This is a genomic window from Streptomyces sp. CA189, assembly GCF_056428985.1.
Genome location: NZ_JBWJVM010000069.1, coordinates 1 through 48,394, shown reverse-complemented (window position 1 = coordinate 48,394; position 48,394 = coordinate 1). Strand labels below are relative to the sequence as shown.

40 protein-coding genes are annotated in these 48,394 nt (G+C 73.4%); 19 read left to right on the top strand and 21 right to left on the bottom strand.

Going from position 1 to position 48,394, the window contains the following annotated elements; genetic code table 11:
- Nucleotides 1-60 precede the first annotated feature (60 nt).
- Complete coding sequence (locus tag AC061S_RS34660) at nt 61-1,377, bottom strand: diaminobutyrate--2-oxoglutarate transaminase family protein (protein ID WP_478689853.1); 1,317 nt, start codon at nt 1,375-1,377, stop codon at nt 61-63.
- Between the two features lie 331 nt (nt 1,378-1,708).
- On the opposite strand from AC061S_RS34660, the gene AC061S_RS34655 reads away from it, so the two are divergent.
- Complete coding sequence (locus AC061S_RS34655) at nt 1,709-2,878, top strand: trypsin-like serine peptidase (protein WP_478689848.1); 1,170 nt, start codon at nt 1,709-1,711, stop codon at nt 2,876-2,878.
- Nucleotides 2,879-2,955: 77 nt separating this feature from the next.
- On the opposite strand, the gene hflX is transcribed toward AC061S_RS34655, so the two are convergent.
- The 6 genes from hflX to miaA all read right to left on the bottom strand — a co-directional run bounded on the left by hflX (nt 2,956) and on the right by miaA (nt 10,956).
- Nucleotides 2,956-4,464 carry a GTPase HflX gene (hflX, locus tag AC061S_RS34650; protein WP_478689847.1) on the bottom strand — a complete coding sequence of 503 codons (1,509 nt, stop codon included), beginning with the start codon at nt 4,462-4,464 and terminating at the stop codon, nt 2,956-2,958.
- Nucleotides 4,465-4,652: 188 nt separating this feature from the next.
- The gene (locus AC061S_RS34645; protein ID WP_478689846.1) at nt 4,653-6,101 is read right to left on the bottom strand and encodes a M1 family metallopeptidase; all 1,449 of its coding nucleotides are present in this window, start codon (nt 6,099-6,101) and stop codon (nt 4,653-4,655) included.
- A gap of 76 nt (nt 6,102-6,177) precedes the next feature.
- Nucleotides 6,178-8,277 (bottom strand): RelA/SpoT family protein, encoded by a 2,100-nt coding sequence (locus tag AC061S_RS34640; protein ID WP_478689845.1) that lies wholly within the window; start codon nt 8,275-8,277, stop codon nt 6,178-6,180.
- A gap of 140 nt (nt 8,278-8,417) precedes the next feature.
- Nucleotides 8,418-9,293, bottom strand: coding sequence for a diaminopimelate epimerase (gene dapF, locus AC061S_RS34635; protein WP_478689844.1), 876 nt, complete (start codon nt 9,291-9,293; stop codon nt 8,418-8,420).
- A gap of 46 nt (nt 9,294-9,339) precedes the next feature.
- On the bottom strand, nt 9,340-9,891 hold the full coding sequence (locus AC061S_RS34630) for a hypothetical protein (protein ID WP_478689843.1): 552 nt from the start codon (nt 9,889-9,891) through the stop codon (nt 9,340-9,342).
- Nucleotides 9,892-10,017: 126 nt separating this feature from the next.
- Nucleotides 10,018-10,956, bottom strand: a complete 939-nt coding sequence (gene miaA / locus AC061S_RS34625) for a tRNA (adenosine(37)-N6)-dimethylallyltransferase MiaA (protein ID WP_478689842.1) — start codon at nt 10,954-10,956, stop codon at nt 10,018-10,020.
- A gap of 174 nt (nt 10,957-11,130) precedes the next feature.
- On the opposite strand from miaA, the gene AC061S_RS34620 reads away from it, so the two are divergent.
- Both AC061S_RS34620 and AC061S_RS34615 read left to right on the top strand, forming a co-directional pair.
- Nucleotides 11,131-11,346 (top strand): gliding motility protein, encoded by a 216-nt coding sequence (locus tag AC061S_RS34620; protein ID WP_478689841.1) that lies wholly within the window; start codon nt 11,131-11,133, stop codon nt 11,344-11,346.
- 22 nt (nt 11,347-11,368) lie between these two features.
- Nucleotides 11,369-11,614 (top strand): antitoxin, encoded by a 246-nt coding sequence (locus AC061S_RS34615; protein ID WP_266881466.1) that lies wholly within the window; start codon nt 11,369-11,371, stop codon nt 11,612-11,614.
- Nucleotides 11,615-11,699: 85 nt separating this feature from the next.
- Here AC061S_RS34615 and AC061S_RS34610 read toward each other — a convergent pair whose 3' ends face one another.
- Nucleotides 11,700-12,407: a class III extradiol ring-cleavage dioxygenase family protein gene (locus AC061S_RS34610; protein ID WP_478689840.1), complete on the bottom strand. Its 708-nt coding sequence runs from the start codon at nt 12,405-12,407 to the stop codon at nt 11,700-11,702.
- 240 nt (nt 12,408-12,647) lie between these two features.
- Nucleotides 12,648-14,156 (bottom strand): tRNA (N6-isopentenyl adenosine(37)-C2)-methylthiotransferase MiaB, encoded by a 1,509-nt coding sequence (gene miaB / locus AC061S_RS34605; protein ID WP_478689839.1) that lies wholly within the window; start codon nt 14,154-14,156, stop codon nt 12,648-12,650.
- Between the two features lie 112 nt (nt 14,157-14,268).
- On the opposite strand from miaB, the gene AC061S_RS34600 reads away from it, so the two are divergent.
- On the top strand, nt 14,269-15,264 hold the full coding sequence (locus AC061S_RS34600; RefSeq protein ID WP_478689838.1) for a TAXI family TRAP transporter solute-binding subunit: 996 nt from the start codon (nt 14,269-14,271) through the stop codon (nt 15,262-15,264).
- 27 nt (nt 15,265-15,291) lie between these two features.
- Here the strand turns inward: AC061S_RS34600 and AC061S_RS34595 are convergent, their stop codons facing one another.
- From AC061S_RS34595 to AC061S_RS34585, 3 genes are all read right to left on the bottom strand, one after another.
- Entirely contained in the window at nt 15,292-16,209 is a 918-nt protein-coding gene (locus AC061S_RS34595) for an ROK family protein (protein WP_478689852.1), read from the bottom strand.
- 113 nt (nt 16,210-16,322) lie between these two features.
- Nucleotides 16,323-17,408 (bottom strand): LacI family DNA-binding transcriptional regulator, encoded by a 1,086-nt coding sequence (locus AC061S_RS34590; RefSeq protein WP_478689837.1) that lies wholly within the window; start codon nt 17,406-17,408, stop codon nt 16,323-16,325.
- Nucleotides 17,409-17,416: 8 nt separating this feature from the next.
- The gene (locus AC061S_RS34585; RefSeq protein ID WP_478689836.1) at nt 17,417-21,769 is read right to left on the bottom strand and encodes a glycoside hydrolase family 38 N-terminal domain-containing protein; all 4,353 of its coding nucleotides are present in this window, start codon (nt 21,767-21,769) and stop codon (nt 17,417-17,419) included.
- Nucleotides 21,770-22,017: 248 nt separating this feature from the next.
- Between AC061S_RS34585 and AC061S_RS34580 the strand changes: the two genes are divergently transcribed.
- The 3 genes from AC061S_RS34580 (at nt 22,018) to AC061S_RS34570 (ending at nt 28,582) form a co-directional block, all read left to right on the top strand.
- A complete protein-coding gene (locus tag AC061S_RS34580) occupies nt 22,018-23,304 on the top strand; it encodes a glycoside hydrolase 5 family protein (protein ID WP_478689835.1) in 1,287 nt (428 codons plus the stop codon).
- 131 nt (nt 23,305-23,435) lie between these two features.
- The gene (locus AC061S_RS34575; protein ID WP_478689851.1) at nt 23,436-25,544 is read left to right on the top strand and encodes an endo-beta-N-acetylglucosaminidase; all 2,109 of its coding nucleotides are present in this window, start codon (nt 23,436-23,438) and stop codon (nt 25,542-25,544) included.
- On the top strand, nt 25,544-28,582 hold the full coding sequence (locus AC061S_RS34570; RefSeq protein ID WP_478689834.1) for an alpha-mannosidase: 3,039 nt from the start codon (nt 25,544-25,546) through the stop codon (nt 28,580-28,582). The genes AC061S_RS34575 and AC061S_RS34570 overlap by 1 nt, the downstream gene beginning before the upstream one ends.
- A 22-nt stretch (nt 28,583-28,604) precedes the next feature.
- Here AC061S_RS34570 and AC061S_RS34565 read toward each other — a convergent pair whose 3' ends face one another.
- Complete coding sequence (locus AC061S_RS34565; protein ID WP_478689833.1) at nt 28,605-30,023, bottom strand: sensor histidine kinase; 1,419 nt, start codon at nt 30,021-30,023, stop codon at nt 28,605-28,607.
- Between the two features lie 12 nt (nt 30,024-30,035).
- Nucleotides 30,036-30,779 (bottom strand): response regulator transcription factor, encoded by a 744-nt coding sequence (locus AC061S_RS34560; protein WP_478689832.1) that lies wholly within the window; start codon nt 30,777-30,779, stop codon nt 30,036-30,038.
- A 284-nt stretch (nt 30,780-31,063) separates the two neighbouring features.
- Here AC061S_RS34560 and AC061S_RS34555 point away from each other — a divergent pair, with 284 nt between their 5' ends.
- The 8 genes from AC061S_RS34555 to AC061S_RS34520 all read left to right on the top strand — a co-directional run bounded on the left by AC061S_RS34555 (nt 31,064) and on the right by AC061S_RS34520 (nt 37,405).
- Entirely contained in the window at nt 31,064-31,849 is a 786-nt protein-coding gene (locus AC061S_RS34555) for an amino acid ABC transporter ATP-binding protein (protein WP_478689831.1), read from the top strand.
- 92 nt (nt 31,850-31,941) lie between these two features.
- Entirely contained in the window at nt 31,942-32,796 is an 855-nt protein-coding gene (locus tag AC061S_RS34550) for a glutamate ABC transporter substrate-binding protein (protein ID WP_478689830.1), read from the top strand.
- 116 nt (nt 32,797-32,912) lie between these two features.
- Complete coding sequence (locus tag AC061S_RS34545; RefSeq protein ID WP_478689829.1) at nt 32,913-33,587, top strand: amino acid ABC transporter permease; 675 nt, start codon at nt 32,913-32,915, stop codon at nt 33,585-33,587.
- Nucleotides 33,584-34,459, top strand: coding sequence for an amino acid ABC transporter permease (locus AC061S_RS34540; protein WP_478689828.1), 876 nt, complete (start codon nt 33,584-33,586; stop codon nt 34,457-34,459). The genes AC061S_RS34545 and AC061S_RS34540 overlap by 4 nt, the downstream gene beginning before the upstream one ends.
- A gap of 224 nt (nt 34,460-34,683) precedes the next feature.
- Nucleotides 34,684-36,291: an FAD-dependent monooxygenase gene (locus tag AC061S_RS34535; protein WP_478689827.1), complete on the top strand. Its 1,608-nt coding sequence runs from the start codon at nt 34,684-34,686 to the stop codon at nt 36,289-36,291.
- A gap of 32 nt (nt 36,292-36,323) precedes the next feature.
- Nucleotides 36,324-36,410 (top strand): putative leader peptide, encoded by an 87-nt coding sequence (locus AC061S_RS34530; protein ID WP_311318651.1) that lies wholly within the window; start codon nt 36,324-36,326, stop codon nt 36,408-36,410.
- Nucleotides 36,411-36,485: 75 nt separating this feature from the next.
- Complete coding sequence (locus AC061S_RS34525) at nt 36,486-37,031, top strand: cupin domain-containing protein (protein WP_478689826.1); 546 nt, start codon at nt 36,486-36,488, stop codon at nt 37,029-37,031.
- Complete coding sequence (locus AC061S_RS34520) at nt 37,022-37,405, top strand: rhodanese-like domain-containing protein (RefSeq protein ID WP_478689850.1); 384 nt, start codon at nt 37,022-37,024, stop codon at nt 37,403-37,405. The genes AC061S_RS34525 and AC061S_RS34520 overlap by 10 nt, the downstream gene beginning before the upstream one ends.
- A gap of 409 nt (nt 37,406-37,814) precedes the next feature.
- Here the strand turns inward: AC061S_RS34520 and AC061S_RS34515 are convergent, their stop codons facing one another.
- From AC061S_RS34515 to recA, 3 genes are all read right to left on the bottom strand, one after another.
- Nucleotides 37,815-40,370 (bottom strand): FtsX-like permease family protein, encoded by a 2,556-nt coding sequence (locus tag AC061S_RS34515; RefSeq protein WP_478689825.1) that lies wholly within the window; start codon nt 40,368-40,370, stop codon nt 37,815-37,817.
- A gap of 149 nt (nt 40,371-40,519) precedes the next feature.
- The gene (gene recX, locus AC061S_RS34510) at nt 40,520-41,164 is read right to left on the bottom strand and encodes a recombination regulator RecX (protein WP_478689824.1); all 645 of its coding nucleotides are present in this window, start codon (nt 41,162-41,164) and stop codon (nt 40,520-40,522) included.
- 3 nt (nt 41,165-41,167) lie between these two features.
- Nucleotides 41,168-42,286 carry a recombinase RecA gene (gene recA / locus AC061S_RS34505; RefSeq protein ID WP_478689823.1) on the bottom strand — a complete coding sequence of 373 codons (1,119 nt, stop codon included), beginning with the start codon at nt 42,284-42,286 and terminating at the stop codon, nt 41,168-41,170.
- A 184-nt stretch (nt 42,287-42,470) separates the two neighbouring features.
- Here recA and AC061S_RS34500 point away from each other — a divergent pair, with 184 nt between their 5' ends.
- Both AC061S_RS34500 and AC061S_RS34495 read left to right on the top strand, forming a co-directional pair.
- Nucleotides 42,471-43,040 carry a 2'-5' RNA ligase family protein gene (locus AC061S_RS34500; protein ID WP_478689822.1) on the top strand — a complete coding sequence of 190 codons (570 nt, stop codon included), beginning with the start codon at nt 42,471-42,473 and terminating at the stop codon, nt 43,038-43,040.
- Nucleotides 43,041-43,102: 62 nt separating this feature from the next.
- On the top strand, nt 43,103-43,864 hold the full coding sequence (locus AC061S_RS34495; RefSeq protein ID WP_478689821.1) for a Clp protease N-terminal domain-containing protein: 762 nt from the start codon (nt 43,103-43,105) through the stop codon (nt 43,862-43,864).
- Here AC061S_RS34495 and AC061S_RS34490 read toward each other — a convergent pair.
- Nucleotides 43,812-44,906, bottom strand: a complete 1,095-nt coding sequence (locus AC061S_RS34490) for an AI-2E family transporter (protein ID WP_478689849.1) — start codon at nt 44,904-44,906, stop codon at nt 43,812-43,814. The two genes, AC061S_RS34495 and AC061S_RS34490, sit on opposite strands and share 53 nt — an antisense overlap.
- Nucleotides 44,907-45,149: 243 nt before the next feature.
- Entirely contained in the window at nt 45,150-45,344 is a 195-nt protein-coding gene (locus AC061S_RS34485) for a DUF3046 domain-containing protein (RefSeq protein ID WP_214955542.1), read from the bottom strand.
- An 81-nt stretch (nt 45,345-45,425) separates the two neighbouring features.
- Here AC061S_RS34485 and AC061S_RS34480 point away from each other — a divergent pair, with 81 nt between their 5' ends.
- Nucleotides 45,426-46,394: a hypothetical protein gene (locus tag AC061S_RS34480; RefSeq protein WP_478689820.1), complete on the top strand. Its 969-nt coding sequence runs from the start codon at nt 45,426-45,428 to the stop codon at nt 46,392-46,394.
- On the opposite strand, the gene AC061S_RS34475 is transcribed toward AC061S_RS34480, so the two are convergent.
- Together AC061S_RS34475 and AC061S_RS34470 are read right to left on the bottom strand one after the other, a co-directional pair.
- Entirely contained in the window at nt 46,363-46,671 is a 309-nt protein-coding gene (locus AC061S_RS34475) for an AzlD domain-containing protein (RefSeq protein ID WP_478689819.1), read from the bottom strand. The two genes, AC061S_RS34480 and AC061S_RS34475, sit on opposite strands and share 32 nt — an antisense overlap.
- Nucleotides 46,668-47,402, bottom strand: coding sequence for an AzlC family ABC transporter permease (locus tag AC061S_RS34470; protein WP_478689818.1), 735 nt, complete (start codon nt 47,400-47,402; stop codon nt 46,668-46,670). The genes AC061S_RS34475 and AC061S_RS34470 overlap by 4 nt, the downstream gene beginning before the upstream one ends.
- A 66-nt stretch (nt 47,403-47,468) precedes the next feature.
- Here AC061S_RS34470 and AC061S_RS34465 point away from each other — a divergent pair, with 66 nt between their 5' ends.
- Nucleotides 47,469-48,272, top strand: coding sequence for a nucleotidyltransferase domain-containing protein (locus AC061S_RS34465; RefSeq protein ID WP_478689817.1), 804 nt, complete (start codon nt 47,469-47,471; stop codon nt 48,270-48,272).
- Nucleotides 48,273-48,394 lie beyond the last annotated feature (122 nt).

Below are 48,394 nucleotides of genomic sequence, written 5' to 3'. Positions count from 1 at the left end.
GCGGAGGGGTGAGGGGCGGGAAGGGGGCTGAGGGGTGGATGGGGTCGGGCATCGGGGTCCTTAGCGGCGGGTGGCGGCGGAGATGGCGTCGGCGAGGCGGTCGAGGACGGCCGCGGCCTGTTCGTCGGTCAGGGTGAGCGGGGGGAGGAGGCGGACGACGCTGGAGTGGCGGCCGCCGAGTTCGACGATCAGGCCGCGGTCCAAGCAGGCCTGGCGGACGGCCGCCGCGAGGTCGGACGCGGCTTCCCCGGTGTCGGGGTCGGCCAGTTCGACGCCGAGCATCAGCCCGCGGCCCCGTACGTCCGCCACGCACGGGTGGGCCGGGATCAGGCCGCGCAGCGCGGTGAGCATGCGCGCGCCCAGGATCCGCGCACGCTCCGCGAGGCCGTTCTCCCGGACGTAGGCCAGCGTCGCGGTGCCCGCCGCCATGGCGAGCTGGTTGCCGCGGAAGGTGCCGGCGTGGGCTCCGGGAGCCCACTGGTCGAGCTCCGCCCGGTACACGATCACCGCGAGCGGCAGACTGCCGCCGATGGCCTTGGAGAGCACCATCACGTCGGGGACGACCCCCGCGTGGTCGACCCCCCAGAAGGCCCCGGTGCGTCCGACCCCCGTCTGGACCTCGTCGGCGATCAGCGGGATCCCGCGCTCCGCCGTGATCTCCCGCATCCTGCGGAGCCAGGCGTCGGGGGCCGGGTGGACCCCGCCCTCTCCCTGGACGGGTTCGACGATCATCCCGGCGGGGGCGGGCACCCCGCTCTTGGGGTCGTCCAGCAGGCTCCGCGTCCAACGGGCCGACAGTTCCGCCCCCTCGGCCCCGCCGACTCCGAACGGGCAGTGGCGGTCCTGCGGATACGGCAGCCGGGTCACCCGTACGTCCGCGGCCCCGCCGGAGACGGACAGCGCCCCGGCCGTCATGCCGTGGTAGGCGCCCGTGAAGGCGAGCATCCCCGACCGGCCGGTCGCGCTGCGGACGAGGGTGAGCGCGGCCTCCACCGCGTCCGTCCCGGCCGGGCCGCAGAACTGGATGCGGGCGTCCGCTGCCAGTTCCGCCGGCAGGTTGGCGAACAGCTCGGTGGTGAAGGCGTCCTTGACCGGGGTCGCGAGGTCCAGAACGTGCAGCGGAGCCCCCGAGTCGAGGACCCCGCGGATGGCTTCGAGCACCACCGGGTGGTTGTGGCCGAGGGCGAGGGTCCCTGCGCCGGAGAGGCAGTCGAGGTAGCGGCGCCCGTCCGCACCCTCGATGGTCAACCCCCGTGCGCGCACGGGAACGATGGGCAGGGAGCGCGCGTACGTCCGTGCGGCGGACTCCCGTTGGGCCTGCCTCCGCAGGATCCCCGCGGCCGCAGCCGGACCCGGCACCGGCACCGCGAACTGCACCGGATCCGGATCCCCGTTCGCCTGCGCCGAGACCTGCGCCCCGGCCGTGGCCCGCTCGCCCGTCCAAGCCGTCAAAGGCACGAGTGTCGCTCCTCCCGCACGGTTCCTCTTCCGGAGTGCGCTTCGAACATGCACGCTGCTCCCCCATCCCCCGTACGTACCAACGACGGTGGCGGCGACGGATCACGGGTGGGCCCAAGATCCTTGTCCGGACCGGCGGAACCGGTGCCCCGGGCTGTGCCGTCCCCCACGGCAGCGGCATAGTGGGGTGCTGCAACCCAGGCGCCCGCCAATCCAGGCACCATCCCGAACCACCAGGGGGATTCACGACATGCGACCGATCCGACCGGTCACCGCGATCCTGTGCTCGGCCGCGCTCGCGCTGACCGCCGCGGCGTGCGGGCCCGGCGACGGTGAGACCGACGCCAAGCCGACCGTGGCGGCGAGCCTGCCCACCAGCCTGGACGGGGTGAAGATCCCGGACGGGCTCAAGGACAAGCTCAAGGAGCACGGCATCGACCTGGAGAAGTGGAAGGGAGGTGAGTGGAAGAACTGGAAGAAGGAGGACTGGCTCCGCGAGGCGGGCGACTACATCAACCCGATCATCGAGGACCTCTGGGACCCGGACCGGATGCGTGACGCCTCCAAGACTCCGCAGCCTCCCGCCGTCGACCCGGACGCGGGCAAGGACCAGGGCGTCACCGACCCGACCCCGGCTCCGGTGGCGGCCAAGGCCGCGGCCCCGCCCTACCACCAGAGCGTCCCCGCCTCCGGCAAGGTCTTCTTCGACGGCCCCGAGGGATCGATGGTCTGCTCGGCGACCGTGGTCAAGGACCCCGCCCACCCCGGCAGGTCCAACATGGTCTGGACGGCCGGCCACTGCGTGCACGCGGGCAAGTCCGGCGGCTGGTACCGCAACATCGCCTTCGTCCCGTCGTACAACGACAACGGCAAGACCGCGGCCGCGCTCAAGGGTGCGCCCCGCGAGGAAGTGGCCCCGTACGGCGTGTGGTGGAGCGACTGGGCGCAGACCTCCGACCAGTGGATCGCGACCGGCGGTCCGACCGGCGGCGCGGGTGCCCCGTACGACTTCGCGGTGCTGCACGTGACCCCGGAGAAGGGTGGCGGCAAGTCGCTGGAGGAGACGGTCGGTACGGCGCTCCCGGTGGAGTTCAACGCTCCGGCCGCGCCCAAGATCGCGAAGATGACGGCCACCGGCTACCCGGCGGCGGCTCCGTTCGACGGTCAGAAGACCTTCCAGTGCGCCGACAAGCCGGGTCGGCTGTCGCTGAACGCGACCGACCCCACGATGTACCGCATCGGCTGCACGATGACCGGCGGTTCCTCGGGCGGCGGCTGGGTCGCGGCGGGCAGCGACGGCAAGCCCGCGCTGGTGTCGAACACCTCCATCGGCCCCGCCAAGGCGGGCTGGCTGGCCGGGCCCCGGCTGGGTCCGGAGGCGAAGGGCGTCTTCGACGCCGTGAGCGGCAAGTTCAAGTAACCGCATCGGCACACCACATGGCCGAGGGCCCCCGCTGCTGCGGGGGCCCTCGGTCGTTCATCCGGTACGCGTCGGTGTCAGTGCTTCGCGAGCACGTACGGAGCGAACTCCGCCGCCAGTTCCGCGTGCACCCGCGCCTTGAGCAGGGTGCCCTCCGCCGTGTGCTCCTCGGAGATCACCTCGCCCTCGGCATGTGCCCGGGCGACCAGCCCGCCGCGCGTGTAGGGCACGACGGCCTCGATCTCGATCGCCGGCCGCGGCAGTTCGGCGTCGATGAGCGCGAGGAGCTCCTCGATGCCCTGACCCGTGCGGGCCGAGACGGCGATCGAGCGCTTCTCGATCCGCAGCAGGCGCTGGAGCACCAGCGGGTCGGCGGCATCCGCCTTGTTGATCACCACGATCTCGGGCACCTTGACGGCGCCGACCTCGCGGATGACCTCGCGGACCGCCGCCAGCTGCTCCTCCGGGGCCGGGTGCGAGCCGTCCACGATGTGCAGGATGAGGTCGGAGTCGCCGACCTCCTCCATCGTGGAGCGGAACGCCTCGACGAGGTGGTGGGGCAGGTGCCGGACGAAGCCGACCGTGTCGGCCAGGGTGTAGATCCGGCCGGACGGGGTCTCGGCCCGGCGCACGGTCGGGTCGAGGGTGGCGAACAGGGAGTTCTCCACCAGCACGCCCGCGCCCGTGAGGCGGTTGAGCAGCGAGGACTTGCCGGCGTTGGTGTATCCGGCGATGGCGACCGAGGGCACCTTGTTGCGGCGCCGTTCCTGCCGCTTGATGTCGCGGCCGGTCTTCATCTCCGCGATCTCCCGGCGCATCTTCGCCATCTTCTCGCGGATCCGGCGCCGGTCAGTCTCGATCTTGGTCTCACCGGGGCCGCGGGTGGCCATGCCGCCACCGCCGCCGCCGCCCATCTGCCGGGACAGCGAGGCACCCCAGCCGCGCAGTCGCGGCAGCATGTACTGCATCTGCGCGAGTGCGACCTGCGCCTTGCCCTCCCGGGACTTGGCGTGCTGGGCGAAGATGTCGAGGATGAGCGCGGTCCGGTCGACCACCTTCACCTTGACGACGTCTTCGAGGGCGATGAGCTGGCCGGGGCTGAGCTCACCGTCGCAGACGACGGTGTCGGCGCCGCTCTCCATCACGATGTCGCGCAGCTCGCGCGCCTTGCCGGAACCGATGAAGGTGGCCGGGTCGGGCTTGTCGCGGCGCTGGATCACTCCGTCGAGTACGAGCGCGCCCGCCGTCTCGGCGAGGGCGGCCAGCTCCGCGAGGGAGTTGTCCGCGTCCTGCACCGTGCCGGAGGTCCATACGCCGACGAGGACGACCCGCTCCAGGCGGAGCTGGCGGTATTCGACCTCGGTGACGTCTTCGAGCTCGGTGGAGAGGCCGACCACGCGGCGCAGGGCCGCGCGTTCGGAGCGCTCGTACTGGGCGCCGTCCCGCTCTCCGTCGATCTCGTGGCTCCAGGCGACGTCCTCTTCCATCAGGGCGTCGGCCCGAAGGCTCTCGGTGAAGCTCTGCGGATCCGGCGCACCCTGTGCGTCGTCCCGCGCGTCCTGGGAAGGGGAAGAAGAGGAGGTCATTGGATCCTTACGTCGTTTTCGAATGCGTCCGCGTCAGGCGAAGCGGAGCCAAGGCCAAAGCTACTCCCGCGCGTGACATAACACTGTCACGTCCAACGTGTGACACTCCCCGGAGATTCCCCCGGGGAGTCCCCCGGAGCACCCCGCGGAACGGCCTCGTCGATGGTGGCATGCCCGTTCCGCACGCGTCACACGCTTTTCGGGGCGCTCCACTCCGGGTGCCCCGGCATCGCGGGCGTCTTGTTCCCGTACAGCCACGGCTTCAGGAACGCCGCCAGGTCCCGGCCCGCCTCCTGCGAGGCCAGCCGTACGAAGTCCTCCGTACCCGCCACCCCGTCCCGGTGCTCCCCCACCCAGCGCCGCTCCACCCGGTCGAAGGCCCTGACCCCGATCTCCTGCCGCAGCGCGTACAGGATCAGCGCGGCGCCGTCGTAGACCGCCGGCCGGAACAGCCCGATCTTCTCGCCCGGGGCGGCCGGCTTGGGCGCGGCCGGGGGGCCGCCGGCCGCCCGCCACTGGTCGGAGCGCTGGTACGCCTCGCGCATCCGCCGCTCCAGGGAGTACTTCCCGAGGCCGTCCGCGTACAGGGCTTCGTACCAGGTGGCGTGGCCCTCGTTGAGCCACAGGTCGGACCAGGTGCGCGGGCTCACGCTGTCGCCGAACCACTGGTGGGCCAGCTCGTGGACCATCACGGACTCGACGTACCACTCGGGGTAGCCCCCGCCGCCCGCGAACAGTGCGCTCTCGAACAGCGACAGGGTCTGCGTCTCCAGCTCGAAGCCCGTACGGGCCTTCGCGATCAGCACCCCGTAGTTCTCGAAGGGGTAGCGGCCGACCCGTGCCTCCATCCACTCGACGTGCCCGGCGGTCTTCTTCAGCCACGGCTCCAGGCGTTCCCGGTCCGCCGCGGGCACCACGTCGCGCAGCGGCAGCCCGTGCGGCCCGGTGCGGTGGACCACGGTCGAGTCGCCGATCGAGACCTGGGCGAGTTCGGTGGCCATCGGGTGCATCGTCCGGTACGTCCACGTGGTCGCGGCGCCCGCCCGGCGGGCCGGCAGCGCGCCCGGCACGCCGTTGGCCACGGCCGTCAGCCCGGCCGGCGCGCTGACCCGGAAGGTGAAGTACGCCTTGTCGGCGGGGTGGTCGTTGCACGGGAAGACCCGGTGCGCGGCGTCGGCCTGGTTCGCCATGGCCAGCCCGTCCTCGGTGACCACCCAGCCGCCGTCGCCGCGGCCGCGCGGGTCGCTCGTGTGCCGGACGGTGATGTGGAGGGGCAGGTCCGGCTCGACGGGCCGGGCGGGGGTCAGCACGAGGTCCTCGCCGACGCTCGCGAAGCCGGCGGGCTCTCCGTTGACCTCGGCGGAGGCCACTTTGCCGTGGGTGAAGTCGAGGTTGACGGTTTCGAGCCGCGCGAGGCTGCGCGCGTCGATGACGGTGACCGCGTCGAGCGGGCTGCTGTTGTCCTTGTACGCGAAGGAGAGGTCGTAGGAGAGCACGTCGTACCCGGGGTTCCCCAGCTCGGGGAAGAGCGGGTCGCCGATGCCGAGCGCTTGGGGCGGGGGCACGACGGCGGCGACGAGGGTGAGGGAGGCCGCGGCCAGCAGGGCGGCGCGCAGGCGCGGGGAGGTGAGCTGCATCCCCCACCGCTTATCAGCGCCCGCCACGCGCCCGCGAACGGCGCGCGACGGCTCCACCCGAAAGGGGTCGGCCCCCTTACGCCCGGCTGACGTCGTAGACCCCGGGCACGTCCCGCATGGCCCGCATCAGCGCCGGGAGGCCCGTCGCGTCGGGCAGCTGCAGGGTGTAGCTGTGCCGGACCCGCTGTTCGACCGGCGGCTCCACGGTCGCGGAGACCACCTCGACCCCCTCGCGGGCGATGGCCTCGGTCAGATCGGCCAGCAGGTGCGGGCGGCCGAACGATTCGGCGAGCAGGGTGACCCGGCAGTCCGCGGTCGCCCGCCAGTGCACGGCGACGGGGGTCCGCCCCACCGCCCGCATCTGGGCCACCGTCGCGCAGTGGACCCGGTGCACGGTGACGGCACCGCCGCGTACGACGAACCCCTCGACGGCGTCCGGTGGCACCGGGGTGCAGCATCCGGCGAGCCGCACGGTGGCGTCCGGCAGGTCGGCGACGGCGTTGCCCCCGCCCCCGCGCAGGCCGATCACCGACAGTGGCGGCCTGGGCGCCGCGGCGGCGGGCCGGGCCCCGTCGGGGTGGGCCTCCAGCCAGCTGCTGACGGCGATCCGGGCGGCCGGGGTCTTGGCGTGGTCCAGCCAGTCGGCGGCGGGCCCCGAGGAGGCGTCGTGCGCGAGCAGCAGCTGGACGGTGTCCCCGTCCGAGAGCCGGGAGGACAGGGAGGTCAGGCGCCCGTTGACCCGGGCGCCGATACAGCCGTGGGCCGCCTCGCCGTACTGCGCGTAGGCGGCGTCGATACAGCTGGCGCCGGCCGGCAGGCCCAGGGTCCCCCCGTCGGCGCGGAACACGGTGATCTCCCGGTCTTGGGCCAGCTCCGAGCGCAGGACGTCCCAAAAGGTGTCGGGGTCGGGCGCCGACTGCTGCCAGTCGAGCAGCCGCGACAGCCAGCCGGGCCGGGTCGGGTCGACCCGCTCCTCTTCGCAGTCGGCCGCCGCGATCTGGTCTGCGGACGGCAGGGCCGTGTACGGATTGCCCAGCGCCACCACGCCCGCCTCCGCGACCCGGTGCATCTGCCGGGTCCGCACGATGACCTCGGCGACCTGGGTCACGTCTCCCTCGCCCGTGGCGAAGGCGGTGTGCAGGGACTGGTAGAGGTTGAACTTCGGGGTGGCGATGAAGTCCTTGAACTCGGAGATGACCGGGGTGAAGCAGGTGTGCAGCTCCCCCAGCACGGCGTAGCAGTCCGCGTTCTCCCCCACGAGGACCAGCAGGCGGCCGAAGTCGGAGCCGCGCAGCTCCCCGCGCTTGAGGGAGATCCGGTGCACGGAGACGAAGTGCCGGGGCCGCACCACCACCTCGGCGGCGATGCCCGCGTCGCGCAGGACGACCCGTACCGAGTCGGCGATGGCGGGCAGCGGGTCGCGCTCGCCCGCGTGGGCCGCGATGAGCGCGCGGGTGTGCTCGTACTCCTCGGGGTGCAGGATCGCGAAGACGAGGTCCTCCAGCTCGGTCTTCAGGGCCTGTACGCCGAGCCGTTCGGCGAGCGGGATGAGGACGTCGCGGGTGACCTTGGCGATGCGTGCCTGTTTCTCGGGCCGCATCACGCCGAGGGTGCGCATGTTGTGCAGCCGGTCGGCGAGTTTGATGGACATCACGCGGACGTCGTTGCCGGTGGCGACGAGCATCTTGCGGAAGGTCTCGGGCTCGGCGGCGGCGCCGTAGTCGATCTTCTCGACCTTGGTGACCCCGTCGACGATGAAGCAGACCTCGTCGCCGAACTCCTCGCGGACCTGATCGAGGGTCACGTCGGTGTCCTCGACGGTGTCGTGGAGGAGCGAGGCCGTCAGGGTGGTGGTCTCGGCGCCCAGTTCGGCCAGGATGAGCGTGACGGCGAGCGGATGTGTGATGTACGGCTCACCGCTCTTGCGCATCTGGCCGCGGTGCGAGGTCTCGGCGAGCAGGTACGCGCGGCGCAGGAGCGACAGGTCCGCGTCGGGGTGATGGGCGCGGTGCGCTTCGGCGACATGGCCGATGGCGTCCGGCAGCCGGTCGCGCGGAGTGGGGCCGAGCAGCGCAGCGCGTCCGAGTCGTCGCAGGTCAAGCCTGGTCCGGCCGCGTCTGCGAAGTTCGGGGAGCGCTTCGGGACGTGCTTCGGGGTTCGTGGCCTCTGCACTCATGGGCACCTCCGACGGCTTCGACCGGCGGTGGTGGGCATGGGGTGCGCCCGCAGGGCCGGTGCCTGATGCTACCGACCCCACCACGTGGCGCAGTCCACCTCTCGCTCAGCGTGAAACGGATCACCCATTAGAGGGAAGGTTCAGGCGAAAGCCGTTTCGGTGAGCCAGGCGGGATCGAACTCGCCCTCGGCCACGATCACGGCGGGCCCCGTCATCTCGATCCGCCCGTCGGGGTGCTCGGTGATGACCAGCGTGCCGCCGGGCAGATCGACGGTGTACGTGACGGGCGCGCCGGTGACGGCCGGGTCCGCGCCGTCGCGGCGGATGGCGGCCACGGCGACCGCGCAGGCGCCGGTGCCGCAGGAGCGGGTCTCGCCGGAGCCGCGCTCGTGGACGCGCATGGCGACGTGCCGGGGGCCGCGGTCGACGACGAACTCGACGTTGACGCCCGTCGGGTAGGCGGACGCCGGGCTGTACGGGGGCGGGTCCAGCAGCTTCCCGGCATCGTCGAGGCTGTCGACGAAGGCCACCGCGTGCGGGTTGCCCATGTTGACGTTCCGCGCGGGCCAGGAACGGGCCCCGACGGAGACCGTGACCTCGCCCTCGGGCAGTTCGGCGCGGCCCATGGAGACGGTCACGTCACCGGTCTTGTCGAGGTGCACCCGCTTGACTCCGCCGCGGGTGGCGACGGCCAGGTCACCCGGCTCGACGTGCCCCGCGTGCTGGAGGTAGCGGGCGAAGACGCGGACGCCGTTGCCGCACATCTCGGCGATGGAGCCGTCGCTGTTGCGGTAGTCCATGAACCACTCGGCCTCGTCGGCCAGGTGCGCCGCCTCGGGGTGCGCCGCGGAGCGCACGACGTGCAGCACGCCGTCCGCGCCGATCCCGGCCCGCCGGTCGCACAGCCGCGCGACGGCGGAGGCCGACAGCTCGACGGCGTTGTCCGGGTCCGGGACGATCACGAAGTCGTTCTCGGTGCCGTGGCCCTTGAGGAAGGAGAGGCTGGTCTGCGTCACCCGCCCATGGTACCGAGCCGGTGCCCGGCGGAGCCGGGCCGCCCCGCTACCGGAGCCGGGCCACCCGGTACACCGCGAGCGCTACGACACCCAGCGCGACCAGCGCGTACAGCAGGGCCAGGCGCCAGTCGGGGCGCTGCCCCGAACCGCGGGCCGGGAGCCCCGGCAGGGCGTAGCCCACGCGGCGCGCGGCCATCATGCCCCAGCCCCCCGCGCAGCAGCTGATGAGGAACCCGAGCATGGCGACGACCGCTCCGCCGTCGCCGAACTCGAAGGCGAGCGGGAAGGCGAACATCAGGGAGCCGGCCGCGGCCAGCATGACGATGGGGGCGATCTGCCACAGCCTGAGCCGCCGCTGCGGGCGCAGTTCCACCTCGAACGCGGGGGCGGCAGCCGCCTCCGCCTCGGCGGAGTCCGGCGCGTCCGGGCCGTCGGGGGTCAGCCGCGCGGGATCCGCGGGCAGTCCGAGCCCGTCGGCGTCCGCCGGGACTCCGTCGAGCAGGCCGTCGCCGTCGGCGAGGGCACTGTGAAGCATCGGGTCCGTTTCCCGTCGGGTGTCGTCCCGACCGGTGTCACGAGGGCCGGCCTCCATCGCCACGCGCCCTCCCCACTTGGACTTCGTACGCCATCGTTCACCGCCGGTGACGGCACCGGCGGAAGTTTGATGATGGCACGCCGTCAGGCCCGGGACGGGCGTGCGGGGCGTCCCGATGCCATCACGTGATCAGGCTGTGACCGCTCGTTCGACCAACGACTGCGCGAGTCCGGCGAGTTCCCCCCGGTCCTCGGCGGCCCCGCTGAGCCAGTGCACCCTCGGGTCGCGGCGGAACCACGAGTCCTGCCGGCGGGCGAACCGCTTGGTGGCGCGTACCGTTTCGGCGCGCGCCTCCTCCTCCGTGCACTCCCCGGCGAGCGCGGCCAGCACCTGCTGGTAGCCGAGCGCCCTGGAGGCGGTGATTCCGCCCCGCAGGCCCGCGGCCTCCAGCGTGCGGACCTCGTCCACCAGCCCGGCCTCCCACATACGGTCCACGCGCAGCGCGATCCGCTCGTCGAGTTCGGGCCGGGCCACGTCCACGCCGATCTGGACCGTGTCGTAGACGGACTCGTGGCCGGGCAGGTTGGCGGTGAACGGCCGTCCGGTGATCTCGATGACCTCCAGAGCCCGCACGATGCGGCGGCCGTTGCTGGGCAGGATGGCCTGCGCCGCGGCCGGGTCGGCGGCGGCCAGGCGGGCGTGCAGGGCGCCGGGGCCGCGCAGGGTGACCTCGACCTCCAGCCGGGCCCGGACCTCGGGGTCGGTGCCGGGGAATTCCATGGCGTCGAGCGCGCCGCGCACGTAGAGGCCGGAACCGCCGACGAGGACCGGCGTACGGCCCTGGGCGAGCAGCTTGTCGATCTCGGCGCGGGCGAGGCGCTGGTACTCGGCGACGCTGGCCGTCTCGGTGACGTCCCAGATGTCGAGGAGGTGGTGCGGGACCCCTCCGCGTTCCTCCGTCGTCAGTTTGGCGGTACCGATGTCCATCCCCCGGTACAGCTGCATCGAGTCTGCGTTGACGACTTCGCCGTCGAAATGACGGGCCAGGGCTACGCCCAGATCGGACTTTCCGGCCGCGGTGGGTCCTACGACGGCGATGACCCGCGGGGCGGGGGCTGCTTTCCTCACCGCACCAGTCTCGCAGCCCCGCGTCAAGGCACTGCCATGTACCCGATCGAGCTACGTGACGGGACCGGACCGGGGTCGTTGCCTTGGCGGGGTTCCGGCCGGGCGTGCGCTTGCCGTACGGCGGCCCGCCCACGGCGGAACTTCACTCACACGAGTAACGTTATAGGAGTAGACATGGGCATTTTGGACCGGCTTCTCGGCCGTAAGACCCAGGCGACGACCGATGAGGCCGTTTCCTCGGATCTGACGGCGGAGTCCGCGACGGCCGACGAGGCCGGGACCGAGCAGGCTGTGGCGGAGGAGAACGCGGCGGAAGCCGTCGAGATCCCGAAGCAGCAGTCGGCGGAGGTCAGCGCGGACAGCGAGGCCGCAGAGGGTGCCCGTACGTAGCCTCGCTATTGGAAGGTGACCCATGGGCCTGCTGGACAATCTGAAGGCCAAGCTCGCGCCCGCCAAGGACAAGGTCGGCGACCTCGCTGCACAGCACGAGGGCAAGATCACCCAGAATCTGGAGAAGGTGGCCAAGGCCGTCGATTCCAAGACCAAGGGCAAATACAGCGGCCAGATCTCTAGCGGCGCGGACAAGGCGAAGGACGCCCTGGGCAAGATCGCGCACAAGGACGCTCCCGGCGGGCCGACGCCGCCGGCCGCTTCCTGACGCGTTCCCCGGAATCCCGGAAGGGGCGCGGCACCACTCGGTGCCGCGCCCCTTCTCCGTTTCTCGGTGCTACGGCTTCTCGGTGCTACGACCAGGCGGCGACGAAGTACCCGACCCCGTACGGGGCGTCCTCGTACAGCAGCCGGCCTTCGAGCCCGGCGCCCTCGGCGGCGCCCGCGAGCACCTGCCAGGGGGCCCGGCCGGCGGCCTGGAGCTCGGCGGCGAGCCCCGCGTCGAGGGCGGCGAGGGCGGGCAGGTCGGCGGCGCCCAGCGCGCGGGCGGCCTCGGCGTCGAAGGCGGCCGCGCGTTCGTCGAGGTAGCCGGGGGCCTTGAGGGACCGGCAGGCGCTGCCGTCGCCCATGACGAGCAGGGCGACCCGGGCTTCGCGCGCGGCGAGCTCCCGCCCGGCCTCCAGACACCGCTCGGTGTCCAGGGGCCCGGCGACCCCGAACCCCTCCAGGGGCGTGGCGCCCCAGCCCGCCCGGCCGAGCAGCCAGGCCCCGACGGCGAGCGGGGTGGGCAGCAGGCGCGGGCCCTCCTCGCCCTCCCCCAGCCGTACGTCGGCCCCGGCGCCGAACCCGCGGAAGGTGCCGCGGGCGCCCTGGGGGTAGGCGCCGTGGTGGTCCGGGTCGGAGGCTCCGACCACGACGAGCAGATCGGGCCGGGAGGCGGCGAGGACGGACAGCGCGTCGGAACACGCGGTCCGGGCGTCGCCGAGTTCGGCGGCGGCTCCCGTGGCGAGCTCCGGCAGGAGCATCGGCGGGGCGGGGCAGACGGCGGCGGCTACGAGCATGATCCGCAGCGTAGCCGTGACCGGGTCCGGCCGGGTGGAGTGAGGAGTCCCCTACCCGCCCTTCCACCGTTCCCCGGGCTCCGCCCGGACCCCTACGTGCGGCGCCGTTCCCGGGGTCCGGGGCGGAGCCCCGGGGAACGGGCGAAGGGCGGGTAGGGGACCCAGCCCCGCAGGGCTCAATCACCCGCACCCGCCCACCGGGCCCGCGCCACGCTGCGGTGGCGGCAGCACCCACCGGCGTCAGGAAGCCTGGCAGCCCGACGTCGTCACCGGGAGGGGGGCCGGGACGCCCAGGGTCGGGATGCCGAGGAGGACGCCCTTCGGCTGCGCCGGAGCCGCGTTGCGCTTCTCCCACGCATCGCCCGCACGGGTCCGCCGTACCGCCCCCGTCGGGCCCTCCGCAAGGAGGTGGTGCGGCGCCGCGTAGGTGATGTCCACGGTCACCACGTCACCGGGGCGGACCTCTTCCTCGGGCTTCGTGAAGTGCACCAGGCGGTTGTCGGGGGCCCGCCCGGACAGCCGGTGCGTGGCGCCGTCCTTGCGGCCCTCGCCCTCCGCGACCATGACCTCCAGGGTCCGGCCGACCTGCTTCTTGTTCTCCTCCCAGGAGATCTCCTCCTGGAGGGCGACCAGGCGCATGTACCGCTCCTGGACGACCTCCTTGGGGATCTGCCCGTCCATGTCGGCGGCCGGGGTCCCGGGGCGCTTGGAGTACTGGAAGGTGAAGGCGTTCGCGAAGCGGGCCTCGCGGACCGCGTGCATCGTCTGCTGGAAGTCGTCCTCCGTCTCACCGGGGAAGCCCACGATGATGTCGGTGGAGATCGCCGCGTGCGGGATGGCGGCGCGGACCTTGTCGATGATGCCGAGGAAGCGCTCCTGGCGGTACGAGCGGCGCATCGCCTTCAGGATCGTGTCCGATCCGGACTGCATCGGCATGTGCAACTGCGGCATGACGTTGGGGGTCTCCGCCATCGCCGCGATCACGTCGTCGGTGAAGTCGCGCGGGTGCGGGGAGGTGAAGCGGACCCGCTCCAGGCCCTCGATGGCGCCGCAGGCGCGCAGCAGCTTGGAGAAGGCCTCGCGGTCGCCCAGGTCGGAGCCGTAGGCGTTGACGTTCTGGCCGAGCAGGGTGATCTCGGAGACGCCCTCGGCGACGAGTGCCTCGACCTCGGCGAGGATGTCGCCGGGACGGCGGTCCTCCTCCTTGCCGCGCAGCGCCGGGACGATGCAGAAGGTGCAGGTGTTGTTGCAGCCGACGGAGATCGAGACCCAGGCGGCGTACGCGGACTCGCGCCGGGTCGGGAGCGTGGAGGGGAAGGCCTCCAGCGATTCGGCGATCTCGATCTGCGCCTCTTCCTGGATGCGCGCGCGCTCCAGCAGGACGGGCAGCTTGCCGATGTTGTGCGTGCCGAAGACCACGTCGACCCAGGGGGCGCGGTCCACGATCGTGTCGCGGTCCTTCTGCGCGAGGCAGCCGCCGACGGCGATCTGCATGCCGGGGCGCTTGGTCTTCATCGGGGCGAGCCGGCCGAGGTTGCCGTAGAGCTTGTTGTCGGCGTTCTCGCGGACGGCGCAGGTGTTGAACACGACGACGTCGGCGTCACCGTCGGAACCCTGGGGGGCGCGGACGTACCCGGCGTCCTCCAGCAGGCCGGACAGCCGCTCGGAGTCGTGCACGTTCATCTGACAGCCGTACGTCCGGACCTCGTACGTTTTCACAACAGTCGCCTCGCCGCTCTCGGTGCTCACCCAGCAAGGGTACGGGTCGGGCGTGGCGGCCAGGGCCGGGCGTGGGCCGGAGCGGGCCGGGCGGGCCGACCGGGCCGTGACAGGACGGCGGGTCGGTGGCAGGATCGCGGCCATGCCTCTCGTACCGCCCCGGATCAGCAGGCGCCGTGCCCTGCGGGCCCTGGTGGCCGTACTGGCCGTGCTCTGCGCCCTCGTCTGGTGGCTGCGGCCCTTCGGCCGGCCGGAGCTCACGGGTGAGATCACCCTCAGCACCGGTGTCCAGAAGGGGGTCTACCACCTCTACGGCCAGCTGCTGGAGCAGGCCCTCGCCGAGGACGTGCCCGGGGTGCGGGTCCGGCTGAAGACGAGCGAGGGTTCGCAGCAGAACCTGCAGCGGGTGGCCTCGGGCGAGGCCGACTTCACGGTGGCGACGGCCGACGCCGTGGCCAAGTACCAGGTCGACCGGAAGCCCGGAGCGGACCGGCTGCGCGGCCTGGCCCGGCTCTACGACGACTACGTCCAGCTCGTGGTGCCCGCCGGTTCGCCCGTCCAGTCCGCCCGGGACCTGCGGGGCAAGCGGGTCGCCGTGGGCCAGGACGGCTCGGGGGTGCGGCTGATCTCGGAGCGGATGCTCACGGCGGCGGGGCTGGACCCGGTGCGCGACGTCACCCCGGTGGCCATCGGCATCGACACCGTGCCGGCGGAGCTGGAGGCCGGCCGGATCGACGCCTTCTTCTGGTCGGGCGGGCTGCCCACCACGGCCGTGAAGGAGCTCTCGGAGCGGTTCGAGATCCGGCTCGTGCAGCTCGGCGACTTGGTGGAGGCGCTCCAGGCCAGCGGAAGCCCCGCCCGGTACTACCGGGCGGCGGTGATGCCCCAGGACGCCTACGACCGCGCCCGCAGCAACTCGGCGGTGTCCACCGTGGCGGTGCCGAACCTGCTGGTGACCCGGGAGGACGCGGGCGACGAGCTGACGGAGCAGTTCACGCGCATGGTGATCGACAGCCGGGACGAAATCGGCGGCCAGGTGCACGCGGCCCAGCTCGTGGACCTGCGGACGGCGATCTACACGGACCCCCTGCACCTGCACGACGGCGCGGCCCGCTACTACCGCTCGGTCAAGCCGTAGGGCCTGCCGGCCTGCCCCCGGCCGCCTTCACGACGGCAGCAGCATCGTCGCCGCGGCGGCGGCCCCGATCAGGCCCGCGTGGGTGCCCAGCGTCGCCGGGACGACCTGGAGGTCCTTGACGAAGGACAGGGTCGCGTACGAGGCCAGGTGCTCCCGGACCGGCCCGAAGAGGGTGTCGCCGGAGGCCGCGACCCCGCCCCCGATGACGGCGATGTCGGTCTCGACGAGGGTCGCGGTGGCCGCGATGGCGGCGGCCAGCGCCCGGCCCGCGCGGTCGAAGGCGGCCAGGGCGACGGGATCGCCGGCGGCAGCGGCGGCGGCCACCCCGGCGGCGGTGGCGTCCCCGGCCGGGACCCAGCCCTGGGCCAGGGCCCAGGCCGCGATGGCGGTGCCGGAGGCGATGGACTCCACGCAGCCGCGGCCGCCGCACGCGCAGGGCTCCCCGTCGAAGGCCACGCTGATGTGGCCGATGTGACCGGCGTTCCCGGTGGGTCCGGGGTGAAGCTGGTTGTTCAGGACGAGTCCGCCGCCGACGCCGGTGGAGACCACCATGCAGAGCGCGTTGGCGTGCCCGCGGGCGGCGCCCAGCCAGTGCTCGGCGGCGGTCATCGCCACCCCGTCGCCGGCCAGCACCGTCGGGATCCGAGCCCCGTGCCGCACGAGCTCGGCCTCCACCCGGGCCTGGACGGGGAAGCCCCGCCAGGCGCCGATGTTGACCGGGCTGACCGTGCCGCGCGCGGCGTCCACCGGGCCCGCGCTGCCGATCCCGCAGCGGACCGCCGAGTCCCACAGCGGGGACTTCGCGAGCTCCGCGACCACCTCGGCCACGGCCGCGAACACGGCGTCCCCGTCGGCTCCGCGCGGGGTGGGGCGGCGGGTGGTGGCCGTCATGGCGCCGTCGGAGTCCACCAGCGCTCCGGCGATCTTCGTACCGCCGATGTCGATCGCGACCGTGAGGCCGGAGGCACCCGGCGCTCCGGCGCGGGGCGCCGGGAAGGCGGGGGCGGGGGTGGGAGTGGGGGTACTGGTCACGGTGGCGCTCCAGGAAGGGGTCGATTTCAGTATGCGGCCGGCGGCGGAGCCGTACTCTCGCGGGGCTCCAGCCGCGGCAGCTCGCTCTCGCGGGACCTCGGCGGACCCCCCGCGAGGACCGCGAGGAGCTCCTCGGCCGCGAGCCGGCCGAAGCCGGCCGTATCGCGGACCAGGGCCGTCAGCCGGGGACGGGTGACCCGGCAGAGGGCGGAGTCGTCCCAGGCGACGACCGAGAGCCCGCCCGGTACCGGGATGCCCAGCTCGGAGGCGACGGCCACGCCGGCCACCGCCATCACGTCGTTGTCGTAGACGATCGCGGTCGGCTGCTCCGGCCCCGGCTCGGCGAGGATCCGCCGGGTGGCCTCCGCCCCCTCGGCGTCGGAGTAGTCGGTGGTGACCGAGCGCACCTGGCCGGGGTCGAGGCCCAGCCGCTGCGCCTCGGCGCGCAGCGAGGCGATCCGGCGCTCGGTGTGGGCGAGTCCGGGCAGGCCCGCGACGTGCGCGATCCGGCGGTGGCCGAGCCCGTACAGGTGGTCGAGCACCTGCGCCATGGCGCCGGCGTCGTCCGCCCGGACGGCGGACAGGGCTGCGGGGGCGGCGGCAGCTGAGTCGGGAGAGGCGGAGTCGGGAGAAGCGGAGGCCGGCCCCGTCTCCCCCACCGTGACGGCCGGCAGGGCGAGCTGTTCGAGCAGGGCCGGGCGCGGGTCGTCGGTCCTCGGGTCCACGACGACGACCCCGTCGACGCGCCGCTCGGCCCACCAGCGGCGGTAGACGGCGCATTCGGCGTCGAGGTCCTCGACCACCTGGAAGAGCAGGGCGATCCGGCCGGCGGCCAGGACCTCCTGGATGCCGGAGACCAGTTGGAGGAAGAAGGACTCGACGCCGAGGGTGTGCGCGGGCCGGGCGAGGACCAGGCCGACCGCGCCGGACTGCTCTCCGGACAGGGCGCGGGCGGCGCTGTTGGGCTGCCAGCCGAGCTCTTCGGCGACCCGCCGGATGCGGGCGCGGGTGTCCTGGGAGACCCCGGGCCGGTTGTTGAGCGCGAAGGAGACGGCGCTCTCCGACACCCCGGCCTGGCGGGCGATGTCCTTGATGGTCGGTCTGCGGGCCATGGCCTGTCTCATCCCTCGGTGACGTGGACGGCAATGGCCGGACCGTACGCGATCCTGCCCTGGCAGACCGCCTTGACCACGATCCAGTACTCCCCCGCGGGGGTCCCGGGCGGCGGCCGCAGCTCGAAGACGGCTTGCGCCTCGCCGTCCGCCGGGACCTCGACCGGCAGGACGGCGGGGGCCGTCAGCTCCCAGGTGCCGAACGGTGAGACGGCGTACGCCTGCCCCGTCAGGGCGGTACGGATGCCCGTGGAGCCGATCCGTGCCCGTACGAGGGCCCGCCCGCCGGGGGCGACGGTGACGGCGGGCTCCGGCGCGGCCACCCACAGCCCGGCCGGGGTCCCGGCCGGGCCGCCGGGGACGGTGACGGTGAGCACGTCCTCGAAGGTGCCCGCCGGGGTGGTGGCGAGGATCCGGACCAGGTGTTCGCCGGGCCGCGCTCCGGCGGCGGGCTCCACGGCGAGCGGGAAGGAGACGTGCCCGCCGGGCGGGAGCTCGGGGCGCCGCCGGGTCCAGGAGGCGGTCCAGCCCTCGGGGGCCCGGACCTCCAGCGCGACCGGGCCGCCGTCCGCCTGCCCGTGGGCGGCGAGGGTGACCGTGGCCCGGGCGGGGATCCCGTCACACGTCACCGTGTACGGGGCGTCGCCGAGCGGGGCCGTCCCGGTGTTGTGCAGCCAGTACCGGCTGAACACCGGCTGGTGCGGCTCCCGTTCGTCCTGGCGCGGCGGCATGCCGGATTCCGTGAGCAGCAGGAGCGTGGTCGTCGCCGCGCCCTGGACCTGCCCCTCGAAGCACCCGGTGGGGCGGTCCAGCAGATCGGCCTCGGCGGCCGGATCCGTCGGCCACAGGGTCTCCGCCATCACCGGGCGGCCGTGCGTTTCGCGCAGCCGGACGGCGAGGTCGCGCCGCGCGCCGGAGCCCTCGGCCCGTTTGACCGTCTCGATCAGCACCCGGTCGGCCGGCTCCACGCCGAGCAGCGAGCGCGCGGGCGGGCGGGGGCCCGCGCCGGGGGCGGCCGTGACGGCGGTGAGCGGCTTGTTGAACTCCCGTCCGCGGCGCACCAGGTCCACCGCCCGCCAGTCCCCGGCGCCCGCGACCAGCGCGTGCTCGAAGACGTGGGTCCAGTGCTGGAGCTGGAAGGAGCTGCCGTCGGGGGCGGTGCGCCGCGGAGGGTCCATCCACTCCCCGCTCGGGCGGCCGGTGCAGGACCGCATCAGGGTGCTGTGCAGCCGCCCGGCGGTGTCGACGGCGAAGCTGGGCGTGCCGCGCACCAGGAGCCCGACGGTGCGGTCCGCGTACGGCTCGTCGTGCGGGTGGGCCGTCTCGTGCGCGCCCGCTTCGGTCACCGGAGCTGAGGCTCCGCACGGCGGAGCCGAGGCGTCGATCCGGCCCGACGCGGCGATGGCCCGGGCGAGTTGCGCCGGGGGCCCCGCGTGGACCAGGACCGGCAGGTCCCGGATGCCGGTCAGGTCGCAGCCTGGGCTCCAGAGCGAGCGGAGCCCCGCTCGGGCCGCAACCCAGACCTGCCCGTGTTCCCGTAGGGCTTCTCGTAGTGCCTTCTCGTGGGCGGGACCGGCCGACTCGAGCAGCGCCGCCGTGAACGGGTTCTCCTCGGGGCCGCCGAGTGCGATGCGGAAGTCGGGCAGGCTGCTGTCCACCGCCAGGTCGCCCCACCGCGGCCCGGACGCCCGGGCCGGGGTCGCGGTGACGCCGTACCGGCCGAGCGCGGTGACCAGGTCCCGGAGCCCGGGAGGGGCGCCCGCGTCCGGCAGGACGATCTCCGCCGCTCCCAGGGCCCGGCCGCCGGGCCCGGTCATCGGCGCCGACAGCGCGAACCAGTTCAGGCAGGGGCTGTCCAGGGTCCAGGGAGCCCGGGTGTGGTCGGCCCCGGTGTCCGCCTCGGGGAAGGCGAACCCGCGCCCCACGGCGGACGCGGCGGTCTCGGCGACAGGCAGCGCCCCGGGCACGTCCGCCGGGATCCGCAGCCGCAGCAGCTGGTCGGAGCCCTCGAACGTGTGGACCGTCGTGGTGAGTTCGGCCCGGTCCAGGCCGTCCCACAGGGTGGTGGTCCGGGTCCAGCGGACCGGCCCGGTCCGCCCGGTGGCCACGATCCGCGAGCCGAGCGGCCCGCGTTCCGCCCGGCAGGACTCGGCGGGCGCCCCGCCCGAACCGGCGCCCGGGCCCTTGGGCAGCAGGTGCCAGGGGCCCTCTTCGAAGTAGGGGTGCTTGTCGTACTCCTCCTGCACGACGAGCTCGTCCACCTCGCCGGGGGTGAGGACCTCCTGCCCGGTGCGCCGGTCCAGCAGCCGGGCGAGACCACCGCCGCGCGCGGGATCGGCCTCGGCGCGCAGGAACTCGTTCTGGACGGCGTGCCCCGGCGCCGGCTCCCAGCCTCCCGAGAGCGGCAGCTCGGAGACGGCGAGCCACCAGGTGCGGTGGCCGAGCGAGGGCACGTCCCGGGCGAGGAAGGCCAGCTCGGCGGTCCCGCCGGCGACGGCCCCGACGTGCACGGGCGCGCCGCGGCCGGTGTCGTCCAGGACGGTGATCAGGCCGGCGTCGCGGTCGTCGGCGAGGCCGAGTGCCACCAGGTCGACCCGGGTACGGACCAGGTCGGTACGGGTCCACGAGACCGGGTTGTGCACGGTGACGGCGAGCGGTCCCGGGCCGCGGGTGTCGGCCGCGGCGGTGAGCGCGGCGAGCGCCTCCTCCCGTACGCCGGCGGCCAGTTCACCGGCCTCGCGCCAGGTGGGGAGCAGGTCGAGGTAGACCTGGTCGGAGAAGGTCCCGGTGACGGCGTCGTGGTGGGCGGCGTGCAGCAGGTGGCGCCAGGCCTTGGCGAGGGTCTGCGCGGGGTAGGCGGTCAGGCCTTCGGCGCAGGCGAGGGCGGCGAAGGTCTCGGCCTGTTCGAGGAGGTTCTCGGCGGCCCGGTGCGCCTGCTTCACGTCGGCGTAGGTGACGTCCTTGCCGGTGTAGACCGGGCCCATCTCCCGGGTGACCGGCAGCGGTTGCTCGCCGCGCGCCGCGAGTTCGGCGCGGACGGCGTCGAAGTGGGCGCGCGGGCCGGTGTGTTCCATGCGGGGCCAGCAGTAGCGGCGGTTCCAGGCGTGCTGCACGTCCAGGCCCCAGCGGTGCGGCCAGGAGAAGTCGGTGCCCATCGGAATCAGGACGTTCTTGGTCGCGGCCGCGGTGCGCAGCAGCTCGTACAGGTCCAGCAGCTGTTCGGCGGCGGCCTCCGCGTCGGGTGCCTGGTGGGAGAACCAGCCGGCGGAGTAGTGCGCGGGCAGGTAGTGCAGGAGCAGCCCCTCTCCGCCGGGGGCGATCCACTCGTACTCGGCGGGCAGCTGCATGGCGGCGGGCGCGCGCAGCTCGTCGCCCCAGGTGTCCATCATCGGGCCCCACTGGTGGTGGGGCCCGCGGGCGAGGACGGCGGAGTCGAGTCCGGCGCCGGCCATCAGCGCCGGGAAGGAGGGGTCGTGGCCGAAGACGTCGAGCTGCCAGGCGGTGCGCGGGTCGGCGCCGAGGGCGCCGCGGTGCAGCGCGAGGCCGTGGACGGCGGAGCGGATGGTGGTCTCGGCGGAGGTGAGGTTGGTGGAGGGCTCGTTGTAGGTGCCGCCGACGATCTCCACCCGGCCGTCGGCGATCAGCGCGCGCAGCTCGGCGCGTTCGGCGGGGTGCGTGTCCCAGTAGGGCTTGAGGTAGTCGACCTCGGAGAGCACGAAGCGGTACGCCGGGTCCTCGCGCGCCTGCTGGAGGTGGAGCGGGATCAGGGTGAAGGCCGGGACGCCGGTGTACTCCCAGCCGCGCTCGGCCTCGCCGGGCTTCGGCGGGGCGTCCCAGAGGGCGGTGTAGGCGGCCTGGGTGTTCCACCACATGGGGTCGTAGTGGAAGTGCGGGACCAGGCGGACGGTCCAGCCGGGCTCGGCGACGACCAGGTCGAAGGGGTGCTCCGCGAGCGGCCGCCCGTCGGGGGTGGTGACGCGGACGGTGGCGGGCAGGACGGCCCCGGGGGCGGCGCCGGGGGTGCGGACGGCGACCTCGACGGTGGACTCGACGCCCGGGCCGGCCGCAGACCCTGCTGTGGCCCCGGCTTCGGCCCCGGCCTCCGGGGCCAGGTCGGCGCGGGCGTCCGTACCCGCGTAGGCCTCGGCGGTGTCGGCGCGCACGATGCGGGGGTACGGGGTGGTGACGGCGGTGACGCCGCCGTCACCGACGCCGTCACCGACGCCGTGCACGGCCACGTGCAGCGGGCCGGCCGGGCGCGTCCTGCGGATGCGCACCCGGACGATCTGCGAGGGGGTGTCCGGCGGGCCGCCGAAGAGGGCCGGGGTGGTGACCGACGTGACGGTAATTCCGCTGTCCATTTCCGCACACTTCCTTGTGTGACAACACCGCTCAACAAGAACTAAACCGCATTAGTGCGCTTAGCTTCGAGCGGCTGGAACCCGTCTGTCAACCGGACTGAAGCGCATAAGTACCAGCGCCCGCGAGGACAGGACTTCCATCCCGCCAAGTCGGGACGTTCGGAGATATGGATCCTGTTGACTTATCCCCCGCGCAGACGGCAGGTTGTGGGCATCCCGCGAATTCCCCCTGAACTCCAGGATCCTTCATGCACGACGGCAACGCCGCCTCCGCACCCGCCCGCGCCCTGCGTTTCGGCGCCAACTACACGCCGACGCGCGGCTGGTTCCACCACTGGCTCGACTTCGACCTCGACGAGGTCAAGGCCGATCTCGACTCCATCGCCGGCCTCGGCCTGGACCACGTACGGGTCTTCCCGCTGTGGCCGGTGTTCCAGCCGAACCGGACGCTGATCCGGCCGCGCGCCGTCGAGCAGCTCGTCGCGCTCGCCGACGCGGCCGCCGACCGCGGGCTCGACGTCAACGTGGACGGACTCCAGGGGCACCTGTCGAGCTTCGACTTCCTGCCCGCGTGGACCGGCACCTGGCACCGGCGCAACATCTTCAGCGATCCGCAGGTCGTCGCCGGGCAGGAGGAGTACCTGCGCACGCTGGCCGCCGCCCTCGCGGACCGGCCCAACTTCCTCGGCATGACGGTCGGCAACGAGATCAACCAGTTCTCCGACGATCCGCACCCCTCCCCCGACCGGATCACCCAGGAGCAGGCCGGCCGCTGGCTGGAGCGGATGCTCGCCGCCTGCGAGGAGGGCGCGCCGGGCCGCATGCACCTGCACGCCGAGTACGACGCCGCCTGGTACCAGGACGGCCATCCCTTCACCGTGGCCCAGGCGGCCCGGCTCGGCGCCGCGACCGCCGTGCACTCCTGGGTGTTCAACGGCACCGCCCAGCGCCACGGCCGGACCGGGACGGCGACCGAGCACCACGCCGCGTACCTGATCGAGCTCTCCAAGGCCTGGGCCCGCGATCCGCGCCGCCCCGTCTGGCTCCAGGAGGTGGGCGCGCCCGCGCCGCTGATCCAGCCCGAGCACGCGGCCTCCTTCACCGAGGCGACCGTGGCGAACGCCCTGGACTGCCCCGGCCTGTGGGGGGTGACCTGGTGGTGCTCGCACGACGTGTCCCGGGAGCTCGCGGACTTCCCCGAGCTGGAGTACGGACTCGGGCTGCTCACCAACGACCGCCGGACCAAGCCCGCCGGAGAGGTCATCGCCGGGATCACCGAGGAGTGGCGGGGCCGCGAGCACCGCCCGGCGGTCCGCTCGACCGCGCTCGCCGTGGACGTCGGCGGCCCCGAGTCCGCGCCGAACCGCTCGGTGTGCGCTCCCGGCGGGGCGTTCTTCGAGGCCTGGGCGGAACTCACCGCCCAGGGGGTCCGGCCCGCGGTGGTCCTGGCCGAGCTCGCCGGGGACGCGGAGCACCTGGCCGCCCGCGGCATCACCGAGGTACTGCACGTGTCCGACGTCCCCGCCCGGAACTGACCGGCCGCTACGGAGGAGAACCCCTCATGTCCGAGATCGACAACGGCGTCGACCCTCGCACCGCCCACCCGTCCCGCCGCCCCCACCGCCCCGGCCCCCGCCCCGCCTCGATACGCCCGACCCGGCGCGGCATGCTCGCCGCCGGAGCGGGGGCCGGCGCGGCCGCCCTGCTCTGCACGGCGGCAGGCCCGGCGGCGGCAGCCTCCACGGCCCCGGCCCCGGCCACGGCCCCGGACCCGGACCCGGGCGCCGGACCCGCACCGGGCGGCTCCCCGGCGGGACTCGCCCCGTACGCCTCGTACTGGTTCCCGGACTCGCTGCCCGCCGGGACCCCGGGTCCCGGGATCACCTGGCGCTCCCTCCTGCGGTGGAGCCCGGAGTCGGACCCCGATCTGGCCTACAACACCGCGACCGTGCCCCTGGCGCCCCGCTTCACCCCGGTGCCGCCGAACACCACGGCCCGCGCCGGCCAGGCCCGTATCGCCTCACTCGTCTCCTTCGGGAACACGGCCGGCAATCCCGCCCAGGGGTCCCCGACCGCCGACTACTACGCCCTCACCCACTGGGCGTACATCGACGAGCTCGTCTTCTGGGGCGGCTCCTCCGCCGAGGGCATCGTGCTCGCCCCGAACGCGCCCGTCACCGACGCCGCGCACCGCAACGGCGTCCGGGTGATGGGCAACGTGTTCCTGCCGCCCGTGCCGTACGGCGGCGACCTCCAGTGGACCCGCGACCTGGTCCAGCGGGACTCCCTCGGCCGGTTCCCGGTCGCCGAGAAGCTGGTGGAGGTGGCGCGGGCGTACGGGTTCGACGGCTGGTTCGTCAACGCCGAGACCGAGGGCGGCGACAGCGAACTCGCCGCCCGGATGCGGCAGTTCCTGCGCGCCCTGCGCGCCGCCGGTGAACCGCACGGCCTGAGCATCACCTGGTACGACGCGATGAACTCCACCGGCAAGGTCGGCTGGCAGGGCGCCCTGAACGAGCTCAACCAGGAGTTTTACGAGGACCGCCGCGGCAAGGTCGCGGACACGGTGTTCGTGGACTTCCGCTGGACCCCGGCGAAGCTGGCGGCCTCCGGCGACCTCGCCGACCGGCTCGGCCGCAGCCGCCACGAGCTGTGGGCGGCCGTGGACATGGAGTCCAACGGCTGGAACTCGACGGTGGACTGGGACGCGATCGTCCCGCTCGGGCGCGACCACGTCGTCTCCTACGGCTTCTACCGGCCCGAGTGGACCCGCAACCACCTCACCGACCGCTCCCCCGGCGCCTTCCACCGCGCCGACGACCGGTTCTGGACGGGCGCCTCGCTGGACCCCGCCCACCCCTCCGCCGAGGACACCTGGCGGGCCCCCGCCACCGTCGTCGCCGACCGGTCCACGGTGACCGCGCTGCCCTTCGCCTGCTCCTTCAACACCGGGCACGGGGAGCGCTGGTACGAGGACGGCGAGCCCGTCTCCGACACCGGATGGAATCACCTCGGCCTCCAGGACCGGCTCCCGGGCCGCCGCTGGGCCGTGCACACCACGGGGACCCGCCCCGAGGTCACCCTCGACTTCGCACGGGCCTGGCGCGGCGGTTCCAGCCTGCTCGTCTCCGGCGACCTCACCGCCCCGGCCGCCGTGGGACTGCACGCCACCCGGATGCCGCTGACCCGCACCTGCGTCGCCGAGCTGGTGCACCGCACCGAGTCGGGCCCGGTGACGGTCGAGCTCGGCGTGGCCACGCGCGAGCCGTCCGGCCCGGGGCAGGAGGTCCCGTACACCTGGCTGAAGGCGGAGACCCTCGGGGCCGGTCAGGGGTGGCGCACCACCAGGGTCCGGCTGTCGGAGCTGGCGGGCGAGACCGCCCACGGCCTGGCCGTACGGATCACCCGGCGCGGGAAGGAGCCGGTGCGCTGGCGACTCGGCGCGCTGGCGGTGCGCGAGGCCGCCGCGCGGCCCCGCCCGGCGACTCCGGGCACACCGGCCGTATCCGCCTCGGCCCAGCAGTCCGGCAAGGCGGCCGTACGGCTGACCTGGCAGCGGGCCGCCGGGCCCGTCCGGCAGTACGAGGTGTCCCGCGTCCTGCCGGACGGCACCCGCCGCTTCCTCGGCGGCACCTGCGGCACCGCCCTCTACCTGCCCGGCGTCGAGCGCGCCGGCCGGGAGAAGACGGCCGTCTTCGAGATACGGGCCGTGGACGAGCTGTACGCCGTCTCCGCCCCCGCCCGAACCACCCTCACCTGGACCGGAGCCCTCTGATGCATGACGACCGCGCAGTGCTGGAGGGCCGCCTGAAGCGCGTCCTCGACGAGCGGATCCGCCCGGCCGTGTACCCCCGGTCCGCGCCGCTGGCCATCGAGGCCTGGACCGCCCCGGGCCGCGAGCCGGTCCCGGTCGCGGAGGGCCTGGCGGCCCCGCACACCCCCGCCGCCGTCGGTGACGCCTGGGGCGCGCCCTGGGACACCACCTGGTTCAAGGTGACCGGTACGGTGCCCGCGGACTGGGCCGGCCGGGAGGTGGAGGCCGTCATCGACCTCGGCTTCGACGAGCGGATGCCGGGCTTCCAGTGCGAGGCGCTGGTGTACACCCCGGAGGGCTCCCCGCTGAAGGCGATCAACCCGCGCAACCAGTGGGTCCGGGTCGCCGAGGGGCCGGTGGCGGGCGGCGAGCGGGTCGAATGGCACCTGGAGGCCGCCTCCAACCCGGTGATCCTGGACGTCGAGCCGTTCAGGCCGACGGGCCTGGGCGACCGGCACACGGCCGGCGACGAGCCCCAGTACCGCCTGACCCGGGTCGAGTTGGCCGTCTTCGACCGGACGGTGTGGGAGCTGGTCATCGACCTGGAGGTGCTCGGCGAGCTGATGGCCGAACTGCCCGTGGACGGGGCCCGGCGCTGGGAGCTGCTGCGCGCGGTCGAGCGCTGCCTGGACGCCCTGGACCTGCACGCGGTGAACGAGACGGCGGGCGCCGCCCGCGCCGAGCTCGCCGGGGTGCTGTCCGCGCCCGCCGACGCCTCCGCGCACCGGATCAGCGCGGTCGGGCACGCGCACATCGACTCGGCGTGGCTGTGGCCGCTGCGCGAGACGGTGCGCAAGGTGGCCCGTACGACCTCGAACATGACCTCGCTGCTGGAGGGCGAGCCCGAGTTCGTCTTCGCCATGTCCCAGGCCCAGCAGTACGCGTGGATCAAGGAGCACCGGCCGGAGGTGTACGCGAAGGTCAAGAAGGCGGTCGCGGAGGGCCGGTTCGTGCCGGCGGGCGGCATGTGGGTGGAGTCGGACACCAACATGCCGGGGTCGGAGGCGATGGCCCGGCAGTTCACCCACGGGAAGCGCTTCTTCCTGGAGGAGTTCGGGATCGAGAACGACGAGGCCTGGCTGCCCGACACCTTCGGCTTCGCCGCCGGGCTGCCGCAGATCATCAAGGCGGCCGGATCGAAGCGGCTGCTGACGCAGAAGATCTCCTGGTCGCAGGTGAACACGTTCCCGCACCACACCTTCCAGTGGGAGGGCATCGACGGGACCCGGATCTTCACGCACTTCCCGCCGGTCGACACCTACAACTGCTCGGTGGACGGCCGGGAGATCGCGCACGCGGCCCGCAACTTCAAGGACAAGGGCGCGGCCCGGCATTCGCTCGCGCCGACGGGCTGGGGCGACGGCGGCGGCGGCACGACCCGCGAGATGATCGCGAAGGCCCGCCGGCTGCGGGACCTGGAGGGCTCCGCGCAGGTGGTGTGGGAGTCCCCGGCCGCCTTCTTCGACAAGGCGCAGGCCGAGTACCCGGACCCGCCGGTGTGGGTCGGCGAGCTCTACCTGGAGCTGCACCGGGCCACGCTGACCAGCCAGGCCAAGACCAAGCAGGGCAACCGGCGCAGCGAGTCCCTGCTGCGCGAGGCGGAGCTGTGGGCGGCGACGGCGGCTGTCCGCGCCGGGTTCCCGTACCCGTACCGGGAGCTGGACCGGATCTGGAAGACGGTGCTCCTCCACCAGTTCCACGACATCCTGCCCGGGTCCTCCATCGCCTGGGTGCACCGGGAGGCGGAGGCCACGTACGCGGCGGTCGCCGAGGAGCTGACCGGGATCGTCGCCGCCGCCCAGCGGGCCCTGGCGGGCGACCCGGCGGGCGGCCGCGAGCTGGTCTTCAACGGCTCCCCGCACGCCCGCGCCGGGGTCCCGGCCGGGGGCAGCGCCCCGCTCGGAGTCCCGGTGGGGCAGGTGTCGGCCGGCCCGCGCGCCGGGGGCGGCTTCACCCTCGAAAACTCCCGGCTGCGGGTGGAGGTCGACGCGCGGGGCCTGGTGGTCTCCGCCCACGACCTGGTCGCCGGGCGGGAGTCGGTGGCCCCGGGCCACGCGGCGAACCTGCTCCAGATCCACCCGGACTTCCCGAACATGTGGGACGCCTGGGACGTGGACTCCTTCTACCGGAACACGGTCACCGATCTGACGGAGGCCGACGCGGTCACGCTCGAGGAGGAGGCGGGCGCGGCGACGGTGACGGTGGCGCGCTCCTTCGGCTCCTCGCGGGTGGTGCAGCGCCTCACCCTGCGGGCGGGGCTGGGCCGGCTCGACATCGACACCGAGGTGGACTGGCACGAGACGGAGAAGTTCCTGAAGGCCGCCTTCCCGCTGGACGTGCACGCCGACCGGTACGCCTCCGAGACCCAGTTCGGGCACCTCTTCCGCCCCACGCACACCAACACCAGCTGGGAGGCGGCCAAGTTCGAGGCCTGCCACCACCGGTTCCTGCACGTCGCGGAGCCCGGCTGGGGCGCCGCCCTGGTCAACGACTCGATGTACGGGCACGACGTCACCCGTGACGTCCGGGCCGACGGCGGTACGACGACCACCGTACGGCTGTCGCTGCTGCGGGCCCCGCGCTTCCCGGACCCGGAGACCGACCAGGGCCTCCACCGGTTCGGCTACGCGCTGGTGCCGGGCGCCTCGATCGGGGACGCGGTCCGCGAGGGCTTCGCGATCAACCTGCCGGAGCGCCGGCTGACCGGCACCCGGGAGACGGCCCCGCTGGTCCGCGTCGACAACGAGAAGGTGGCCGTCTCGGCGGTGAAGCTCGCCGACGACGGCAGCGGCGACCTGGTGGTCCGGCTGTACGAGACCACGGGCGGCCGGGCCGCGGCCCGGCTGGCCCTGGACTTCGAGCACGCCGGCGTGTGCGCCACGGACCTGCTGGAGCGGCCGCTGGCCGAAGCCCCCGCGCTGGTGGCGGCCTCGGACGCGCTGGCCGACGTACGGCTCGGTCCGTTCGAGCTGGTGACCCTGCGGTTCAGTCGGCCCTAGCGGTTCACTCGGCCCTAGCGGTTCACTCGGGCAGGGCGGCGGGATCGGTGCGCGGGACGGCCAGCGTCACGCGCAGCCCGTGCGGCGGGTTCTTCTCGTAGGAGAGGGACCCGCCGCCCGCGGCGAGCAGGATGCGGGAGATCGACAGGCCGAGCCCGGAGCCCTTGATGTTCTGGTGGCGTCCGCTGCGCCAGAACCGGTCCCCGATCCGCAGCAGCTCCTCCTCGGTGAGCCCGGGACCCCGGTCGGCGACCACGATCAGCACCCGGTCGCCCTCCACGGAGAGCGCCACCTCAACGGCCTCACCCGCCGGAGTGAACTTGAGCGCGTTGTCGATGACGGCGTCGAGCGCGCTGGAGAGCGCGATCGGGTCGGCCCAGCCGGTGGCGGCGGTCCGCCCCGCCCCGGTGAGCCGGACGCCCTTCTCCTCGGCGTACGGGCGCCAGGCGGTCACCCGCTCGGCGGCCAGCCCCGCGATGTCTATCAGGCTGATCTCGGCGGTGGCGTGCTCGGCCAGGGCCAGGTCGAGCAGGTCGTCCAGGACCTGGGTCAGGCGCTTTCCCTCGGTCCGTACGGAGGCGATCTCCTCGTTGCCCTCGGGCAGTTCGAGGGCGAGCAGCTCGATCCGCAGGAGCAGTGCGGCGAGCGGGTTGCGGAGCTGGTGGGAGGCGTCGGCGACGAAGGCGCGCTGCTGTTCCAGCACCTCTTCGACGTTGTCGGCCATCTCGTTGAACGAGCGGGCCAGGCGCCGGAGTTCCGGTGGCCCGCCGCCCGCCGCGACGCGGGAGTTCATCCGCCCGGTGGCGATGCCGTGGGCGGCGGCGTCCAGGGTCTGCACGGGCTTGAGCACCCAGCTGGTCAGCCGCAGGGCGGCGCCGAAGGCCACGAGCATGGCCGCGCCGAGACCGGCGGCGATGAGCAGCCAGCCCCGCAGGATCCGGGCGCGCATCTGGTCGGTGGGCGACTCGGTGGCGACCACGGCGACCACGTCCCCGTCGAGCACGACCGGGGAGGCGACGAGGATCCTGCCGTGGGTCTGCCAGGGCCACACCTGGCCGGGATCGTGGCTGCGCCGGCCGGCGAGCGCCTCTTTGAACGCCTCGCGGCCCTCCCCTTCCGCCGGCAGCTCCCACTCGCTGGGGGACCGGGCGATGGCGTTGTCGTCCCGGCGGAAGATGCCGACGCGGATCCCGTACAGCTCCTGGTAGCGGGCCAGTTCGTGCTGGAGGGTCGCGCGGCGCTCGTCGGCTCCGCTGGACTTCGAGCCCTCGGCGTCGATGACGAACTGGGCGAGCGCGGCGAAGCGGGCGCTGTCGTCGATCCGGTCGACGACCACCCGCTGCTGCTGCCCGGCCGCCAGGGCCACCGCGAGCGGGAAGCCGAGGGCGAGCAGGACGCCCGCCATCAGGACGACGAGCAGCGGGAGCAGACGGGCGCGCACGACGGGTGGCCGCTAGACGGCGGGCGGGGCGGAGGCCGCCGGGGCGGGCGGTACGACGAGCCGGTACCCCACGCCGCGGACGGTCTCGATGAGCGCCGGCATGCGCAGCTTGGACCGCAGCGAGGCCACGTGCACCTCCAGGGTCCGGCCGGTGCCTTCCCAACTGGTGCGCCAGACCTCGCTGATGATCTGCTCGCGGCGGAAGACGACGCCGGGCCGCTGCGCGAGCAGGGCCAGCAGGTCGAACTCCTTGCGGGTGAGCGGTACGTCGACGCCGTCCACACTGACCCGGCGGGTGGACAGCTCGATGCCCACGGTCCCGAGGTCGACCACGCCGGGCGTGCCCGCGGGGCCGGCGGCGGCGCTCTCCTCGGAGGCGCCGGTACGGCGGGCCACCGCGTGGATGCGGGCGAGGAGTTCGCCGGTGTCGTAGGGCTTGGTGACGTAGTCGTCGGCGCCCATGTTGAGCCCGTGGATGCGGGAGCGCACGTCGGCCCGCGCGGTGACCATGATGACGGGCGTGCTGGTGCGCTTGCGGATCTTGCCGCAGACCTCGTAGCCGTCCTGGTCGGGCAGGCCGAGGTCGAGCAGGATCACCCCGTAGGGGGAGGCCACCGGCGGGGCGCCCGCCGACAGCAGGGCCTGCAGGGCCTCCTCGCCGCTGCGGGCATGGGTGACCTTGAAGCCGTGCCGGGCGAGGATCGCGGACAGGGCGGCGGCGACGTGGTCGTCGTCCTCGACGAGCAGCAGTCTCATGTCGTCCCCCTCTCCATCTCTTGATCTCTTCGCGTTCGCTTGGCGGACATCATGGGCCATCAAGCATCCATGCCGATGCAGACTGCCACGTCAAGGCGGTTCCGGTCCGAGGGCGCTTCCGTTACGCACCCGGTACGGCCACGGCCCGTGCCGGGAACCCGCGGGTACGGAGCGTATCGGCGCGAGGCCGGATCGTTATGCTCAATTCTCCCTCAGATGTAATGACGCTGTGCGCACCACGTCACTACTGTCCTCCCAACCGAGGAGGACGGAGCCACAAGCCGATGAGCGGAGTATCAGTGACCAAGGACGTGCGGGACGCGGCCGGTGCCGCCGACGACCTGGTCGTGCTGAGCAACGTCAACAAGCACTTCGGCGCGCTGCACGTGCTTCAGGACATCGATCTGAGCATTGCCCGCGGTGAGGTCGTCGTGGTGATCGGCCCTTCGGGGTCGGGCAAGTCCACGCTGTGCCGGACCATCAACCGCCTGGAGACGATCGATTCGGGCAGCATCACGCTCGACGGCAAGCAACTGCCGTCGGAGGGCAAGGCGCTGGCCAAGCTGCGCGCGGATGTGGGCATGGTCTTCCAGTCGTTCAACCTCTTCGCGCACAAGACGGTGCTGCAGAACGTGATGCTGGGCCAGCTCAAGGTCCGCAAGACGGACCAGGCGGCGGCACTGGAGAAGGCGAAGGCCCTCCTCGACCGGGTGGGTGTCGGCTCGCAGGCCGACAAGTACCCGGCGCAGCTCTCCGGCGGCCAGCAGCAGCGCGTGGCGATCGCCCGCGCCCTGGCGATGGACCCGAAGGTGATGCTGTTCGACGAGCCGACCTCGGCCCTCGACCCGGAGATGATCAACGAGGTGCTGGAGGTCATGCAGCAGCTCGCCCGGGAGGGGATGACCATGGTCGTCGTCACGCACGAGATGGGCTTCGCCCGCTCCGCCGCCAACCGGGTCGTCTTCATGGCCGACGGGAAGATCGTCGAAGAGGCGACGCCCGAGCAGTTCTTCAGCAACCCGCGGAGCGACCGGGCCAAGGACTTCCTGTCGAAGATCCTGCACCACTGACCTTCGTATCTGGTAGTGATCCGGTGACGGATCGTCGTCCAGCACGTCTCACTTCACGTCTGTCTCACGTCTCACTCCGAGGGAAGTCCACCATGAAGCTCTCCAAGGTCGGCGCGGCCGCCGCCATCGCCGTTGCTCTCGCCCTGACCGCGACCGCCTGTGGCGGCTCCAGCGACAAGACCGGCAGTGACGCCGGCGCGTCGGGCGGGGCCAAGAAGGACAAGATCGTCATCGGCATCAAGTTCGACCAGCCGGGCGTGGGCCTCAAGACCCCCGACGGCAAGTTCACGGGCTTCGACGTGGACGTGGCGACGTTCGTGGCCAAGGAGCTCGGCTACGCGCCGGACCAGATCGAGTTCAAGCAGGCCGTCAGCGCCGAGCGCGAGAACCTGATCTCCAACGGTGACGTGAAGCTGGTCGTGGCGAGCTACTCGATCAACGACAAGCGCAAGGAGAAGGTCGACTTCGCCGGCCCGTACTTCCTCGCGCACCAGGACCTGCTGGTCCGCGCCGACGACACCTCGATCACCAAGGCCGAGGACCTCAACAAGAAGAAGCTCTGCTCGGTCACCGGCTCCACGTCGGCGCAGAACGTCAAGACGAAGCTGGCGCCCGAGGCCGACCTGCAGCAGCTGGGTGGCTACTCCGAGTGCCTGACCGGCCTGGAGAACAAGGCCGTTGACGCCCTGACCACGGACAACGTGATCCTGGCCGGCTACGCGGCGCAGGAGAAGAACAAGGGCAAGTTCAAGCTGGTCGGGCTGAGCCTGAGCAACGAGAACTACGGCATCGGTCTGAAGAAGGGCGACAAGGAGCTTCAGACCAAGGTCAACGCCGCCATCAAGAAGATGCAGGCGGACGGCGCCTGGGAAGCGGCCGTCACGAAGAACTTCGGCCCGTCCGGCTACAAGAGCGAGCCGGCCCCCGCGGTCACCGAAGGCAGCTGACCCGGCGGCCGGTCCGCCGGCCGATCCATCGGTGAGGACCGTCGCCGCCCGCCTGCCGCGGGCGGCGCCGTGCCCCACCGGCCAACCTGGCCATCCTGGGGAGAGCGCAGGCCATCGTGTTCGATTTTCTTGATTCCGGGCAGTACGACGTGCTCGGAGCCTTCTGGGTGACGGTTCAGCTCACCCTCTACTCGGCCGTCGGGTCCCTGATCTGGGGCACCGTACTGGCCGGGATGCGGGTCAGCCCGGTCCCGCTGATGCGGGGCTTCGGCACCGCGTACGTGAACCTCGTACGCAACACCCCACTGACCGTGCTGATCATCGGCTGTTCGCTGGGTCTCAACCAGACCCTCGGCGTCACCCTCGGCGGCGGCACGTTCAAGGACATCGGTTTCCGGCTCGCGATCCTCGGGTTCATCGCCTACACCGGTACTTTCGTCTGCGAGGCGATCCGCTCCGGCATCAACACGGTCCCGGTCGGCCAGGCCGAGGCCTCCCGCGCCCTGGGCATGAGCTTCCTCCAGACGCTCACCCTGATCGTGCTCCCCCAGGCCTTCCGCGCGGTCGTCGCGCCGCTCGCCAACGTGCTGATCGCCCTCACCAAGAACACCACGGTGGCGGCGGCGATCGGCGTGGCCGAGGCCGCGCTGCTGATGAAGGAGATGGTCGAGAACGAGCCGCAGGACCTCTTCGCCGTCTTCGGCGTCTTCGCCCTCGGCTTCGTCCTTCTGACCCTGCCCACCGGCCTGCTCCTGGGCTGGGTGGCCAAGCGAGTGGCGGTGAAGCGATGACCTCGGTGCTGTACGACGCCCCGGGCCCCCGGGCCAAGGCCCGCAACTGGATCTACACCGGCGCCTTCCTCGTGGCGGCCGCCGCCCTCGCGTGGTGGGTGCTGTCCGCCCTGGCGGACAACAACCAGCTCGACGCCGACAAGTGGAGTCCCTTCGTCACCGACGGCCAGGTATGGACGACGTTCCTGCTCCCCGGACTCTGGGAGACCCTGAAGGCCGGCGCCATCGCCATGGTGATCGCCCTGCCGCTGGGAGCCCTGCTCGGCCTCGGCCGGCTCTCCGACCATGCGTGGGTACGCAGCGCCGTTGGCACCTGGGTCGAGTTCTTCCGGGCCATCCCGGTGCTGATGCTGATGCTCTTCGGCTCCGCCTTCTTCGTTCAGTACACGGCCGTCGCCTCCGAGATCAGGCCCCTGTACGCGGTGATCACCGGGCTGGTCCTGTACAACTCCGCGGTCATCGGCGAGATCGTCCGGGCCGGCGTCGAGTCGCTGCCGAGGGGTCAGACCGACGCCGCCAAGGCGATCGGCATGCGCAAGGGCCAGGTCATGACCTACGTCCTGCTCCCGCAGGCGGTGACCGCGATGCTCCCGGCGCTGGTCAGCCAACTCGTGGTGATCCTCAAGGACACCGCGATCGGAGGTGCGGTACTGGGATTCGCCGAGCTGCTGTCCACGTACCGGCAGATCTCGGCGAACTACAGCAACACCATCCCGACCCTGGTCGTGATCGCGGCGATCTACATCGCGGTGAACTTCGTCCTCACCACCTTCGCCTCCTGGCTGGAGGGCCGGCTGCGGAAGTCGAAGCGGACCACCGACGCGATCGTTCCGGTCGACCTGGTCAACGCGGGCGAGAACACCGGCGCCTGACCGTCCTCCCCTCGCGGCGCCTGACATGTCCTCGGACATGCGCTCGAACCCGCGTCCGGCATCCGGCCTGACAGCCGGTCAGTACACTGGCGGGACACGTGTGGTGCGGCCGAACGGATCAGCCGCACCACTCGGCATTGTCCGGACCGGCGTCACTTGACGCAGGCACCTCCAGTGGGTTGCATACGTTCTGTGATCACATACCGGACACCGGGAGCCACATCATGGACCCGGTGATCGTCGTCGGCGCGGGGCCCGTCGGGCTGTCCCTGTCCCTCGCCCTGGCCGGCCAGGGCGTGCCCTGCGTCGTGCTCGACGAGGGATCCGGCAAGGACGAGCTCCGCCCCGCCCGCACCGTCGCCCTGCACGCCGACACCGCTGCCATGGTGCACCGGCTGGGCTGTACGACGCTGCGCGACGAGGGCGCGTACTTCACCGCCTGGCGCACCATGCGGCGCGGCCGCGACTCCCAGCGGATCACCTTCGAGGACGGCCCGGCCCCGATCCACCTGCCCCAGCACGCCCTGACGCGCGGACTGCGCGACGCCGCCGCCGCGCACCCGCTGGTCCAGCTGATCACCGAGAGCAAACTCGACTCCCTGGAGCAGGACGGCCGCGGGGTCACCGCCCACACCCGGGGCGCCGAGGCCACGTGGTGGCGCGGGAGCCACCTGGTCGGCTGCGACGGGGCCCGCTCCACCGTGCGCAAGCTGCTCGGCATCCGCTTCCCCGGCCGCACCGCCGTCGAACGGCACGCCGTGGCCGCGCTGCGCACCGAACTGCCCTGGCCGGGCGAAGCGTTGCTGCACCGCGGCCAGGCGAAAGGGGTCGACGAGGTCACCGCCCGGCCGCTGGCCGACGGGGTGTACCGGCTGGACTGGCTGCTCCCGGCCCGCGGGGACCTCGTCACCCCCGACGCGCTGGTGACCCTCATCCGCGACAGCCTCGCACTGTGGTGCGGGGGCACGACGCCCCTGTACGAGCTCCTCGACACCGGGGTCCACACCCTGCACCACCGGCTCGCCCGGCGCTGGCGCGACGGCCGCTGCTTCCTCGCCGGGGACGCCGCGCACCTGCTCGGCGCGCTCGGCACCCAGGGCGTCGAGGAGGGGCTCCGTGACTCCGAGAACCTCGCCTGGAAGCTCTCCCTCGCCTGGCACCAGGGGGCTTCCGAGGAACTCCTCGACAGTTACGAGGACGAGCGCCGCCGGGCGGTGGCCGCCCGGCTGCGCGCCGCCGACCAGGCCATGCCCGCGCTGCGCTCCGGCGGCGGACTGCGCACCTACCTCCCCGGAGCCTCGCGTTCCGCCGAATCCCTGCTGACCGACGGCCACTTGGGGCGCGGCCCGCTGGGCGCGGAGCCGGTGTACGCCCCGCCCGTGGCCGTCCACGAGGTGCCCACCGCCACCGAGCCGGGCGGGGCCGTGGAGAACGTCCCGGTGACCGCGCCCGACGGCTCGACGGTGCCGCTGCGCGACCAGCTGGGCCGGGGCCGGCTCCTCGTCGTCCTCGTCGCCCCGGGCACCGGGGTCTGGGACCGGCGGCACTGGCTGGGCGCCGGCCTGATGCCCCGCCTCGCGGCGGCGGTGTCCGCGCTGCCGGTCCGGGCTGAGCTCCTCGTGGCGGACGGCTACCCCGGGGCGGCGGCGCACACCGTGCTCCTCGTACGACCGGACGGGCATCTCGCGGCCACCTTCGCCGGGGTCCACCCGGCCGAGCTGTACGAGGCCGCGGACGCGGTCCGGCACGGTCCGGCGACCGCCGCCCCGACCCCGGCCCCCAGGGCCCTGCCCGCTCCCGGCCTGCCCGCCGCCGCACCCGTGATCGATTGACCCTCCGGCCGAGTCGTGCTTCACTCGCGGACATGACCGGCAACGACGTACGCCTGTGGCGGAGGGTCCATATGGACCTGCTCCGCTACGCGGGCTGCGTATGTCGCCCTTCCTGCTGATTCGCAGATTCGCCTTCCTCAGCGCGCCCTTCGTGTGCCGCGCACTCTCGCGAACCCCCAGGACGGTCATCCTCCATGTCTGCACCCACGCACGCCCCGGCCCCCGCTGCCGCAGCCGCCGCCCCTGCGGCCGTCTCCGCAGCGGATCTCCTCGCCTTCACCCTGCGCATCGCCTCCGACCCCGAGCTGATCGCCTCGCTCCCCCTCGATCCCGAGGGGCGGACGTGGATCCGGCTCGACGGCCCGGGCGGCAGCGAGGCCTGGCTGATCGGCTGGCCTCCCGGCACCGGCACCGGCTGGCACGACCACGCCGAGTCGCGGGGTGCGTTCACCACCGCGCGCGGTCGCCTCACGGAGAACTCCCTGGCGGTCCGCCTCCCCTCGGAGGGCTGGCAGTCGCTCTCCCTGGCCCCGGACGTGGACCGCACGCGCGGACTGGGCGCGGGCACCGGGCGGGCCTTCGGCGAGCACCACGTGCACGAGGTGCTCAACGAGTCCGCGACCGAGCACGCGATCTCCGTCCACGCGTACTACCCGCCGCTGCCCCTGATCCGCCGCTACAGCCGCACCGGCCCGGTGCTCACGCTGGAGCAGGTCGAGCGTCCGGCGGACTGGCAGTGAGCGGCATCGACGCCCTCGTCGACCGGCTGCGGACCACGTACACCCGCGTGGACCCGGCCCGGGCGCACGCGGAATTCCTGGCCGGGGCCCTGCTGGTCGACATCAGGTACCAGGCCCTGCGCGAGCGGGACGGGCTGATCCCCGGCGCGCTGGTAATCGAACGCAACGAACTGGAATGGCGCCTCGACCCCGAAGGCTCCCACCGCCTCCCGGAGGCGGTGGACCACGACGTCCGCATCATCGTCGTCTGCAACGAGGGCTACGCCTCCACCCTCGCGGCGGCCTCCCTCCACGCGCTGTCCCTCCCCAACGCGACGGACCTCACGGGCGGCTTCCAGTCCTGGAAGTCCGCCGGCCTGCCCGTCACCTCTTGACGCGTCGCTCGCGCGGTGCGGCCCTGGAGGGCCTTCCCGGCTTCGCACCGCTGCGCCGGACTCCGTCCGGCGGCGCCTGGTCGGGTGCGGCAGGGCGAGGACGCCGAAGCCGCAAATCCAGCCTCGCGGGCGTTTGAGGCGCGGGGTCCGGGGCGGAGCCCCAGGTCTTTAGGGTCCGGGCCGGCCCGGGGAACGGTGGAAGGGCGGGTAGGGGACCTCGCCCCGCGCAGCGGCACGCCCACGGAGCCTGGGCCGACGCGGCCACCCCCAGCCCCGCCGGCGCGCGAGGCGCGAGGGGCCGGGGGGTCCCCGCGGTCCGTGCGGGCCCCGGGGGAGGTCCCTGCGGTCCGTACAGGCCCCCCGGGGGGTCCCCGCGGGGGCGTACGGGCCGCGGGCGGAGCCCCGCGGGCTAGCTCTTGGCCGCCGCGAGGTCCACCGGGCGGGGCCGCATCGCCACCCGCCCGGCGAAGCCCGTGGCGCACAGCGCCACCAGCCCCGCCCCGCCCACGACGACCCCGTACACCAGCGGAAGCACCACCGCGGCCGCCGCTCCCGTCATGCCCACGCTGAACGCGGTGAGGACCGCCAGCGAGATCCCCGACCCCAGCACCACCCCCATTTGGAGCACCGCCAGCGCCTCCACCCGCAGCATCCCCCGCAGCTGCCGCCGCGTCGCCCCCGCGAGCCTCAGCATCGCGAACTCCCGCAGCCGCTCCCCCGTGGACATCGCCAGCGTGTTGGCCACCGCGATCGCGGTGAAGGCCAGGACGAGCCCCATCGCCAGCAGGTTGATCTCCGCACCGGCCGCCTGCCGCTCCGCCCGCGCGCCGTCCGCCTCGGCCGCCGACAGCACGGCCACGCCCGGGTACTCCCGTACGGCCGAAGCGAGCGCCTCCCGCGGCGCCGGCCCCGCCACCAGCACGCTCGAAGCCAGCGGATCGTCGACGTGCGCGGCCACCAGGCCGTGCGGCAGCGTCACGTCCCCGAAGCCCAGCCCCCGCGCGTACACCGCGGACACGGTCAGGGTGACCGGCGTTCCGTCCCCCAGCGTCAGCGAGAGCGGGCTGCCCGGCTTCAGGCCCAGCTGGTCCGCGGCCAGTTCGCTCACCGCGACGCTCTCCTCCCCGAACCCCGCCAGGTTCCCGGCCGTCACCCCCGGGTCCCAGGTCCGGTCGAGCCCGGCCGGGGTCACGCCCTGCGCCGCGTACTTCGTCAGCCCGACCCGGATCGACGTGTGCACGATCTCGGTGGCCGCGAGGACCCCGGGGGTCCGGCGGATCCGCTCGGCGGCGGCGCCGGGAACGCCCGGCCCCCGCCCCTGGAGCACCCACTCGGCCCGTACTCCCTCACGAGCCTGCGCCCGGGCGGCGTCGCCGAGCGTCGGGGTGACGAAGAGCACGGTGCAGGCCATCCCGATCAGCAGGGTGAGCGGGGTGACCGCGGAGGCCATCCGGGTCGCGTTGCCGCGCAGGTTCGCGGTGGCCAGCCGGCCGCCGGGGCCGGCGAGCCGCAGCGGCCCGGCGAGCAGCGCGGCCGCGGCCTTGACGATCAGCGGGCCCAGCAGGGAGACGGCTCCGGCGAGCACCACGACGGCGAGGAAGGTGACCGGAGTCGAAGCCGGCTCGGTGCGCAGCGTACTGAGTACGGCGACCAGCACCACGCCGGCCGCCAGCAGCAGCCCCCCGGCGACGATCCGCGCCCACGTGGGCCGGCCCCGCTCGACGGCGGCCTCGGCCAGTGCTTCGGCGGGGCGGACGCGGGCCACCCGCCGGGCGGTGATCCGGGCCGCGGCCCATGCTCCGAGCAGGCTCGCGCCGACGGCGGCGATCATCGGGAAGATCCCGGCGGTGCGCTCCAGGGTCACGGGGACGACCCCCGCGTCGACGAACCGGCCGTGCAGCCAGGCGGCGAGCGGCAGCCCTGCGAGGGCTCCGGCGACTCCGGCGGCGAGCCCCACCAGCAGCGCCTCGCGGCCGATCATGCGCCGCAGTTGCCCGGGGGTGGCGGCGATGGCACGGAGCAGGGCGAGCTCGCGGTGGCGCTGCTGGATCGACAGGGAGAAGGTGCCGACGACCACGAGGACCGCCACGAGGAGCGAGGTGCCGCCCATCGCGCCGCCCATGGAGACCAGTTTGATCCGGGCGCCGGCCGCGTCGAGGAATTCCACGGGGCCGCGTCCGTCGCCGGTGGCCACCTGCGCGGTGGTGCCCTGGAGCGCCTGGCGGATCCGCCCGGCCAGCTCGCCGGCGTCCACCCCTGCCCGGGGCAGGACTCCGATGGCACTGACCCGGCCGTCGCGGGCGGCGAGCCGCTGCGCCTCGGCGTCGCCGAAGAAGAGCGCGCTCTGGTGCGCGAGGCTCCCGCCGGCCGCGGCCGCGATCCCGCTGACCGTGTAGGTCTTGGGTGCGCCGGTGGACTGCACGGTGAGCTCGGAGCCGGGCTTCAGGGCTGCACGGGCCGCGAGTCCACGCTCGACGACGACCTCGTCACCGCCCTGGGGGGCGCGGCCCTCGGCGAGCGTGAAGGGGGTGAGCGCGGCCGAGCTCCAGGCGTGCCCGTACGAGGGCTTCGCGCCTTCGCCGCCCGGGCCGCCCCGGGTGAGGGGCACGGCCTGGAAGGTGAGCTCGGGGACGGCCCGCTCGACTCCGGGCACCGCGCGGACGGTGTCCACGGTGGCGGCCGGCAGCCAGGCCCGCTCGGCGACGGGCTTGGCCTTGTGCTTCGTCTTGACCTTCGGCTTGTCGCCCTTCTTCACCTTGACCGTTGTCGCGTGGACGTTCTGGTCGGCGGAGACGACCACCGGGGCGCCCGCGTAGCGCTCGGTGGCGATCGTCCCGCGGAGTCCCGTCTCCAGGAGGGTTCCGCAGGCGGTCACGAGGGCCGCCGCGCACAACAGGGCGAGGAAGGCGCCGAGGAAACCGGCTTTGCGGTCTCTGACGGTCTGGAGTGCGTAGCGCAGCATCATGGGGAAAACTCTGCCGCCGGGGCCGCCTTGGGACATTGGAGCGCCCCGGCGTCCTCGGCCGGGGGCTAGCCCCACCTCGTGCCACATCCGCCCCACACCCGCGCCCCACACCCGCGCGACGCACCCCCACGGCCGCGGGAGGCCCCGGGTCACCCCATCAGATCGTCGGCCTCTTCGCCTTCCGCCTCCAGCGCGCGGCGGACCACCCTCAGGGCCATGCCCTCGGGGTACCCCTTGCGGGCGAGCATTCCGGCGAGGCGCCGGATCCGCTTGTCCCGCTCCAGGCCCCGGGTCGCGCGGAGCTTGCGCTCCACGAGCTCCCGGGCGGTCTCCTCCTCCTGGTCGGAGTCCAGCTGTTCCAGGGCCTCCTGTACGAGGGTGGGGGCCACTCCCTTGGTGCGGAGCTCCTGTGCGAGCGCCCGGCGGGCCAGCCCCCGGCCCCGGTGCCGGGACTCGACCCAGGCCCCGGCGAAGGCGGCGTCGTCGATCAGGCCCACCTCCTCGAACCGGGAGAGGACCTGCTCCGACACCTCTTCGGGGATGTCCCGCTTGGCCAGGGCGTCCGCGAGCTGGCGCCGGGTGCGGGGCATCCCGGTGAGCAGGCGCAGACAGATCGCCCGCGCCTGCTCCTCGGGACTCTGGGGCGGCAGCTCCTGGCGGTCCGCCCGGCCCTCACGGTCCTCACGGCCCTCCGCGCGGCGGCCTCCCCGGCCGCCGCTTTCGCGGCGGCCCCGGCGACTGCCCTCGCGGCGGTCCTCACCGCCGTCCGTGCCGCCCCTTTCCTGCTCCCACACGGGTCAGCTCTTGGCGACGGCGGCCTTGACCGCGGTCTTGGCCTTCGACGCGGGAGCGGGCACGGCCGCGGTCTCGGCGGACGCGTCCGCGCCGGCCTCGGCAGGGGCGGCGGCAGCGGCGTCCTTGCGGACACCGACGCCCAGCTTCTCCTTGATCTTCCGCTCGATCTCGTCGGACAGGGCGGGGTTGTCGCAGAGGAACTTCCGCGCGTTCTCCTTGCCCTGGCCGAGCTGGTCGCCCTCGTACGTGTACCAGGCGCCGGCCTTGCGGACGAAGCCGTGCTCCACGCCCATGTCGATCAGGCCGCCCTCGCGGCTGATGCCGTGGCCGTAGAGGATGTCGAACTCGGCCTGCTTGAAGGGCGGCGCGACCTTGTTCTTGACGACCTTGACGCGGGTGCGGTTGCCGACCGCGTCCGTGCCGTCCTTGAGGGTCTCGATGCGACGGATGTCCAGGCGCACGGAGGCGTAGAACTTCAGCGCGCGGCCACCGGTGGTGGTCTCCGGCGAGCCGAACATCACACCGATCTTCTCGCGGAGCTGGTTGATGAAGATCGCGGTGGTCTTGGACTGGCTGAGCGCGCCGGTGATCTTCCGGAGGGCCTGGCTCATCAGACGGGCCTGGAGACCCACGTGCGAGTCGCCCATCTCGCCCTCGATCTCCGCGCGCGGCACGAGGGCCGCGACGGAGTCGATGACGATGAGGTCGAGCGCGCCGGAGCGGACCAGCATGTCCACGATCTCCAGCGCCTGCTCGCCGGTGTCCGGCTGGGACAGGATGAGGTTGTCCGTGTCGACGCCGAGGGCCTTGGCGTACTCCGGGTCGAGCGCGTGCTCGGCGTCCACGAAGGCCACGGTTCCGCCGGCCTTCTGCGCGTTGGCCACGGCATGCAGCGTCAGGGTCGTCTTACCGGAGGACTCCGGCCCGTACACCTCGATCACACGGCCGCGCGGCAGTCCACCGACGCCGAGCGCGATGTCCAGCGCGGTCGATCCGGTGGGGATGACCTCGATGGGGTCGTTCGGCTTGTCGCCGAGACGCATCACGGCACCCTTGCCGAACTGCCGTTCAATCTGTGCGAGCGCGGCTTCGAGAGCCTTCTCGCGGTCGTTGCCTGCCATGGGTTCCACCCGATTTGCTTGAGTCGATCGCTTCACGCCATTGACGCTAACGCCTGCCACTGACAACGCGGTCCCACGTCCGTTTTGGCTGTGGATAACCAATAAGAATGCGTGTTCGATTTCCCTGTCAAGCGCGCCACGCCGGACCCGTCCGCCACACCGGCGAGTGGCATGATCCGCTCTCATGACGGACACCGCGGACACCACCCCCAGCATGTTCCCCGCCGGCCGCACCGCGCTCATCGTGCGGATACCCGAAGCGGAACCTGTCGTCCGGGAGTGGCGGGACCGGATCGACCCCGCGACCCGGGCCGGGGCCGGGGTGCCGGCGCACGTGAGCGTGCTCTACCCGTTCCTCCAGGAGAGCCTGATCGACGCCTCCGTCCACGCCGGGATCGCCGCGGCCCTGCGGCCGCACCGCGCCTTCGACCTGCGCTTCGAGCGGACCGGCCGGTTCCCGGGGATGCTCTACCTCGCCCCGGAGCCGGACGCCCCGCTGCGCCGGCTGATCCTGTCGGTCACCGAGCGCTGGCCGGAGGTCCGGCCCTACGGCGGCCGCTACCGGGACCCGGTCCCGCACCTCACCGTGGCCCAGCGCGCCCCGGAGGCGGACCTGGACGCCGCCGAGGTGGACCTGAGCGGCCGGCTCCCCCTCGTCTCCCGCGTCCGCGCCGTCGACCTGGTGGCCTACGACGGGACGGCCTGGCACGAACGCTCGAGGTTCGCGCTGCGGGCCCCGAGTGAGGAAGAGTGACGACCCAGGGAGTGACAACCCAGGGTTGACGCCCGCTCGACTGTCAACCTAGGGTTGCACCCATGACGAACCCTTCGGTGGAACCCGTTCGCATGACCAACCCGGTACGCCTCGACGACCTCATCGAGGCCATCAAGAAGGTCCACACCGACACCCTGGAGCAGCTCAGCGGCGCCGTGGTCGCCGCCGAGGCCCTCGGGGACGTCGCGGACCACCTCATCGGCCACTTCGTCGACCAGGCCCGCCGCTCCGGCGCCTCCTGGACCGACATCGGCCGCAGCATGGGTGTCACCCGCCAGGCGGCCCAGAAGCGCTTCGTGCCCAAGGCCGACAAGGAGGGCGACGCGGGACTCGACCCCAGCCAGGGCTTCGGCCGCTTCACCCCCCGCGCCCGCAACGTGGTCGTCACCGCGCAGAACGAGGCCCGCGCCGCCGGCAACACCGAGATCCGCACCGAGCACCTCGTCCTCGGACTGCTCGCAGAGCCCGACGGCCTCGCCGCCCGCGCCATCGCCGCCCAGGGAGTCGCGGCCGACGACGTACGCGCCGCCGTGACGGCCGGCCTGCCCCCGGCCGTGGAGGACGTCCCCGAGCTGGTCCCCTTCGACGCCTCGTCGAAAAAGGCCCTGGAGCTCACCTTCCGCGAGGCCCTGCGCCTCGGCCACGACTACGTGGGCACCGAGCACGTCCTGCTCGCGCTCCTGGAGCTGGAGAACGGGACGGGTCCGCTCAGCGGCCTCGGCCTGGGCAAGGACGCCGTCGAGAACTGGGTCACCGACGCCCTGGCATCCGTACGCGGCGCCTCGGACGAGCCCGGGCAGTAGAGGCCTCCGCGTCCCCGGTCAGCGCGTACCGCTTCACGTACGCGCCGAGGAAGGCCTGCATCGTGGCGACGGCCGGGATCGCGATGAGCGCCCCGACCGCGCCCAGCAGGGCGGTGCCCGCGATGACCGACCCGAAGGCCACCGCCGGGTGGATGTCCACCGTCTTCGAGGTCAGCTTCGGCTGGAGCACGTAGTTCTCGAACTGCTGGTAGACCACCACGAATCCGAGGACGTACAGCGCGTACCAGGGGCTGACCGTGAAGGCGATCAGCATCGGCAGCGCGCCCGCCAGGTAGGTGCCGATGGTGGGGATGAACTGCGACACCAGCCCCACCCACACCGCGAGCGCGGGCGCGTACGGCACGTCCAGCACCGCGAAGAGGACGTAGTGCGCGATCCCGGAGATCAGCGCCATCAGCCCGCGCGAGTAGAGGTATCCGCCCGTCTTGGTGACGGCGATCTCCCACGCCCGGAGCACCTCGGCCTGCTTCGCGGGCGGCAGTACGGAGCACAGGGCGCGGCGCAGCCGCGGCCCGTCGGCGGCGAAGTAGAAGGAGAACAGACCGATCGTCAGCAGCTTGAACAGTCCGCCGAGCACGGTGGCGGACACGTCGAGCACGCCGGTCGCACTGTTCTGCACGTACTTCTGCAGCCAGTCCGAGTGCAGCAGGCTGTCCTGGATCTCCAGCCGGGACAGGTCCGTGTGGAAGGTGTCGTTGATCGAGCCGATCAGCGAGTCGAGATAGCCGGGGAAGCCCTCCACCAGGTCGATGATCTGCTCGGCGAGGACCGAGCCGAGCAGGACGACGAATCCCGCGGCCGCGCCGAACACCCCGAGGAACACCAGGAAGGTGGCGAGCCCGCGGCGCAGGCCGCGGGCCGCCATCCGGGCCACGGCCGGTTCGATCGCGAGCGCGAGGAAGAACGCGATCAGGATGTTGACGAGCAGCCCGATGAGCTGGTGGAAGGCCCAGCTCCCGAGCTGGAAACAGGCCACCAGGGCCAGTACGAGGACCACGGCGCGCGGCAGCCAGCGCGGCATCCGGGCATCCGCCCGAGCCGGTTCCCCGGCGGGGCCCGCAGCCGACGGGGCCGCAGCCGGGGCGTCCACGGCCGAGCGCTCCGCGGGGGCCGCCGGGCGGGGCGGCGGCGGGCCCTGGGGGACTTCGGGCCGGTCGGTCATCTCATCACTGGCTGCCACGCCGACCAGTCTGTCCCACCGGCGCCCCGAACCACGAAGCGGTCGCTGCGGCCCCGCCCGGCCGGGCTGCCGGGGCGCACCGCGCTAGCGCAGCGAGGCCGGCACGTCCACCGCCGAACACACCGCGCGCCACACGTCCTTGGCCTCCCAGCCCGCGTCCAGCGCCTCGTGGACCGTACGTCCCCCGAGCTCCGTCATGACGTGGTCCCGCGCGAAGGAGTCCGCGTAGCCCGCACCGAAGTGCTCGGCCATCCGCTCCCAGAAAATCGTCAACCGCATGCCCCCAGTATCCCGCCCCGGAGAGTGCACCCTCCCCGTTCGGGCCACCTCGGCGCCGCCCGGGCCCCTACGGTTCCTGGCATGCCTGGAGACGAAGCGTGCGCCCCGGCGGCGACGACCGCGACGAGTGCCCTGGCCCGCGCCGAGCAGTTCATCTGGCTCACGGCCCGGGTACTGGAACAGCGGCGGTTCGCGTTCCACTTCCTCGGCGGGGACGCCGACCCGGTCGATGCCGCCCTCGGCGCCTACCTCGGCGGCGACGGCGGGTACGGCCACGCCCTCGACCCGGATCTGCGCGGCCCGCTGAGCCACCCGCTGCACACCGTCCACGCCCTGGGCGTCCTGGACGGCCTGGGCCGCTGCGCCGGACAGCGCATCGAGCGGCTCTGCGCCCACCTGACCCGGCTCTCCACCCCGGACGGGGCGCTCCCGGTGACCGCCCCGGCCTCCGGCGGCTACCCGGCGGCCCCCTACCACCCGCTGCACGACGATCCGCCGGGCGACCTGCTGGCCACCGGCCCGGTCGTCGGGATCCTGCACCGCAACCGGGTGTGGCACGCGTGGCTGTTCCGGGCGACGGACTTCTGCTGGGACCGGGTGGAGAACCTGCGGCACTGGCACCCGTACGAGATCCAGAGCGCGGCGGCCTTCCTGGACGGGGTCCCCGACCGGGCCCGGGCCGCGGCGGCCGCCGACCGGCTGGGGCGCCTCGTCCGCGAGCAGCGGCTCGTCGTACTGGACCCCGCGGGGCAGGACGCGTACCCGCCGGTGCCCGGCCACGCGCCGGGCGAGCACCTGTACCCGTACGACGTCGCCCGCCGCCCGGAATCCCTCGCCCGCGGCTGGTTCACGGACGCGGAGCTGTACGGCTCGCTGCGCTTCCTGGCCGGCCTGCAGCAGCCGGACGGCGGCTGGCCGGTGCACCGCGGGGCGTGGGCGCCGGGCAGCTCGCTGGAGCGGCGCCCGATCGCCACGCTGGAGGCGCTGCTGACCCTGCGCGCGTACGGCCGGCTCGGCCCTAGCCTCCCAGGGCCCGCAGCCCCGCGGTGACGGCGACGGCCACCGCGACGACGACCAGGAACGGGGCCCGCAGCAGCAGCGCGACCGCGGCGGCCGCGAGCCCGGCGGCGCGGGCGTCGAGCACGATCTCCTGCCCGGTGGCGAAGGTCTGCTGCGCGGTGAGCGCGGCGAGCAGCGCGACCGGCAGGAGCCCGGCGAGCTTGCGCACCGCGGGCCGCTCCAGGGCTCCGGCGGGGACGAGCAGTCCGGCGAGCTTCACGGCGTAGCAGCCGACGACGGTGAGCCCGATGGCGATCCAGACGTTCACGAGCGGCGTCCCTTCATCCACAGCACGATCGGCGCGGCCAGCGCCGCGATCAGTACGGGCAGCCCGGCGGGCAGTGCGGGCAGCAGGCCCAGCCCGAGGACGAGGGCGAGCCCGGCGACGGCCCGCTCGGTGCCGGTCTTGAGCATCGGCGCGAGCAGCGCGAGGAACACGGCGGGCCCGGCGGCGTCCAGCCCCCACGCCCTGGTGTCCCCGATGGCCTCGGCGCCGAGCGCGCCGAGCAGGGTGGTGAGGTTCCACAGGACGTAGAGGGCCAGCCCGGTCACGGTGAAGCCGAGCCGGGCCGACTTCCGGTCGGGCTGGGCCAGGGCCACGGCGGTGGTCTCGTCGATCACCCAGTGCGCGGCGAGCGGCCGTACGCCCTTGGGCAGCGCGAGCAGCTGGGACAGCCGCAGCCCGTAGAAGGCGTTGCGGGTCCCGAGGAAGAAGGCCCCGGCGGCGGCCGTGAACGGATTCCCGCCCGCGGCCAGTGCCCCGACCAGCGCGAACTGCGAGGCCCCGGTGAACACCAGCAGGCTCAGCACGCACGCCTGGAGGGTGCTGATCCCGGCCCCGGCGGCGGTCACCCCGAAGGCGAACCCGGACAGTCCGACCGCCACGCCGACGCCGAGCGCGTCCCGGACCACGGCGGCCCGCGGCTTGTCCACCGCGAGCGCCCCGCCGGGGACCTCTCGGCCGGGCACCTCGTGCCCGGGTTCTTCTTGTATGGCCATCCGATGTTCTCCCACTCCCCGAAAATACGCAGGCCACGGCATCCGGGTCTTGTACGTTCTTGCACCATGCACGAAGTGATCAAGGACATGGCAGACCGGCTGGCCGAGGTGCCCGGCGTACGCGGAGTGATGCTGGGCGGCAGCCGGGCCCGCGGCGAGCACCGCCCCGAATCGGACTGGGACCTCGGCGTCTACTACCGCGGCACCCTCGACCTCGCCGCGCTCGGCGCGCTGGCCGGACCGGACGTGGAGGTGGCCGGCCCGGGCGGCTGGGGCCCCTGGGTCAACGGCGGAGCCTGGCTGCGCGTCGACGGGGTGGCGGTCGACTGGATCCTGCGCGACCTGGACCGGGTGGAGCGGGTGTGGCAGGACTGCCGTGAGGGCCGCTACGAGGTGGGCGTGCAGCCCGGCCACCCCCTCGGCTTCTGGTCCCCCTGCTACCCGGGCGAGGTGGCCCTGGGCCAGGTCCTCGCGGACCCGACCGGCGAACTGACCGCCCTGCGCACCACGGCCTCGGCCTACCCGGAGCCCCTCCGCAAGGCCCTGATCGCCGGCGCCTGGGAGGCGGACTTCCTCGCAGCGGGCGCCGCGAAGGGCGCGGCCCGCGCGGACGCCCTCTACGTCTCCCTCTGCCTGTCCAAGGCCTTCGGCATCCTCGTCCAGGCCCTGTACGCGACGGACCGCCGCTGGTGCCTGAACGAGAAGGGCGCCCTGGCCGCCGCCGAGCTCCTGCCCTCGGCTCCGCCCAGCTTCGGCGACCGCGTCCGCACCCTGCTGGGCGCGCAGGGCACGACGCCGGAGTCCCTGACGGCAACGGTGACCGAGGCCCGCACCCTGATCGAGGAGACCCGCGCGGGACTGCCGTCCTAGATGATTGATTCCAAGGGGTAGCTGTACGGACGCGAGGGTGCCCACTCTCAGTTTGTGACGACCGAGATAGACACCCTCGCAACTGCACTGTACGTGCGGGTCGATGACCTTTTGAAGGCTTC

Coding starts and splice junctions, on each gene's coding strand:
- AC061S_RS34610 (WP_478689840.1), bottom strand. CDS start 12,407: ATGCTCGTAGCCGCCGCCGTCTGCCCCGCCCCGCCGATGCTCCTGCCG.
- AC061S_RS34535 (WP_478689827.1), top strand. CDS start 34,684: ATGGACCCGGTGATCGTCGTCGGCGCGGGGCCCGTCGGGCTGTCCCTG.
- AC061S_RS34585 (WP_478689836.1), bottom strand. CDS start 21,769: ATGGACAGCGGAATTACCGTCACGTCGGTCACCACCCCGGCCCTCTTC.
- AC061S_RS34570 (WP_478689834.1), top strand. CDS start 25,544: ATGCATGACGACCGCGCAGTGCTGGAGGGCCGCCTGAAGCGCGTCCTC.
- AC061S_RS34470 (WP_478689818.1), bottom strand. CDS start 47,402: ATGGCCATACAAGAAGAACCCGGGCACGAGGTGCCCGGCCGAGAGGTC.
- AC061S_RS34600 (WP_478689838.1), top strand. CDS start 14,269: ATGCCTCTCGTACCGCCCCGGATCAGCAGGCGCCGTGCCCTGCGGGCC.
- AC061S_RS34465 (WP_478689817.1), top strand. CDS start 47,469: ATGCACGAAGTGATCAAGGACATGGCAGACCGGCTGGCCGAGGTGCCC.
- AC061S_RS34525 (WP_478689826.1), top strand. CDS start 36,486: ATGTCTGCACCCACGCACGCCCCGGCCCCCGCTGCCGCAGCCGCCGCC.
- AC061S_RS34555 (WP_478689831.1), top strand. CDS start 31,064: ATGAGCGGAGTATCAGTGACCAAGGACGTGCGGGACGCGGCCGGTGCC.
- AC061S_RS34540 (WP_478689828.1), top strand. CDS start 33,584: ATGACCTCGGTGCTGTACGACGCCCCGGGCCCCCGGGCCAAGGCCCGC.
- AC061S_RS34480 (WP_478689820.1), top strand. CDS start 45,426: ATGCCTGGAGACGAAGCGTGCGCCCCGGCGGCGACGACCGCGACGAGT.
- hflX (WP_478689847.1), bottom strand. CDS start 4,464: ATGACCTCCTCTTCTTCCCCTTCCCAGGACGCGCGGGACGACGCACAG.
- recA (WP_478689823.1), bottom strand. CDS start 42,286: ATGGCAGGCAACGACCGCGAGAAGGCTCTCGAAGCCGCGCTCGCACAG.
- AC061S_RS34575 (WP_478689851.1), top strand. CDS start 23,436: ATGCTCGCCGCCGGAGCGGGGGCCGGCGCGGCCGCCCTGCTCTGCACG.
- AC061S_RS34645 (WP_478689846.1), bottom strand. CDS start 6,101: ATGCAGCTCACCTCCCCGCGCCTGCGCGCCGCCCTGCTGGCCGCGGCC.
- AC061S_RS34620 (WP_478689841.1), top strand. CDS start 11,131: ATGGGCATTTTGGACCGGCTTCTCGGCCGTAAGACCCAGGCGACGACC.
- AC061S_RS34580 (WP_478689835.1), top strand. CDS start 22,018: ATGCACGACGGCAACGCCGCCTCCGCACCCGCCCGCGCCCTGCGTTTC.
- AC061S_RS34590 (WP_478689837.1), bottom strand. CDS start 17,408: ATGGCCCGCAGACCGACCATCAAGGACATCGCCCGCCAGGCCGGGGTG.
- AC061S_RS34655 (WP_478689848.1), top strand. CDS start 1,709: ATGCGACCGATCCGACCGGTCACCGCGATCCTGTGCTCGGCCGCGCTC.
- AC061S_RS34550 (WP_478689830.1), top strand. CDS start 31,942: ATGAAGCTCTCCAAGGTCGGCGCGGCCGCCGCCATCGCCGTTGCTCTC.
- AC061S_RS34515 (WP_478689825.1), bottom strand. CDS start 40,370: ATGATGCTGCGCTACGCACTCCAGACCGTCAGAGACCGCAAAGCCGGT.
- AC061S_RS34615 (WP_266881466.1), top strand. CDS start 11,369: ATGGGCCTGCTGGACAATCTGAAGGCCAAGCTCGCGCCCGCCAAGGAC.
- AC061S_RS34490 (WP_478689849.1), bottom strand. CDS start 44,906: ATGCCGCGCTGGCTGCCGCGCGCCGTGGTCCTCGTACTGGCCCTGGTG.
- AC061S_RS34485 (WP_214955542.1), bottom strand. CDS start 45,344: ATGCGGTTGACGATTTTCTGGGAGCGGATGGCCGAGCACTTCGGTGCG.
- AC061S_RS34530 (WP_311318651.1), top strand. CDS start 36,324: ATGACCGGCAACGACGTACGCCTGTGGCGGAGGGTCCATATGGACCTG.
- AC061S_RS34640 (WP_478689845.1), bottom strand. CDS start 8,277: ATGAGTGCAGAGGCCACGAACCCCGAAGCACGTCCCGAAGCGCTCCCC.
- AC061S_RS34500 (WP_478689822.1), top strand. CDS start 42,471: ATGACGGACACCGCGGACACCACCCCCAGCATGTTCCCCGCCGGCCGC.
- AC061S_RS34560 (WP_478689832.1), bottom strand. CDS start 30,779: ATGAGACTGCTGCTCGTCGAGGACGACGACCACGTCGCCGCCGCCCTG.
- AC061S_RS34495 (WP_478689821.1), top strand. CDS start 43,103: ATGACGAACCCTTCGGTGGAACCCGTTCGCATGACCAACCCGGTACGC.